Annotated in this window: 49 protein-coding genes and 2 tRNA genes (2 of these 51 running past the window's edge); 19 read left to right on the top strand and 32 right to left on the bottom strand. The window is 70.7% G+C overall.

The annotated features are described in order from the left end of the window. Positions 1 to 449, bottom strand: partial view of an alpha/beta family hydrolase gene (locus ACIQCZ_RS05275; RefSeq protein WP_402279850.1) — the 5' portion only. 265 nt of this gene lie to the left of the window's left edge; the window shows 449 of its 714 coding nt (coding positions 1-449); its start codon is at positions 447 to 449; its stop codon lies off the left edge, out of view. A gap of 20 nt (positions 450 to 469) precedes the next feature. Continuing rightward, the gene (locus ACIQCZ_RS05270; RefSeq protein WP_402279849.1) at positions 470 to 1285 is read right to left on the bottom strand and encodes an SOS response-associated peptidase; all 816 of its coding nucleotides are present in this window, start codon (positions 1283 to 1285) and stop codon (positions 470 to 472) included. A 65-nt stretch (positions 1286 to 1350) separates the two neighbouring features. Between ACIQCZ_RS05270 and ACIQCZ_RS05265 the strand changes: the two genes are divergently transcribed. The 4 genes from ACIQCZ_RS05265 (at position 1351) to ACIQCZ_RS05250 (ending at position 4942) form a co-directional block, all read left to right on the top strand. Then, entirely contained in the window at positions 1351 to 2064 is a 714-nt protein-coding gene (locus ACIQCZ_RS05265) for a M50 family metallopeptidase (RefSeq protein WP_376220539.1), read from the top strand. 103 nt (positions 2065 to 2167) lie between these two features. Continuing rightward, positions 2168 to 3508, top strand: a complete 1341-nt coding sequence (gene aroA, locus ACIQCZ_RS05260; protein ID WP_402279848.1) for a 3-phosphoshikimate 1-carboxyvinyltransferase — start codon at positions 2168 to 2170, stop codon at positions 3506 to 3508. Between the two features lie 3 nt (positions 3509 to 3511). Continuing rightward, the gene (gene rsgA / locus ACIQCZ_RS05255) at positions 3512 to 4528 is read left to right on the top strand and encodes a ribosome small subunit-dependent GTPase A (RefSeq protein ID WP_376220542.1); all 1017 of its coding nucleotides are present in this window, start codon (positions 3512 to 3514) and stop codon (positions 4526 to 4528) included. A gap of 90 nt (positions 4529 to 4618) precedes the next feature. Next, positions 4619 to 4942, top strand: coding sequence for a DMT family transporter (locus ACIQCZ_RS05250; RefSeq protein WP_402280231.1), 324 nt, complete (start codon positions 4619 to 4621; stop codon positions 4940 to 4942). Positions 4943 to 4990: 48 nt separating this feature from the next. Here the strand turns inward: ACIQCZ_RS05250 and ACIQCZ_RS05245 are convergent, their stop codons facing one another. Then, positions 4991 to 5596: a TetR/AcrR family transcriptional regulator gene (locus ACIQCZ_RS05245; protein WP_402279847.1), complete on the bottom strand. Its 606-nt coding sequence runs from the start codon at positions 5594 to 5596 to the stop codon at positions 4991 to 4993. A gap of 121 nt (positions 5597 to 5717) precedes the next feature. Between ACIQCZ_RS05245 and hisN the strand changes: the two genes are divergently transcribed. Both hisN and ACIQCZ_RS05235 read left to right on the top strand, forming a co-directional pair. Further along, positions 5718 to 6518 (top strand): histidinol-phosphatase, encoded by an 801-nt coding sequence (hisN, locus tag ACIQCZ_RS05240; protein ID WP_402279846.1) that lies wholly within the window; start codon positions 5718 to 5720, stop codon positions 6516 to 6518. Positions 6519 to 6682: 164 nt separating this feature from the next. Continuing rightward, positions 6683 to 7087 carry a CBS domain-containing protein gene (locus tag ACIQCZ_RS05235; RefSeq protein WP_351075417.1) on the top strand — a complete coding sequence of 135 codons (405 nt, stop codon included), beginning with the start codon at positions 6683 to 6685 and terminating at the stop codon, positions 7085 to 7087. 272 nt (positions 7088 to 7359) lie between these two features. On the opposite strand, the gene ACIQCZ_RS05230 is transcribed toward ACIQCZ_RS05235, so the two are convergent. Continuing rightward, the gene (locus ACIQCZ_RS05230; RefSeq protein ID WP_351075418.1) at positions 7360 to 8811 is read right to left on the bottom strand and encodes a catalase; all 1452 of its coding nucleotides are present in this window, start codon (positions 8809 to 8811) and stop codon (positions 7360 to 7362) included. 161 nt (positions 8812 to 8972) lie between these two features. On the opposite strand from ACIQCZ_RS05230, the gene ACIQCZ_RS05225 reads away from it, so the two are divergent. From ACIQCZ_RS05225 to ACIQCZ_RS05210, 4 genes are all read left to right on the top strand, one after another. Further along, entirely contained in the window at positions 8973 to 9392 is a 420-nt protein-coding gene (locus ACIQCZ_RS05225; protein ID WP_402279844.1) for a Fur family transcriptional regulator, read from the top strand. Between the two features lie 327 nt (positions 9393 to 9719). Beyond that, positions 9720 to 10538 carry an ABC transporter ATP-binding protein gene (locus tag ACIQCZ_RS05220; RefSeq protein WP_402279843.1) on the top strand — a complete coding sequence of 273 codons (819 nt, stop codon included), beginning with the start codon at positions 9720 to 9722 and terminating at the stop codon, positions 10536 to 10538. Continuing rightward, positions 10535 to 11404, top strand: coding sequence for an ABC transporter permease (locus ACIQCZ_RS05215; protein ID WP_402279842.1), 870 nt, complete (start codon positions 10535 to 10537; stop codon positions 11402 to 11404). Before ACIQCZ_RS05220 ends, ACIQCZ_RS05215 begins: the two co-directional genes overlap by 4 nt. Before the next feature lie 32 nt (positions 11405 to 11436). Next, on the top strand, positions 11437 to 12582 hold the full coding sequence (locus ACIQCZ_RS05210) for an ABC transporter substrate-binding protein (RefSeq protein WP_402279840.1): 1146 nt from the start codon (positions 11437 to 11439) through the stop codon (positions 12580 to 12582). A 68-nt stretch (positions 12583 to 12650) separates the two neighbouring features. On the opposite strand, the gene ACIQCZ_RS05205 is transcribed toward ACIQCZ_RS05210, so the two are convergent. The 4 genes from ACIQCZ_RS05205 to ACIQCZ_RS05190 all read right to left on the bottom strand — a co-directional run bounded on the left by ACIQCZ_RS05205 (position 12651) and on the right by ACIQCZ_RS05190 (position 18226). After that, positions 12651 to 12724 (bottom strand) — tRNA-Met (locus ACIQCZ_RS05205). 106 nt (positions 12725 to 12830) lie between these two features. Beyond that, positions 12831 to 14879 carry a tetratricopeptide repeat protein gene (locus tag ACIQCZ_RS05200; protein WP_402279839.1) on the bottom strand — a complete coding sequence of 683 codons (2049 nt, stop codon included), beginning with the start codon at positions 14877 to 14879 and terminating at the stop codon, positions 12831 to 12833. A 293-nt stretch (positions 14880 to 15172) separates the two neighbouring features. Beyond that, a tRNA-Met gene (locus ACIQCZ_RS05195) sits at positions 15173 to 15246 on the bottom strand. A gap of 52 nt (positions 15247 to 15298) precedes the next feature. Further along, the gene (locus tag ACIQCZ_RS05190; RefSeq protein WP_402280229.1) at positions 15299 to 18226 is read right to left on the bottom strand and encodes a UPF0182 family protein; all 2928 of its coding nucleotides are present in this window, start codon (positions 18224 to 18226) and stop codon (positions 15299 to 15301) included. 137 nt (positions 18227 to 18363) lie between these two features. On the opposite strand from ACIQCZ_RS05190, the gene ACIQCZ_RS05185 reads away from it, so the two are divergent. After that, complete coding sequence (locus tag ACIQCZ_RS05185; protein ID WP_402279837.1) at positions 18364 to 18924, top strand: PPA1309 family protein; 561 nt, start codon at positions 18364 to 18366, stop codon at positions 18922 to 18924. Positions 18925 to 18952: 28 nt separating this feature from the next. Here ACIQCZ_RS05185 and ACIQCZ_RS05180 read toward each other — a convergent pair whose 3' ends face one another. The 4 genes from ACIQCZ_RS05180 to ACIQCZ_RS05165 all read right to left on the bottom strand — a co-directional run bounded on the left by ACIQCZ_RS05180 (position 18953) and on the right by ACIQCZ_RS05165 (position 22344). Continuing rightward, the gene (locus ACIQCZ_RS05180; RefSeq protein ID WP_402279835.1) at positions 18953 to 20041 is read right to left on the bottom strand and encodes a PDZ domain-containing protein; all 1089 of its coding nucleotides are present in this window, start codon (positions 20039 to 20041) and stop codon (positions 18953 to 18955) included. Between the two features lie 144 nt (positions 20042 to 20185). Continuing rightward, complete coding sequence (locus tag ACIQCZ_RS05175; protein WP_351075429.1) at positions 20186 to 20356, bottom strand: hypothetical protein; 171 nt, start codon at positions 20354 to 20356, stop codon at positions 20186 to 20188. A 128-nt stretch (positions 20357 to 20484) separates the two neighbouring features. Further along, complete coding sequence (locus ACIQCZ_RS05170) at positions 20485 to 20946, bottom strand: molybdenum cofactor biosynthesis protein MoaE (protein WP_402279833.1); 462 nt, start codon at positions 20944 to 20946, stop codon at positions 20485 to 20487. Positions 20947 to 21201: 255 nt separating this feature from the next. Further along, positions 21202 to 22344 carry an SDR family oxidoreductase gene (locus ACIQCZ_RS05165; RefSeq protein WP_402279832.1) on the bottom strand — a complete coding sequence of 381 codons (1143 nt, stop codon included), beginning with the start codon at positions 22342 to 22344 and terminating at the stop codon, positions 21202 to 21204. Positions 22345 to 22536: 192 nt separating this feature from the next. On the opposite strand from ACIQCZ_RS05165, the gene ACIQCZ_RS05160 reads away from it, so the two are divergent. Next, positions 22537 to 23988 carry a zinc-dependent metalloprotease gene (locus ACIQCZ_RS05160; RefSeq protein ID WP_402279831.1) on the top strand — a complete coding sequence of 484 codons (1452 nt, stop codon included), beginning with the start codon at positions 22537 to 22539 and terminating at the stop codon, positions 23986 to 23988. After that, positions 23985 to 24533: an NUDIX hydrolase gene (locus ACIQCZ_RS05155; RefSeq protein ID WP_402279830.1), complete on the top strand. Its 549-nt coding sequence runs from the start codon at positions 23985 to 23987 to the stop codon at positions 24531 to 24533. Before ACIQCZ_RS05160 ends, ACIQCZ_RS05155 begins: the two co-directional genes overlap by 4 nt. Positions 24534 to 24604: 71 nt before the next feature. Here the strand turns inward: ACIQCZ_RS05155 and ACIQCZ_RS05150 are convergent, their stop codons facing one another. From ACIQCZ_RS05150 to ACIQCZ_RS05135, 4 genes are all read right to left on the bottom strand, one after another. Next, positions 24605 to 25360, bottom strand: coding sequence for an AIM24 family protein (locus ACIQCZ_RS05150; RefSeq protein WP_402279829.1), 756 nt, complete (start codon positions 25358 to 25360; stop codon positions 24605 to 24607). 18 nt (positions 25361 to 25378) lie between these two features. Continuing rightward, positions 25379 to 26059 (bottom strand): AIM24 family protein, encoded by a 681-nt coding sequence (locus tag ACIQCZ_RS05145; RefSeq protein WP_402279828.1) that lies wholly within the window; start codon positions 26057 to 26059, stop codon positions 25379 to 25381. A 12-nt stretch (positions 26060 to 26071) separates the two neighbouring features. Continuing rightward, positions 26072 to 27730, bottom strand: coding sequence for a TerD family protein (locus ACIQCZ_RS05140; RefSeq protein WP_402279827.1), 1659 nt, complete (start codon positions 27728 to 27730; stop codon positions 26072 to 26074). Positions 27731 to 27837: 107 nt separating this feature from the next. Further along, the gene (locus tag ACIQCZ_RS05135; protein ID WP_402279825.1) at positions 27838 to 28461 is read right to left on the bottom strand and encodes a M48 family metallopeptidase; all 624 of its coding nucleotides are present in this window, start codon (positions 28459 to 28461) and stop codon (positions 27838 to 27840) included. A gap of 218 nt (positions 28462 to 28679) precedes the next feature. Here ACIQCZ_RS05135 and ACIQCZ_RS05130 point away from each other — a divergent pair, with 218 nt between their 5' ends. Then, a complete protein-coding gene (locus ACIQCZ_RS05130) occupies positions 28680 to 29825 on the top strand; it encodes a ThiF family adenylyltransferase (protein WP_402279824.1) in 1146 nt (381 codons plus the stop codon). A gap of 41 nt (positions 29826 to 29866) precedes the next feature. Further along, complete coding sequence (locus tag ACIQCZ_RS05125) at positions 29867 to 31261, top strand: ABC1 kinase family protein (RefSeq protein WP_402279823.1); 1395 nt, start codon at positions 29867 to 29869, stop codon at positions 31259 to 31261. On the opposite strand, the gene ACIQCZ_RS05120 is transcribed toward ACIQCZ_RS05125, so the two are convergent. The 6 genes from ACIQCZ_RS05120 to ACIQCZ_RS05095 form a co-directional block, all read right to left on the bottom strand. After that, positions 31207 to 31380: a hypothetical protein gene (locus ACIQCZ_RS05120; RefSeq protein ID WP_402279822.1), complete on the bottom strand. Its 174-nt coding sequence runs from the start codon at positions 31378 to 31380 to the stop codon at positions 31207 to 31209. The two genes, ACIQCZ_RS05125 and ACIQCZ_RS05120, sit on opposite strands and share 55 nt — an antisense overlap. Positions 31381 to 31464: 84 nt before the next feature. Continuing rightward, on the bottom strand, positions 31465 to 31680 hold the full coding sequence (locus ACIQCZ_RS05115; protein WP_402279820.1) for a hypothetical protein: 216 nt from the start codon (positions 31678 to 31680) through the stop codon (positions 31465 to 31467). 330 nt (positions 31681 to 32010) lie between these two features. Then, positions 32011 to 32334: a hypothetical protein gene (locus ACIQCZ_RS05110; protein ID WP_351075610.1), complete on the bottom strand. Its 324-nt coding sequence runs from the start codon at positions 32332 to 32334 to the stop codon at positions 32011 to 32013. 32 nt (positions 32335 to 32366) lie between these two features. After that, complete coding sequence (locus ACIQCZ_RS05105; protein WP_362200603.1) at positions 32367 to 32735, bottom strand: WhiB family transcriptional regulator; 369 nt, start codon at positions 32733 to 32735, stop codon at positions 32367 to 32369. A gap of 173 nt (positions 32736 to 32908) precedes the next feature. Next, complete coding sequence (locus ACIQCZ_RS05100; RefSeq protein WP_376217802.1) at positions 32909 to 33241, bottom strand: hypothetical protein; 333 nt, start codon at positions 33239 to 33241, stop codon at positions 32909 to 32911. Between the two features lie 165 nt (positions 33242 to 33406). Next, positions 33407 to 35599: an ATP-dependent DNA helicase UvrD2 gene (locus ACIQCZ_RS05095; protein WP_402279819.1), complete on the bottom strand. Its 2193-nt coding sequence runs from the start codon at positions 35597 to 35599 to the stop codon at positions 33407 to 33409. A gap of 458 nt (positions 35600 to 36057) precedes the next feature. Between ACIQCZ_RS05095 and ACIQCZ_RS05090 the strand changes: the two genes are divergently transcribed. Beyond that, positions 36058 to 36312, top strand: coding sequence for a mycoredoxin (locus ACIQCZ_RS05090; protein WP_351075460.1), 255 nt, complete (start codon positions 36058 to 36060; stop codon positions 36310 to 36312). Positions 36313 to 36412: 100 nt separating this feature from the next. Here ACIQCZ_RS05090 and nudC read toward each other — a convergent pair whose 3' ends face one another. The 6 genes from nudC to ACIQCZ_RS05060 all read right to left on the bottom strand — a co-directional run bounded on the left by nudC (position 36413) and on the right by ACIQCZ_RS05060 (position 47392). After that, on the bottom strand, positions 36413 to 37360 hold the full coding sequence (nudC, locus tag ACIQCZ_RS05085) for an NAD(+) diphosphatase (protein WP_376217805.1): 948 nt from the start codon (positions 37358 to 37360) through the stop codon (positions 36413 to 36415). 44 nt (positions 37361 to 37404) lie between these two features. Beyond that, positions 37405 to 38799, bottom strand: a complete 1395-nt coding sequence (locus tag ACIQCZ_RS05080; RefSeq protein ID WP_402279818.1) for a dipeptidase — start codon at positions 38797 to 38799, stop codon at positions 37405 to 37407. A gap of 55 nt (positions 38800 to 38854) precedes the next feature. Further along, a complete protein-coding gene (locus ACIQCZ_RS05075) occupies positions 38855 to 42520 on the bottom strand; it encodes a UvrD-helicase domain-containing protein (protein WP_402279817.1) in 3666 nt (1221 codons plus the stop codon). A 77-nt stretch (positions 42521 to 42597) separates the two neighbouring features. Further along, a complete protein-coding gene (locus ACIQCZ_RS05070; RefSeq protein WP_402279815.1) occupies positions 42598 to 42972 on the bottom strand; it encodes a hypothetical protein in 375 nt (124 codons plus the stop codon). Between the two features lie 113 nt (positions 42973 to 43085). Further along, on the bottom strand, positions 43086 to 46628 hold the full coding sequence (locus ACIQCZ_RS05065) for a UvrD-helicase domain-containing protein (protein WP_402279814.1): 3543 nt from the start codon (positions 46626 to 46628) through the stop codon (positions 43086 to 43088). A 347-nt stretch (positions 46629 to 46975) separates the two neighbouring features. Then, positions 46976 to 47392 carry an MGMT family protein gene (locus tag ACIQCZ_RS05060; protein ID WP_402280227.1) on the bottom strand — a complete coding sequence of 139 codons (417 nt, stop codon included), beginning with the start codon at positions 47390 to 47392 and terminating at the stop codon, positions 46976 to 46978. 299 nt (positions 47393 to 47691) lie between these two features. Between ACIQCZ_RS05060 and ACIQCZ_RS05055 the strand changes: the two genes are divergently transcribed. From ACIQCZ_RS05055 to ACIQCZ_RS05045, 3 genes are all read left to right on the top strand, one after another. Further along, the gene (locus tag ACIQCZ_RS05055; protein ID WP_402279812.1) at positions 47692 to 50508 is read left to right on the top strand and encodes a lysylphosphatidylglycerol synthase domain-containing protein; all 2817 of its coding nucleotides are present in this window, start codon (positions 47692 to 47694) and stop codon (positions 50506 to 50508) included. Positions 50509 to 50750: 242 nt separating this feature from the next. Beyond that, entirely contained in the window at positions 50751 to 52355 is a 1605-nt protein-coding gene (locus ACIQCZ_RS05050) for an alpha/beta hydrolase (protein ID WP_402279811.1), read from the top strand. Positions 52356 to 52694: 339 nt separating this feature from the next. Next, positions 52695 to 54275 (top strand): alpha/beta hydrolase, encoded by a 1581-nt coding sequence (locus ACIQCZ_RS05045; RefSeq protein ID WP_402279809.1) that lies wholly within the window; start codon positions 52695 to 52697, stop codon positions 54273 to 54275. A 142-nt stretch (positions 54276 to 54417) separates the two neighbouring features. On the opposite strand, the gene moeZ is transcribed toward ACIQCZ_RS05045, so the two are convergent. The 4 genes from moeZ to ACIQCZ_RS05025 all read right to left on the bottom strand — a co-directional run. Beyond that, entirely contained in the window at positions 54418 to 55596 is a 1179-nt protein-coding gene (gene moeZ / locus ACIQCZ_RS05040; protein WP_114246509.1) for an adenylyltransferase/sulfurtransferase MoeZ, read from the bottom strand. An 85-nt stretch (positions 55597 to 55681) separates the two neighbouring features. Then, positions 55682 to 56506, bottom strand: coding sequence for a spherulation-specific family 4 protein (locus ACIQCZ_RS05035; RefSeq protein WP_402279808.1), 825 nt, complete (start codon positions 56504 to 56506; stop codon positions 55682 to 55684). After that, the gene (locus ACIQCZ_RS05030) at positions 56494 to 57459 is read right to left on the bottom strand and encodes an NAD-dependent epimerase/dehydratase family protein (RefSeq protein WP_376217821.1); all 966 of its coding nucleotides are present in this window, start codon (positions 57457 to 57459) and stop codon (positions 56494 to 56496) included. Before ACIQCZ_RS05030 ends, ACIQCZ_RS05035 begins: the two co-directional genes overlap by 13 nt. Positions 57460 to 57614: 155 nt before the next feature. Next, positions 57615 to 57671 carry the 3' end of a hypothetical protein gene (locus tag ACIQCZ_RS05025; protein ID WP_402279806.1) on the bottom strand. The gene runs 1365 nt beyond the window's last position, so the window shows 57 of its 1422 coding nt (coding positions 1366-1422); its start codon lies beyond the right edge, outside the window; the stop codon is at positions 57615 to 57617.

Below are 57671 nucleotides of genomic sequence, written 5' to 3'. Positions count from 1 at the left end.
AGCGCGAGGACGGCGTGGGCGCCGAGTTCCGTCGCCGTCCGGCACGCCACCCGGGCCCCGGCGCTGCGCCCGCCGGCGACGACGGGCAGCCCCGGGGCGGCGAGCGCGGGCCACAGGCCCCGCCATCCGGTGTCCAGGGTCTTCGGGGCGGGCGCGATCCTCTTGCCGGCGACCCGCCACGGCTGCTCCACCAGGGCGACGGCCACCCCGTGGGCGGGCAGCACGGCGGCCAGGGCCCGCAGGTCACGGGTGTCGATGCCACCGCCCGCGCCATGGCCGACGGCGAGCACCAGGCGGGCGTTCCCCAGGCCCTCAGGGCCTTTCGGGCCTTTCGGGTCCTTCAGCTCCTGGGGGCTCTTCGCGGGCAGCCAGGTGATCCTGGCAGGCCCGGCGTCCGTGTCGACCGTCTCGGTCCTGCGGCCTGTCTCAGCGGTACTCACATGCCCCATCCTGCCTGCTCGGAACGGGGTCAGAACAGCGTGCTCACCTCCGGCGCGGCCAGCTCCTCCAGCAGCTCGGGGCCGTTGTTGCGCACATTGCTGACGGCCGTGGACACCGGATAGGCGCGCATCAGCCCGCCCGGCGGCGGTGCGAGCAGCGCCCGCAACTCCTCGGCGTCGGCGTGTGACGGATCGAGCCAGGCGTCCCACCGGTCCGGGGTCAGCATGAGCGGCATCCTGGGGTGGATGTCGGCGAGCGTGGCCGGTCCCTCGGCGGGGGCGACGGCGAGCGGAGTGGTCTCCGCCTCGGTCGTGATCACCGAGCAGGTCACCCACCAGGCCATCGGGTGGTCGTCCGGCAGCGTCCGGTCGCGCCAGAACTCGTACAGTCCGGCCATCGCGAAGACCGATCCGTCGGCGGGTGTCACGAAGTAGGGCTGCTTGCGCGGCCGCTTCTTCTTCCCCTTCTCCTCCAGCTGCCGCTCATCGGCGCCGGTGACCCACTCGTAGTAGCCGTCGGCGGGCAGGATGCAGCGCCGGGAGACGAAGGGGCGGCGGAAGGACGGCTTCTCGTGGACGGTCTCCGCGCGGGCGTTGATCATGCGTGCCGCCCCCTCGGGGGACTTCGCCCAGGACGGCACGAGTCCCCATTTCAGAGCACGCAACTGGCGAACCGGACGCTGATCGTCTGCGTCTTTCAATGGACGTTCCAGTACGGCGTAGACCTCCTTGGTCGGCGCCACGTTCCAATCGGGCGCCAGGGTCTCCTCCGGTTCCCACTTCTCGACCCGGAAGAGTCCGGTCAGGTCCTCGGGCCGCCGACTCGCTGCATACCGTCCGCACATAAGTGCCAGACTGCCACGACCGCCGCGCCGACAGGACGCCGATACCGCAAGGAGCCGCCCGCACCATGGACAGCACCGACCTGGGCAATCTGTGGGACCGCGTGTTCGGCACCCAGCCCGCACCCGAGCAGTGGCTGGTGGTGGTGACCGGCACGCTCGCGCTGATCGCCGTCGTGCCGAACCTGATATGGCGGCTGACCCGCAACGCGATCACCATCGCGCACGAGGGCGGGCACGGGCTGATCGCGCTGTGCACCGGGCGGCAGCTGTCCGGCATCCGGCTGCACTCGGACACCAGCGGGCTGACCGTCAGCCGCGGCAGGCCGACCGGCATCGGCATGATCCTGACGGCGGCGGCCGGCTACACCGCCCCGCCGTTGCTGGGCCTGGGCGGGGCGTGGCTGCTGGTCAGCGGCAGGATCACGTTGCTGCTGTGGCTGGCCACCGCGCTGCTCGCGGTGATGCTGGTGATGATCCGCAACGTGTACGGGGCACTGGCGGTGATCTTCACGGGGTCGGCGTTCCTGCTGGTGTCCTGGCTGGCCTCGCCCGCCGTGCAGTCGCTGTTCGCGTACACCGTGGTCTGGTTCCTGCTGCTCGGCGGCGTACGCCCGGCCTTCGAGCTCCAGTCGAAGCGGCGGCACGGCGGTGCGCCGGACTCGGACGCGGACCAGTTGTCGCGGCTGACCGATGTGCCGGCCGCGCTGTGGCTGTTCCTCTTCCACGCGGTGTCGCTCTGCTCGCTGATCGGCGGCGGGCGCTGGCTGCTCGGCATCTGAGGGCCGGTCCCGCACGGCGCCGCCCACCACAGATGCGTTACACACCCGTTTCGACTCATTTGATCGAGATTCGGGTTTGCGGTGAGCCACTAAAGTGAGGTCCATGACCGAACGTTCCGTGCACCCCGCCCTCTGGCCCGCCCCGCATGCGACCGGAGCCGTCGATGCGACCGTCACCGTGCCCGGATCGAAATCGGTCACCAATCGCGCGCTGGTCCTCGCCTCTCTCGCCGCCGAGCCCGGCTGGCTGCGTCGCCCGCTGCGCTCCCGCGACACCCTGCTGATGGCCGAGGCGCTGCGTGCGATGGGCGTCGGCATCGAGGAGACGGTGTCGTCCAGCTCCTCCGTCGCGGACGGCCCGGACGCCGCCGGTGAGGCCTGGCGGGTCATCCCGGCCGGGCTGCACGGCCCCACCACGATCGACGTCGGCAACGCCGGTACGGTCATGCGCTTCCTGCCGCCGGTCGCGGCGCTGGCCGACGGCCCGATCCACTTCGACGGCGACCGGCGTTCGTACGAACGCCCGCTGAACGGCGTGATCGACGCGCTGCGGGTGCTGGGCGCCCGGATCGACGACGACGGGCGCGGTGCGCTGCCCCTGACGGTGCACGGCAGCGGCGCCCTGGACGGCGGCGCGGTGGAGATCGACGCCTCCTCGTCCTCGCAGTTCGTCTCGGCGCTGCTGCTGTCGGCGCCGCGCTACAACCAAGGGGTGGAGGTCCGTCACACCGGCGCCCGGCTCCCCTCCATGCCGCACATCCGGATGACCGTCGACATGCTCCGGGCCGTCGGCGCCCAGGTCGACGAGCCGGAGACGGGCGGCGAGCCGAACGTCTGGCGGGTCTCGCCCTCCGCCCTGCTCGGCCGTGATCTCACCATCGAGCCCGATCTCTCGAACGCCCAGCCGTTCCTCGCCGCCGCACTGGTCACCGGCGGCCGGGTCACCATCCCCGACTGGCCCGAGCACACCACCCAGCCGGGCGACGCGCTGCGGGAGATCTTCACCGCGATGGGCGGCAGTTGCGAGCTGACCGAGCACGGGCTCACCTTCACCGGTTCGGGCCGTATCCACGGCATCGACGTCGACCTCGGCGAGGTCGGCGAGCTCACCCCGGGCATCGCGGCCGTGGCGGCCCTCGCGGACGGCCCGTCCACCCTGAGCGGCGTCGCCCATCTGCGGCTGCACGAGACGGACCGGCTCGCCGCGCTCACCAAGGAGATCAACGAACTCGGCGGCGACGTCACCGAGACCGCCGACGGGCTGCACATCCGGCCCAGGCCGCTGCACGGCGGTACCTTCCATACGTATGACGACCACCGGATGGCCACCGCGGGGTCGATCATCGGCCTCGCCGTCCCCGGAGTGGAGATCGAGAACGTGGCGACCACCGCCAAGACCCTGCCGGACTTCCCGCAGATGTGGACCGGAATGCTCGGGGCCTGAGACATGCGCCGCTACGGCAAGAACCCCGACGAGGACGACATCCGGTTCCGCCCCAACCCGAAGGGCAACCGGCCCCGTACCCATACCCGCCCGAAGCACGAGGACGCCGAGGACGGCATGGTCCTCACCGTCGACCGGGGCCGCCTCACCTGTCTCGTGGACGGCCGTACGGTCATGGCGATGAAGGCCCGTGAGCTGGGCCGGAAGGCCGCCGTGGTGGGTGACACCGTCTCCATCGTCGGCGATCTGTCCGGCGACAAGGACACCCTCGCCCGCATCGTCCGCATCGGTGAGCGCCGCTCGGTGCTCCGCCGTACCGCGGACGACGACGATCCGTACGAGCGGGTCGTCGTCGCCAACGCCGATCAGCTGGCGATCGTCACCGCGCTGGCCGATCCGGAACCCCGGCCGCGGATGATCGACCGCTGTCTGGTCGCCGCGTACGACGGTGGGCTCTCCCCGCTCCTCGTGCTGACCAAGTCGGACCTCGCCTCCCCGGACAAACTGCTGGAGGCGTACACCCCGCTGGGCGTCCCCTTCATCGTCACCAGCCGCGAGGAACTGGAGAACGGCGACGCGGCCGAGCGGGTCCGCGAGCAGCTGAACGACCGGGTCACCGCCTTCGTCGGCCACTCCGGTGTCGGGAAGACGACCCTGGTCAACGCGCTCGTGCCGAAGGACCGGCGGCGCACCACCGGCGTCGTCAACGCGGTCACCGGCCGGGGCAGGCACACCACCACATCGGCGCTGGCGCTCCCCCTGCCCGACTACCGCGGCTGGGTGATCGACACCCCCGGCGTGCGCTCCTTCGGGCTCAACCACATCGATCCGTCCCGGGTGATCCACGCGTTCCCGGACCTGGAGCCCGGCACCGAGGACTGCCCGCGCGGCTGCACCCATGACGGCAACCAGCCGGAGTGCGCCCTGGACGCCTGGGTGGCGGACGGCCACGCCGATCCGGCGCGACTGGATTCGCTGCGGCGGCTGCTGTCCACGCGGGAGCGGCGCGAGGGCGACTGACCCGGGCAACGTTTGCGATCCGCCGTCGTCGGTAAGTGCATAATCACACCCAGCGAGGCAAGGCGGTCACCGAAGCGGGAGGGCATGACGATGGCGTGGCTGCTGGTCGTGGTCGCGGGGCTGCTGGAGACCGGCTTCGCCGTCTGTCTGAAGCTCTCGCACGGATTCACCCGGCTCTGGCCGACCGTCGCGTTCTGCATCTTCGCCCTCGGCAGCTTCGGTCTGCTGACGCTGTCGCTGAAGAAGCTCGACGTCGGCCCCGCCTACGCCGTGTGGACCGGCATCGGCGCGGCGGGCACCGCGATCTACGGCATGGTCTTCCTCGACGACCTGGTCTCCACCCTCAAGCTGATCTCGATCTCCCTGGTGATCCTCGGCGTGATCGGTCTGCAGCTCTCGGGCTCGTCGCACTGACCGCCCGGCGCGGGCTCACGCCGTGACAAGCGGCGGCGGGCCCGGTCCTCATCCGGCCGACCGCCCCTCCACCACCGTGCACACCAGCGGCGCCGTCTCGCCCGGGGAAGCCGGCACCAGCGCGTAGCTCAGCGCGAGCCGCAGCACGATCTCGCAGGTCGCGGCGAGTTGCTCCGGGTCGTGCGACGGCCGGTCCCCGGCGAGGGCGGCCACCATACGATCCCTGACCTGGCCGAGCAGTTCGGCGGGCGTCGGCGTTCCGGCATCGGCCCACCGCTGGGCGGGGACCGGCGACGAGGTCGGCGCCGCCGGGCGTGCGGGACGGGGTAATCGCTCACCCCAGCAGCCCGTGAGCAACCCTCGGACGAGGGCGTTCGTCCGTACGGCACGGACGGTCCAGGCGGCGGTGGCGGCCGGCCCGTCCCTCGGGTCGGCGACCGATCGCAGCGCCCGGTCGACGCCTGCCAGGTAGCCGTCCGCGGCACCTCGGACCAGGGCGCGGGCCAGGCCGTCCTTGCCGCCGAACTCGTTGTAGAGGGTCTGCCGGGAGACCCCGGCGGCGGACGCGACATCGACCATGCGCACCGCCGACCAGGGCAGCGTGGCCAGCGCCGAGAGTGCGGCGTCCAGCAATGCGTCTCGCGCCGTGGGCATCGTCGCCTCCCGCGCCATGGGGCCTGCGTTCCAGAGTTGACGTGCCGCCGGGGACTGTCAATGGTCCGGACCGCCGCGGACCCCTGTGGCTCCGTTCACCTGCGGTCGATACTGTGACGGCATGCCCGATTACCACGATGATCTGCGCCTCGCCCATGTGCTGGCGGATGCCGCCGACGCGGCGACGATGGACCGGTTCAAGGCTCTGGACCTCAAGGTCGAGACCAAGCCGGACATGACGCCGGTGAGCGAGGCCGACAAGGCCGCCGAGGAGCTGATCCGCGGCCACCTCCATCGGGCACGCCCGCGCGACGCGATTCTGGGCGAGGAGTTCGGGATCGAGGGCACCGGCCCGCGGCGCTGGGTCGTCGACCCGATCGACGGCACCAAGAACTACGTCCGGGGCGTGCCGGTCTGGGCGACGCTGATCTCCCTGATGGAGGCCGGTGAGGAGGGGTTCCAGCCGGTGGTCGGCGTGGTCTCGGCCCCCGCCCTGAACCGGCGCTGGTGGGCGGCGAAGGGCGCGGGCGCGTTCTCCGGCCGCAGTCTGACCTCGGCGACCCGGCTGCAGGTGTCGAAGGTGGGGCGGATCGCGGACGCCTCGTTCGCGTACGCGTCGCTGAGCGGGTGGGAGGAGCAGGGCCGGCTCGACGGGTTCCTGGATCTGACCAGGGCCTGCTGGCGCACTCGTGGCTACGGGGACTTCTGGCCGTACATGATGGTCGCCGAGGGGTCGGTCGACATCTGCGCGGAGCCCGAGCTCTCGCTCTGGGACATGGCCGCGAACGCGATCATCGTCCAGGAGGCCGGCGGGAGGTTCACCGGCCTGGACGGGGTCTCCGGCCCCGGCGGCGGCAACGCGGCGGCCTCGAACGGACTGCTCCACCACGAACTGCTGGGCTATCTGAATCAACGCTACTGACCCGGATCGCGCCCCCGAGGGGCGTCGCGCACCACCGCACGCCCCTCGGACGCTCCCGGCGCCCCTTGTTCCGGTTCCGCATCGGTGCAACTCTGAGAGTCTCCCCGCTTGTGAACTTGTGAACCGACTCACATGGTCGCTTCACGAAGGAGGTGGCTCCCTTCATGCTCGTCCGTGACGCCATGAGCACGCTGGTCCTCACCATCGGACCGACCCACACGCTCCGCCAGGCCGCCCGGCTGATGTCGGTCCGCCGCGTCGGGGCCGCGGTCGTCCTCGACCAGGACACCAGCGGACTCGGCATTCTCACCGAGCGCGACATCCTCGACGCGGTCGGCTCCGGCAAGAACCCCGATGTCGAGACGGCCTCCACCCACACCACCACCGATGTGGTCTTCGCCGCGCCCACCTGGACCCTGGAAGAGGCCGCGGAGGCCATGACGCACGGCGGATTCCGTCATCTGATCGTGCTGGACGACCACGGACCCGTCGGCATCGTCTCGGTCCGCGACATCCTGCGCTGCTGGGCGCCCATCAGGCGCCGCCACCACGCGGAACTCGTCGGCTGAGAGCCTGTCGGGTGGCCTCGGACCGGACGGCGGACGCGGTCCGGTGCGTGCGGTTCCGGGGCGGAGGAGGGAGTCGGACGGGGTCTCCCCCGCTCGAACGTGGCTGAGAGCTCGGGGAAGGAGCGTCGGCGACCGACGACGCGGGAAGCGTGCGCGCCAGGGCGCGTCCGCCCGGCCGGAGGCCACCCGACAGGCTCTGAGCCCCGGGAACGACCGGTGGGCCGGTCCCCTCCGAAGAGGGAACCGGCCCACCGTCGACGACAGGCGCCGGTTCAGCCGCGCAGGGCCTGGACCGCGGCCTCCAGACGCTTGCCGAAGTCGCCGTCCGCCTGGCGGAAGTTGTTGATCGCTCGCTCGGCGATGTCGTCGCGCGACACCTTGGCGATGAACCCGGCGAGGTTGTCGATCAGCCGGACCTTCTCGTCCTCGGAGAAGAGCCGGTAGAGGTTTCCGGCCTGCACGAAGTCGTTGTCCTCGGCGTGGCTCGGGGCCTCGTGCGTACCGATCTCGCCCGCGACCGGGGTGGCCTCCCACAGCGGCCGGTCCGTCTGGGCCGGGCCGCCGAAGCTGTTCGGCTCGTAGTTCTTCGCGCCCTTGTGACGGCCGTCGTACAGGTAGCCGTCACGGCTGTTGGTGCGCGCCTCGGTGGCGTGCGGGCGGTTGACCGGCAGGTGGTCGGCGTTGATGCCGACGCGGTAGCGGTGGGCGTCGCCGTACGCGAAGAGACGGCCCTGGAGCATCTTGTCGGGGGACGGGCCGATGCCCGGCACGAAGTGCGCGGGGCTGAAGATCGACTGCTCGACCTCGGCGAAGATGTTCTCCGGGTTGCGGTTGAGCTCCAGCTTCCCGATCTCGATCGGCGGGTAGTCCTCGTGCGGCCACACCTTGGTGAGGTCGAACGGGTTGAAGCGGTACGTGGCCGCCTCGGCCGCCGGCATGATCTGGACCTGCACCGTCCAGGACGGGAAGTCACCGCGCTCGATCGCCTCGCGCAGATCACGCTGGTGGCTGTCGGGGTCCTCACCGGCGAGCTTGTTGGCCTCGTCCTGGGTGAGGTTCTTGATGCCCTGGTCGGTCTTGAAGTGGTACTTGACCCAGAAGACCTCGCCGGCCTCGTTGCTCCACTGGTACGTGTGCGAGCCGTACCCGTTCATGTGACGCAGTGTGGCCGGGATGCCGCGGTCACCGAAGAGCCAGGTCACCTGGTGGGTGGACTCGGGCGACAGCCCCCAGAAGTCCCAGACGTTGTCCGCCTCCTGGGAGCCGGTGTACGGGTCGCGCTTCTGGGTGTGGATGAAGTCCGGGAACTTGATGGCGTCCTTGATGAAGAACACCGGGGTGTTGTTGCCGACGAGGTCGTAGTTGCCCTCTTCGGTGTAGAACTTCAGCGCGAAGCCGCGGGGGTCGCGCACCGCGTCGGCCGAACCGAGGTTGCCCGCGACGGTCGAGAAGCGGAGGAACGTCTCGGTCTGCTTGCCGACCTCGGAGAGGAACTTCGCCCGCGTCCACCGGGAGACGTCACGGGTGAGCGTGAACGTGCCGTACGCACCGGCACCGCGGGCGTGCACGATCCGCTCCGGGATGCGCTCACGGTTGAAGTGCGCGAGCTTCTCCAGCAGCGACTGGTCCTGCACCAGCACAGGTCCGCCGACGCCCGCGGTCTGGCTGTTCTGGTTGTCGGCGACCGGCGCGCCGGCCTCCGTGGTGAGCGGTCCCTGCGTCACGTGCGCCTCCTGCGTCGTTCCTGCACATTCGTCATGTCCTGCACAGCCTGTCCCTTGGCTTATGCCGGTCTCGATCCTACAATGGACATTGTCCAAGTCAAGTGAACATCCAAAGTCACACCTGTTCGGGACCTGGTCCCCTCACTGTTAGGCTTGTTCTTATGAGTGACCTGTTGGAACGACTTCGCGGACGCGGCTGGCGCATGACTGCGCAGCGGCGCGTCGTGGCCGAGGTCCTCGACGGGGACCATGTGCACCTGACGGCCGACGAGGTCCACGCCCGCGCCGTCACCAAGCTGCCCGAGATCTCCCGCGCCACCGTCTACAACACCTTGGGCGAGATGGTGACGCTCGGCGAGGTCATCGAGGTCTCCACGGACCGCCGGGCCAAGCGTTACGACCCGAACGCACACCGTCCCCATCACCACCTCGTCTGCGCGAACTGCGGCATCATCCGCGACGTGCACCCGGCGGGCGACCCGCTGGCGGACCTGCCGAGCGACGAGCGGTTCGGATTCACGGTCTCCGGTGTCGAGGTCACCTACCGCGGCATCTGCCCGAACTGCGCCGCGACGAGCTGAGTCCCACCACGAAGGGCCCCGGTGCGAGCATCCTGCCCACCGGGGCCCTTCGCATGCCTGCCGGACGCGCGGACCACACGACCGTGAGCCGACCGACAGAACGCGCGGACCGGTCGCCGCCGAGGCGCCGAGCCACTCGGACCATCCCGGCCGCCCCGCCCGCGGTCGAGGACGGAACGGACACCGGGCGGACCCGTCACACCCCCGCACCCTCGATCCGACCACGCGCGCACCCCCTTCCCTGATCTGACGGACCGTCATATCGTCGGCGGCGATCACGTCCGCCCCGCGGCGGATCCGCACCTCGATACGCGCGAGGAGAGACCCGTGGGAGTTCCGCACCCGACCACACCCACACCCACTGCCCCAGCCACCCGTCCCAAACTCCGCGCCGACGCGCTCACCCGTTCGTTCGGACGCGGCGCCAAGGCCCTTCCCGCCCTCGGTCCGGTCGATCTCTCCGTCGCACCGGGTGAGTTCACCTGCATCGTCGGCCCGTCCGGCTGCGGCAAGTCCACGCTGTTACGGATCGCCGCCGGGCTGCTCCGCCCCAGCTCGGGCGAGCTCTCCATCCGTACGGCCTCGTCCCGCCCGGCGGCGATGATCTTCCAGGACTACGGGATCCACGACTGGAAGACCGTACTCGCCAATGTCCGCTTCGGCCTCGACATCCAGCGCGTACCGCGCAAGGAGGCCGACGCCAGGGCTCGCGACTGGCTGGCCCGGATGGGACTCTCGGACTTCGCGGGGGCGTATCCGGCCGCTCTCTCCGGCGGGATGCGGCAACGGGTCGCCATCGCCCGCGCCCTCGCCGTCGAACCCGAGATGCTGCTGATGGACGAGCCGTTCGCGGCATTGGACGCCCAACTGCGCACGATCCTCCAGGACGAGCTGCTCGATCTCACCCAGACCACCCGTACCACCACCCTCTTCATCACCCACAGCCTCGAAGAGGCGATCGTGCTCGGGGACAGGGTGCTGGTGATGTCCGCCGGGCCGGGCCGGTTCATCGCCGAGCGCCGTCCGCCGTTCGCCCGGCCTCGCACCGGCGACGAGATCCGGTCGGCACCCGAGTTCACCGCGTTGAAGAGCGAGTTGTGGGAGCTGCTGCGCGGCGAGGTGCGCAGGGAGGCGGTCCCGGCATGAGCCCCACCGTGAATGCCACGAAACCCGACGAGGGTGTGCTGGTCCGCAGGCCCGGTCCGCAGGAACTGCGTCCGGTGCGCACCCACCGCAGGCGGCGCGCCCTGGAACTCTCGCTCGCCGTCGCCGTACCGCTGGTACTCGTGCTGCTCTGGCAACTGGCCGCCGAGCGGTCCTGGATCGACGACCGGGTCTACCCCGCCCCCTCCACCATCCTGGCGGACGGCTGGGACCGGGCGGGCGCCGGTGAGCTCTGGCCGGATGTATGGGCCACGCTCAAGCGGGTCCTCGGCGGCTATGCGATCGGCACCGTCGCGGGATACGCGCTCGGGCTGCTGATGGGCTCGCTCCCCCTCGTACGGGCCGCGCTGGAGCCATTGCTCGACGCCCTGTACGTCGTACCGAAGCTGGCCCTGCTGCCGGTCTTCCTCAATATGTTCGGTCTCGGTGAGGGGCCGCAGATCGCCCTGGTCGCGGCGACCGTCTTCTTCTTCGTCTGGATCTCCACCATGGCGGCCGTGCTCGCCGTCCCGGCCGGCCACCGGGACGCCGGTGAGGTCTTCGGCGCCTCTCCCTGGCAGATGTTCCGGCATGTGCTGCTGCCGGCGTCGCTGCCCGCCGTCCTGGTCGGGGCGCGGATCGCGGCGGGAGTGGCCGTGCTGGTCATCGTCGCCTCGGAACAGATCGCGGCGGCCGACGGGCTCGGGCATCTGATCTTCGACTCCCGGGCGCTGTTCCAGAACGACGTGATGTTCGTCGGCATCGTGTGTGTCGCGGTCCTGGGCGTCGTCTTCTCCGAAGCGGTGCGCGTCGCCGGGCGGTTGCTCACACCGTGGGCCCCGCGCGATCGCGGCCGAGGCCGGTCCTGAACGGCTCCCCTCGTTCCTCGTACGGAGGCACTGTGCGTACACGTACCCCTTTCACCTGCACCGTCGTACTCGTCACCGCATGCCTGTTCGGCGCGGCGGGCTGTGCCGGGAAGGACTCCGCCGGCGACCGCGACGCCCCTGCCGCTGCGCGGACCGTCAAGCCCGTCGCGGGCTGCGGCTCCGCCGGCTGGACCGACCCGGCCGACCTCGCCCCCGACCGGAAACCGGCCCGCTGCGACAAGGACGCGCCGGGCCCCCGCCCCCTGGCGAAGAAACGGAAGCTCACCGTCGCCACCGGCACCCTGAGCGCGGAGTATGTCGCTCCGCTCCAGGTCGCGGTGGCGAAGGGCGAGTTCGCGAAGGAGGGGCTGGAGGTCGAACTGAAGGTGCTGCCCACCCCGGACGCCCTGCCACTGCTCGCCAGGGGCGATGTGGACGCCCAGTGGGCGGCACCCGAGGCGGCCGTGATGAACGGCATCAACGGCGGCTTCGACATCAAGTGGGTGGCGGGGAACTTCTCCCCCGACCCCACCTCCAAGAGCGGCCTGTGGGTGCGCCTCAAGAACGGCGAGAGCGCCGATCACGTCGAGATGGCGGGCCGGAGGATGGGCACGATGATCGGCAAGGGCTCGGTCATCGCGTACCCGATGGACACCTCCCTGAAGAAGCACGGCGGCGGCCTCGACAGGATCAGCTTCCAGCAGCTCGGTTCCGCGGACGTACTGACCGCGCTGCGGAACGGCGGTGTGGACTCGGCCTGGCTGCTCGACCCGGTCTGGCGCAAGGTGGACGGCGACCGGAAGTACGCGTTCCTCGGCGGCCAGCCGCTCGGTGAACCGCTCGGCGGTCTGCTCTTCGGCCCGACGCTGCTGAACAAGGACCCGGACGCGGGCGTCGCCTTCCTCCGGGCCTACATCCGGACGGTGAACACCTACTTCGCCGGCGACTACAAGGCGGACCCCGCGTTCGTCGCCGAGCTGGCGAGGCTGATGAAGACCGACGAGGCCACACTGCGGGCGACGCCGTCGATGCGGATGGACTGGGAGATACGCAGCGGCACGACGGACCGGTTGCAGAAGGCGTACGCGGACGCGGGGGTCTTCAAGGGTGCCGCGGTGCCGGAGGCGAAGGCCGTCGACCGGGCGATGTACTCGGAGGCGGTGGGGCACAGGCTCTGAGCACGGGGCCGGGTCGGATGATGCACGGAAGGCCGGATCCCTTGAGGGATCCGGCCTTCCGTCTTCAGTAGCGGGGACAGGATTTGAACCTGCGACCTCTGGGTTATGAGCCCAGCGAGCTACCGAGCTGCTCCACCCCGCGTCGTTGTGGTCCCCACGGTACGTCACCGCTCCGGACCAGTGCAAATCGGTTCCGGAGCCCCGCGCGCGCGGGCGCCGGGATCCACTGCCACGACGCCCCGCCCCGCCTACGCGGTGAGCTCCTGGTGCAGCGCCTCCCGCAGCCGGGCGGCCCGCTCGGCGACCTCCGCCGGACCCAGCTCGACCGCCCGCGCGCACCAGCGCTGCCCCTCGGTGAGCTCGCCGCGGCGGGCGGCCAGCAGAGCGAGGCGCAGGGCGGCCCGCCCGTGCCCGTCGTTCGCGGCGCGGCTCCACCACAACGCGGCCTCCCGCTCGCTGCCCTCACGGGCGAGCAGCAGCCCGAGGTTGAAGGCACCGTTGCGGCTGCCCGCCTCGGCGGCCTCGCGGTACCAGCGGGCCGCGCTGTCCACGTCGCCGCGGGCCGCCGCGAGCATCCCGACACGCACCTGGGCACGGCGGTGCCCCTGCTCGGCGGCCCGCTCGTACCACTCCTCGCACTCGGTCTTCTCCGGCATCGGCTCGCCGAGCGCCGGAGGGCCGGGCGGCGGCTGCCGCGAGTCCAGCACCCCGGCCAGCCGGAAGGCGGCCTCGGCGCTGCCGCCGCCCGCCGCGCAGCGCAGATGGCGCTCGGCCTCCTGCTCCTCGCCGTGGTGCAGCAGGGCCATGCCGACCTGGAGCGCGGCCTCGGTGTGACCCGCAGCCGCGGCGCGCTCGTACCAGACCAGTGCCGTACGGTCCTCGTCCCGCCCGGCGTACAGGATGCCGAGGTTGAAGGCCGCGTCGACGCTGCCCGCCTCGGCGGCCTTGGAGAACCAGGGCTCGGCGCCGCTCGCGTCGCCCGCCTGGAGCAGCAGCACGGCGAGCGCGTTGGCGGCCTCGCGGTGACCCGCGTATGCGGCACGGCGGTACCACTGCTCGGCCTGCGGCGTACGGTCCTGCGCCGCGCAGAGCAGTCCCAGGTTGTAGGCGCCGTTGACGTCGCCCGCGTCCATGGCGGCGCGGTACCAGCGCTCGGCGGTCTGCTGCTCACCGCGGGCGGCGTGCAGGGCACCCAGGGCGTTGGCCGCGTTCCCGTCGCCGTCCTGGGCGGCACGCAGCCACCACACGGCGGCGCTCTCCTCGTCACCGGCGTCGCGCAGCAGGAATCCGAGCGCGCAGGCGGCCCGCGCCTCCCCGGCCTTCGCGGAGATCAGGTACCAGCGGCCGGCCTCCTTGGGCTCGCCGCGCTGTTCGAGGATGGCGCCGAGGTGCAGGGCGGCCCGCCGGTGGCCGCGCGCGGCGGCCTGCCGGTACCACTGCTCGGCCTCGCCCACGCGCCCGGCCGCCGGACCCGCCACGGGGCCGTCGTCCTTGCGCGCCCCGGACCGGCCGACCGCACCCGGGCGCTCGGTGCCCGCGCCGGGGCCGGGGCTGAGCCCCGGGCGGCCGAAGGCGTCGTGCGGGTCGTCGGCCGCGTTGCGGTCCAGCATGCGTGCGAGGCGGTAGGCGGCCTCGCGGTGTCCCTGTTCGGCTGCGGCACGCAGCCACCGCTCGGCGCCGACGTCGCTGCGGTGTTCCAGCAGATCGGCGAGGGCGTAGGCGCCCAGCGCGTGGCCCTGTTCGGCGGACTGCCGCAGCCAGTACTCGGCACCGGGCTCGTCACCGCGCTCCCGGTAGTGGCGGCCGAGGGCGTGCGCGGCGGCGGCGGAACCCGCGACGGCCGCGATACGCCACCACCCGGCCGCATCGTCGGTGTATCCGCGCTGATGGAGAAGGACGCCCAGGTTGTTGGCCGCGGCCCGGTCGCCGTCGGCGGTGGCCCCGCGCAGATACGGCTCGGCCCCGTCCAGATCGCCGCGGCGCAGCAGCAGGGCACCGAGGACGCTCATCGACGTGGTGTCCCCCGCGTCGGCTGCGCGACGGTGGCGCTCCTCGCTCTCGGCGCTCTCCGGGCTCTCGGAAGTCTCCTGGACCCCGGGGCCCTCCCCGGCCCCGATGGACCCGGCGCTCCCGGTGGTCACGGCGTTCCCCGTGCCCTCCGTGCTTTCCGTGCTTTCCGTGCTCTCGACGGTCGCGTCACACCCCGCAGTCTCGGCGGTCTCGGTCGTCCCGATGATCCCAGTGTTCTCGGCGGTCTCGCTGTTCTCCCCGGCGGCAATACCAAAAGCCTCATTCATCACGCTATCCGGCCGATGAACGCGACGCTGCACAAACCGCCCTGTCTCCAACAGAGTTGCCCTGCCCCCCATAAATACCATCGTCGCACCACCTGCAACCCGCGTACAGCTCGTATACCGCGGCCAGTGAGGTCACTTCAGCGTTTTGTCGACATGCCCACAGAGAGATAAGTCAAACACGCCCGGACCCAACTCGTGCCCCGCGAACCGCCCTTCACGCACTTCGCACAAGAAAGTCGCAAGACATGACGAAGGCCCGGATCCTTGAAAGGATCCGGGCCTTCGTCTTTCAGTAGCGGGGACAGGATTTGAACCTGCGACCTCTGGGTTATGAGCCCAGCGAGCTACCGAGCTGCTCCACCCCGCGTCGTTGTGGTGAAACCGTACCACGACACGGAGGTGGGCCATTACCGAGTTACTCAGCCATCACCGGCCCCGGATGACTTATCCGTTTTGCCGGAATTTCCCGTATCGCTCGTGGAGCCCGGCTTGGGCTGGGCGGCCGCCGCACGCTGCAGCGCGTCCTGCAGATCCGTCTGGGCCTTGCCGTAGGCGGCCCAGTCCTGCTTCTTCAGGGCTGCCTCGCCTTCCGCGTAGGCCTTCTGCGCGTCCGCGATCGCCTTCTTCAGCGCCGCGTCACCGGTGGCCGGTGGCTGCGTGGTGCCCGGTGGCCGGGTGGTCTCCGCGGGTGGCTGGGTGGTGCCCGAGCCCGTCACGCCGAAGACCGAGTTGAGCGCCTCCCCGAGACTGTTCTCGAAGACGGTCTTCGACCCGTACGAGGCGGCGACCTTGCGCAGCAGCGGATAGTTCTGCGTGCCACCGCGCGTGTACACCGGCTCGATGTAGAGGAAGCCCCCTTCGAGCGGCACGGTGAGCAGGTTGCCGTACTCGATGTCGGAGTCGGTCCCCTTGAGGTTCCTCACGAACTCGGCCACGTCGTCGTTGCCGTTGAGCTCACTCTGTACCTGGCCGGGACCCTTCACCGTGGTGGTGACTCTCAACAGTCTTATCGTGCCGTAGTCCTTGCTCGCCGCGTCCGCGTCCACCGCCATGAACGCGCCGAGGTCGGGCCGTCCCTTCGGGGTGAACGTCGTGGTCAGCGAGAACTTCTGGGCCGGCTGGTCCGGCATCTTTATGCTCAGGTAGTACGGCGGGACGGCGCCGGACTCCTTGTTGGTCGGGTCGTCCGGGACCTGCCACGCGTCACTGCCGCTGTAGAACTGGGCGGGGTTCGTGACGTGGTAACGGGTGAGCAGCTCGCGCTGCACCTTGAACAGGTCCTGCGGGTACCGCAGGTGGTCCATGAGCTGCTGCGGAATGTCCGCCCTGGGCTGCACGGTCCCCGGGAACGCCTTGCGCCAGGTCTTGAGGACCGGGTCCTTGGTGTCCCACTCGTAGAGCTTGACCGTGCCGTCGTACGCGTCGACGGTGGCCTTCACCGAGTTGCGGATGTAGTTGACCTGGTTCTGCTGGGCGACGACCGCACGCTGGTTGGTGGTCAGCGAGTCGGCCGTGGTGTCGCCGAGCGTCGTACGCGAGGCGTACGGGTAGCCGTTGGTGGTGGTGTACGCGTCGACGACCCACTGGATACGGCCGTTCACCACGGCCGGGTAGGCATCGCCGTCGATGGTCAGCCACGGGGCGACCGCCTCGACGCGCTCCTTGGGCGTGCGGTTGTAGAGGATCCGGGAGCCGTCGCCGATGGCGCCCGAGTAGAGGATCTGCGGCTCACTGAACGCGACCGCGTAGGCGGCGCGGTTGAAGGCGTTGGAGAGACTGACCCCGCTGTTGCCCTGATAGCTGGTGGTCTTCTCGCCGTCCTCCTCGTAGTCGAGCTCCTTCTGGGGCCCACCGACGATGGAGTACTGCTCGGTCTTCTCGCCGTAGTAGATCTGCTGCTCGTACTTGCCCAGATCGCCCGTGGTGGGCAGACCGGACTCGGTGAAGTCCGGGGAACCCTTCGGGTTCTTGCCGGTCGTCGTGCCCCGGGCCGCGATGGCCCCGTAGCCGTGGGTGTAAGTGAAGTGGTCGTTGATCCAGTTGCGCTTGGGGATGCCGTCGAGGTTGAGCTCACGCAGACCGATGACCGTGTCCTGGTCCTTGCCGTCGGCGTCCTTGTAGCGGTCCACGTCCAGCGTCTTGGGGAACTGGTAGTAGTTCCTCTTCTGCTGGAGCTGCTGGAAGGCCGGGGAGACGACGTTGGGGTCCATCACCCGGTAACTGGCGGCGTCGTCCGCGCTCGCGCGCAGCTTGGCGTCGTCGTCCGTCGTGCTCTTGCCCGAGTAGTCGTGCACCTGCGCGTTGTCGATGTCGTACGCGTCACGCGTCGCTTCGATGTTCTTCCGGATGAACGGGGCTTCCTTGGCCTGCTCGTTCGGCTGGACCTGGAACTTCTGCACGATCGCCGGGTACAGCCCACCGATCAGGATCGCCGAGAGCACCATCAGGCCGAAGCCGATCACCGGGAGCTGCCAGGTGCGGCGCCAGAGCGTCGCGAAGAAGAGCACGGCACAGATCGCGGCGATGCAGAACAGAATGGTCTTCGCCGGAAGGTAGGCGTTGGCGTCGACGTACCGCAGACCCGTCCAGTTGTCCGTGGCCTTGAAGTCGCTGGACTTCACGGCCAGACCGTAGCGGTCCAGCCAGTACGCCACGGCCTTCAGCGAGACGAAGACACCGAGCAGCACCGACAGATGGCCGGTGGCCGCGCCGGTCGCCCGCGCGCCGGGGCTGGTGATGCGGAGTCCGCCGTACAGGTAGTGGGTCAGCGCGGCGGCGATCAGCGAGAGCACCGTCGCCGCGAAGCCGAAGCCCAGCAGGAAGCGGTACCAGGGCAGGTCGAACGCGTAGAAGGATACGTCCAGATGGAACTGGGGGTCCTTCTGGTGGAACGCCACGCCGTTCACATACATCAGCCAGGTACGCCACTGGCCGGAGGCGGATGCTCCGGCGATCAGTCCGACGAGCGCGGTGATCGCGAGCAGCACCCACTTCTTGTACGGGGCGAGACTCATCCGGTAGCGGTCCAGGCTCTGCTGTTCCAGCGACATCGCGCTCAGCGGCGGCCGGAGCCGGTACGCGAGCCAGATGTTCAGACCGACGGCGATCGCCATCAGCAGTCCGAAGACGAGAAACAGCCCGATCTTGGTCCACAGAGTGGTGGTGAAGACGGACGAATACGCGACCGACCGGTACCAGAGCCAGTCCGTCCAGAACCCGGCGAACATGACGAACGCCATGGCGAGGACCGCCAGGACGCCCAGTGTCATGAGCAGGGTACGGGCGCGCCGGGACGGGCGGCCGACTCTGATCCGTGGCCCGGTCGGGCCTCCGCCGCGGTCCGGCATCTGGAAAGCCAACGTGCGCACCTCGAAGTTCGCGGGTCGTGTGGAGCGGGCCCAGCGATCGTAGGGCCCATCTATGCAACTTACTGAGGCTTTACCTAGTTCCCGTTCCCGGGGCGGAAGGAGGCAGGATATTGGCCATGCCCAACGTTTCCCCCTCAGGCCCCCCGATGGCCGCGAGCCCTCTCACCGTCGCCGTCCTCGAAATCGACGAATACATCTCCGGCCTCGGCTGGGACCAGCCGGCCCGGCTCTTCGCTCTCGTCGACACCGCCAAGCTGCGCGCCCAGGAACCCGGCCTCGCCGCCCAGCTCGGTCTCGACAGCGCAGACGCCCCGACCGCCTCACTCACCCCCATCGAGCAGGAGGAGCTGCCGCCGGGCACCGCCCTGGACGAGTTCCTCGCCACGATCGCCTGGCCCGACGCGGTGATCGGTTGTGCGATGACGGTGGAGCGGCTGATGCTGCCGCCGTCCGCCGAGGCCTCCGTGCCGGAGGGGCTCAGCGACGCCCAGCTGACGAAGTGGGTCGCCAAGCACCCGGAGCGCCAGGAGGTACGGATGACCGTGGCCGTCCTCCGGGACGGTACGCGCGAGGCGGCCGTACGGCTCCGCGCGAAGGACTCCCCGAGCGAGGTGCGGACGGGCGCCGGCCTGGTACCCGGCCTGGCCGACGCACTGGCCGCGACCTTCGATGCCTGACTCCCGCCACACCCCACGGGGGACGCGGTCAGCCTGCCGAACAGCTCGGCAGGCCGGCCGTGTCCCCCGCCCGGATCTTCTCCAGCGACTTCTTCGCGTCGTCGATCGTCCTGACCTTCACCAGCTCCAGTCCGCTCGGGGTGTCGGAGGCGGCGGCCTTGCAGTTCTCGGCCGGCGTCAGGAAGTAGCGGGCGCCCGCGTCGCGCGCGCCGACCAGCTTCATGTTGATGCCGCCGATCGGGCCGACCTTGCCCTTGTCGTCGATCGTGCCGGTGCCCGCGATGAACTTGCCGCCCGTGAGATCGGTGGGCGACAGCTTGTCGATGATGCCCAGGGAGAACATCAGTCCGGCGCTCGGACCGCCGACGTCGGCGAGCTTGATGTCGATCCGGAACGGGAACGTGTGGTCCGTCCCGGCCTGGATGCCGACGATCGCCCGGTTCTCCTTGGGCGCCTTCGCGGTGGTGATGGCGATCTTCCGGGTGCCCTCCGGCTCCTTGCCGGCCTTCTCCGCCGCCTGCGCCGTCTTCGCCGGGATGATCGTGAACGTGACCTCCTCGCCGGGCTTGTGGCGGGTGACGAGCTTCGCGACGTCCTCGGGCTGCTTGACCGCCGTACCGTCGACCTGCTTGATCACATCGCCTGCGTGCAGCTTGCCCTGGGCGGGACTGCCCTTGATGACCGTGGAGACCACGACGCGCGACGGCACCGTGATCCCCATCTCGTTCAGAGCGGCGACCTTGGCGCTCTCCTGGGACTGGCTGAACTCCTCGGCGTTCTCCTGCGTCGACTGCTGCTCGGTCTTGCCGTCGGGGTAAAGGGTGTCGTGCGGTACGACGACACTGTCGTGGGCCAGCCAGCCGTAGACGGCCTCGACGAGATTCATCCGGTAGTCGGCCCCGGTGACTCTGACCGTCGTCATATTGAGATTGCCGGACGTCGGATACGTCTTGTGTCCGGAAATCTGCAGGACGGGTTCACCGTCGACCTTGCCGAGGGTGTTCACGGTCGGCCCGGGAGACATCTCCGAATACGGCACTTTGATCAGCACGCCTGCGCAGAGCAGCGCGATGAGGATCAGGGTGGAGGCGAGCATCGTCGCGGTGCGGCGTGGCATGGAACGACAGTACGGGAAGGGTACGTAAGTGCACCGTCGGGGCCCGTCCACGCGAGGCGGGAAGGAGGATCCGGAGCCGCGCCGGGGAGCGTCGGCGATCAGCGGCGCGTTGCGGATTGGCGACTGCGTACGTTCGAAGGAAGGTCAGACAACATCGGAACCGGAGCGCGACTTCTCCATCGCCTCACGGAACCGGGCATACCCGGCGAGTTCCGAACCATCACCGGCCGTGCGATTACGAGCGGCCCAGCTTCCCCATATCGCGGCACCGAGCGCAGCGAAAAGCGGAATCAGCAACCAGGCGAGTGCCGCCATGACGACCTCCCTACCCCATGAGCGACCGCAACTGACCGATCAGCAGATTAACCATCTGCAGGATCAACGCTCACGGCAGGGGGCCGGTTACGCAAATCGGGGCGGATGACCACCCGATCGGCTTGCATTCAGCAGGCTCCGACCCACTCCTCGGTGCCGTCCGAAAAACGCTGATGCTTCCAGATCGGCACCTCGCGCTTGAGGTCGTCGATGAGCTTGCGGCACGCCTCGAACGCCTCCGCGCGATGCGGGCAGGAGACGGCGACGACCACGGCGAGATCGCCCACTCGGAGGTCACCCACTCGGTGGACGGCGGCCAGCGCCCGGACCGGGAATTCCGCTACCACCTTCTCGGCCACCCGGCGCATCTCGTCCTGCGCCGAGGGATGGCAGGAGTAGCCGAGCGCACCGACGTCCTGACCACCGTCGTGGTTGCGCACCGTGCCGACGAAGAGCACGGTGCCGCCCGCGGCGTCGTCCCCGACGGCCCGGAAGATCTCGTCGACCGACAACGGCGTGTCGCGGATCGCCAGCAGCCGTACGGGGTCGATCGCCGCCTGCTCGCCGGGGTGGTCGTGGGTGGGAGCCATGGGGCCCATGGTGCCGTACCGCACCGACATCCCGGAATAGCGTTTTCCACCGGCGGACCGCCCCTGACCTTGGAGCCTTCTACAGACGTCCCGAACTTCCGCCGGGGCCGTCCCCGGTCTCCGGCGGGCGCACGACGAGGGCCGCGGCAGCCCGTCGGGCCGTCCGGCCACCGCCCGGCAGGGGGCGCTCCTGCGCATCGCGCCGCACGGCATTCCGACTCCGCGGGCCGATCCCTCAGGGATCGTGGGACGGCTTCAGAGGCGGCGGCGGGCCTTGCGGGCGCGGCGGACCAGGGCGGCGGTGCCGAGCAGCGCCACGGTCGCCCCGGCGGCACCCGCCGCCGTGGCGTCCTTGCGGCCGAGACGACGCCCAGCGACGGTGTGCCGGCCCTCGACCTCCTCGAGGAGCGCGGCGAGCACCTCCTCATTGGTCCAGCTCGGGCGCCAGCCCACGTCGTGCAGCCGGCTCACGCTCACCACCCAGGGGTGCATGGTGTAAGCCAGATCACCCGCCGGGGACGGGGTGAGGCCGATCCTGTGCAGCCGGGCCGCGGCGCCGAGGGCCACGGCGGAGGGGAGCTCCATCCGGCGGACGCCGCTGAGCTCCTCGACCTCCTCCTGTTCCAGCCAGCCGTCGCAGCCGACCGCGAACTCGCCGTCGATCTTCTCCAGCGCCGCGTACTCCAGCGCCGTGACCAGGTCGTCGACATGGCAGAACTGCCAGGTGGGCCGGGATCCGGCGACGACCAGGAGGCGTGGCGACTCGAAGTAGCGGGTCAGCGCGGTGTCCGTGCCGCCGACCAGGACGGTCGGCCGGACCACGGTCACGTTGAGCCCCGGGTGGGCACGGGGCGCGCGGCGGCCCAGCCGTTCGATCTCCAGGAGGTCGCCCACGCCCGTGGCCTCGGCCGTGGCGCGCAGCTCGGCGTCCTCGGCGAGCGGGATGTCGTTGTCGGGCAGCGCCCCGTAGACCATCGCCGACGTGCACAGCACGACCCGGTGGACGCCCACGGCCGCGGCGGCCGTCAGCACGGTCTGGGTGCCGCGGACGTTGTAGGCGGTACGGGCCGCAGGGTCGGTCTCCAGGTCGAGATCGAGTGCCAGATGCACCACGACATCTGCGCCACGCAGCTTCTCCGCGATCGCGGGGTCCCGGACGTCGAGGATGTGCCAGGTCGCCTCGGAGACGTCTCCGCGGCGTTCATCGATGGCGATGACCTGCTTGATCTCCTCGGATGCCGCGAGGCGGGCGGTGAGCAGTTCACCGACGCCGCCCGCGGCACCGGTGACCGCGACGACGGGGCCACGGTTCCTGGAGCGGCTTTTTGCGGGCTTGTCCGCGGTCGAGGGGTCGGACAGGTTTCGCGCTGCGCGAACCTGAGGATCTGGGGAACTCACCGGGCGTCTCCAGCGGTTGTCTTCAGTACGTACCCGAATGACGCGTACGTACCAGGTGGCGTCCATCCTGCCGCAGGCCGGGAGCCGGCGGAGCACTGAGGCCCCGAGCGGACTTTTGGTGTCTACGCTGGATGGTGATGTCGGGCAGTCGCCGTCGGTTCGAGCCGGCGGCCCTACGAGCCGAGGAAACCCGTGAGTGACACCCCATTCGGATTCGGCCTTCCGCCGGAGGAGCCGGAGCACGGCGACGAGGGCAAGAAGAAGGACCCCACCGGAGGTGGGCAGGGTTCGGGCGGGCCTGCGAACCCGTTCGGCTTCGGTCCGGGCGCGGGCGCGGACAACCCGTTCGCGGCGATGTTCGGCACGATGAACCCCAACGACCTGGGAGCGGCCTTCCAGCAGCTCGGCCAGATGCTGAGCTACGAGGGCGGTCCCGTGAACTGGGACATGGCCAAGCAGATCGCCCGCCAGACGGTCTCGCAGGGCACGCCGGACGGCACCAAGGACGCGAGCGTGGGCCCGTCGGAGCGGTCCGCGGTCGACGAGGCGCTGCGGCTGGCCGACCTCTGGCTGGACGGTGTGACGTCGCTGCCCTCCGGTTCGGTCTCCACCGTGGCGTGGAGCCGCGCGGAGTGGGTCGAGGCGTCGCTCCCCGCCTGGCAGAAGCTGGTCGATCCGGTGGCCGAGCGCGTGGGTCTGGCCATGGGCGATGTGCTGCCCGAGGAGATGCAGGCGATGGCGGGCCCGCTGATCGGCATGATGCGGTCGATGGGCGGCGCGATGTTCGGCCAGCAGATCGGGCAGGCCGTCGGTGTGCTCGCGGGCGAGGTGGTCGGTTCGACCGACATCGGGCTGCCGCTGGGCCCGGCCGGCAAGGCCGCGCTCCTTCCGTTGAACGTCGAGAGGTTCGGCAAGGACCTCAGCGTGCCGCAGGACGAGGTGCGGCTGTATCTCGCCCTGCGCGAGGCCGCCCACCAGCGGCTCTTCGCTCATGTTCCGTGGCTGCGCTCCCATCTGTTCGGCGCCGTCGAGGGGTACGCCCGCGGTATCAAGGTCGACACGAGCAAGCTGGAGGACGTGGTCGGCCAGTTCGACCCGTCGCAGCCCGAGCAGCTGCAGGACGCCCTCCAGCAGGGCATGTTCCAGCCGGAGGACACTCCGGAGCAGAAGGCCGCCCTGGCCAGGCTGGAAACGGCGCTCGCACTGGTCGAGGGCTGGGTGGACGCTGTGGTGCACGAGGCCGCGAAGTCCCGTCTGACCTCGGCGGACGCGCTGCGCGAGACCATGCGCAGGCGCCGCGCCTCCGGCGGGCCGGCCGAGCAGACGTTCGCCACGCTCATCGGCCTTCAGCTGCGTCCGCGGCGACTGCGCGACGCCTCGCGCCTGTGGGCGTCGCTCACGGACGCCCGCGGTCTCGACGGGCGTGACGCCTTGTGGGAGCACCCCGACATGCTGCCGACCGCCCAGGACCTGGACGATCCGGACGGGTTTGTGCACCACGAGCAGCTGGACTTCTCCGAGCTGGACAAGATGCTCGGCGAGGCCGCGAAGGGCCCGCAGAAGCCCGGGGCGGACACGGACGGGCCCGGCTCCGGGGGAACCGGCGACCACGGGAGCGAAGGCAAGGGCGACAGCGACCGGTGAGCCTGTACGACGACGCCGTTCTCGTACTGAAGGGGTACGAGAAGCCGCTGGATCCGGCCCAGGAGGCACTGCGCCAGGTCTATCTGGACCATCTGGCAGAGCATCCCGACGGCATGTGGAAGGCCTGCGGAGCCGGACATCTGACGGCCAGCGCACTGGTCGTCGACCCGGAGCGCGGGCGTGTGCTGCTCACCCTGCACCGCAAGCTGCGGATGTGGCTGCAGATGGGCGGCCACTGCGAACGACAGGACACCACGTTGGCCGCCGCAGCGCTGCGCGAGGCCACCGAGGAGTCCGGTATCAGCGGCCTGACCCTGCTGGCGGACGGCCCGGTGACGCTGGACCGCCATCGGATCCCCGCGCCCTGTCACTGGCATCTGGACGTGCAGTACGCGGCGCTGGCACCGGCGGGTGCGACGGAGCAGATCAGCGACGAGTCGCTGGACCTGCGCTGGTTCGCGTACGACGAGGTCGCGTCGGTGGCCGACACCTCGGTCGTGCAGCTGATGACGCGGGCCCGCGCCGCGCTGGAGCAGCACCGGTAGCCGCGGCATGCGGTACGGGCGAGGGGCGGTCTCCGCGGAGACCGCCCCTCGCCCGTACCGGTGCGTCGTGGTCAGTTCCAGGCGTTGTTCTGGTTCTGGCCGTGGGCGCCCTGCTGGCCCATCCCGTACTGCGCGCGGATTCCCTGGCCGATCTGGGCGTTCTGCGGGGGCAGCACCTCGCTCGGCTGGACCAGGGCGAAGCCCTGGCCGAGGAAGCTGAGCTCCCAGCCCTCGCCGGTGTTTCCCCGCCGCCGCCAGACGCCCGAGGAATGCGTCTGGGCCTGCATCTGCACCCGCAGAGAGCTGGACCAGGCGACGATCGCGTCGGCGTCGGCGTTGACGTACTTGTCCGGCGTGACCTGCATCATCAGCGGCTGACCGGAGGTCATCAGGGCGACCTTGCCGGTCCCGGAGATGTTGAGCTGGTACTTGCCGGTGCCGGCGACGCCGTACTGGCTGTCCACCGCGATGACCTCGTGATGCAGCCCCGAGTCCAGTGCGAGCACATAGGCGCTGTCGACGGTCAGCCCGTCGTGGTCGACGTCCACCACGTGCACGTACTGCGCGAGGTTGGCGAGGAAGACGGTGCCCTGGCCGGAGCACCGCATGAGATCGAGGCCTTCACCGGTGTGGGCGCGTGAGTGGCTCTGGCCCCGCGACTGGTACTCCCCGTCGAACTCGACCAGTCCCTGGTACGCGACCATGCTGCCCTTGCGGGCCAGGATGTCGTCGTGACCGCCCAGCGTCACGCGGAGCATCTGCTCGTTCTGCAGGACGTAGCGGTCCGCGGACTGCTGTTCGGTGTGGTGGAAAAGCGGACTCTGCATGGTCTCTTCTCGCTCCCCTCAGCCCCGGGCCCGCAGGCGGTCGGTGCTGTCCTCGCTCGGCTGTACGACGACGATGCCCTGACCGGAGAAGGCCATCTGAAATGCCTCGCCGCTGCCGCGGCCGATCAAGGAGGCCGCCTTGAAGCTGCGCTTGCCCTTCACCTTGAGGTTCGGGGACCAGGCCACCAGCGCGTCGGGGTCGACGTACGTCTCGTCCTCGCCGCTGCCGCAGTTGACGACGACAGGGATTCCGCGCGAGGTCAGGGCGACCCAGCCGGTGCCCGAGACGGACACATTCCACAGGCCCTGGCCGGCGAACTTGGCCATCCCCTTGACCCGCTCGACGCCCCACTGGAGCTGGGCGTCGAAGGCGAGGACGTTCGTGCCGTTGACCGACAGCGCCTCATTGTTGAGGTGAACCACGACGACATGGGCACCGTAGTCGGCCAGGTACAGCAGTCCGTCCCCGCTGCACTTCATGAGCGGGGCACCCTCACCGGTGATCCAGTCACGGGCGATCTGACGTACGGCGGGCGGATTCGGTTCGTACTGGATGAATCCCTCGTACGCGACCATCGAGCCCACCCGGGCGAGGAGGTCCTGCCCCGTGGCCATGGCCACCTTCAGCATGGTGCTGCCGTGGTTCTCCATACGGGCTGTGACAGGTGCGGGGGCGTACCCCGCGAGCTGCTGGTTCATTCCTCGGCTTCCTCAGACCTCGTACGGCTGGACGACGATGAAGTTGCCCGGGGCGCCCCGGAACTGAAGGTTCACCGACTCCCCGCTGTGTCCCGGGTAGGCGTTGTAGCGCAGCCGCACCTGGCTGGAGACGATGACCTGGGATGCGGCGGACCAGGCCACGATCGCGTCGCTGTCGGCGAAGGTCGTGGGCGTCACGGGCAGGACGACCGGAGTGCCGTGCGTCATCACCACGACCGTGCCGGTTCCCTGGAAGAGCATCGTGAACAGCGCGCCGCCCGGGATGCCGTGCCCTTCGATCCTCCGCACCTCGTACTGGAGGGACTCGTCGAAGGCGAGGACACGCTCGGCGGAGACGCAGATACTGTCGCCCTGCAGCTCGATGGGGTGCAGATGGGCGCTGTCCTCGGCGAGGAAGATCTGGCCGCGGCCGGTGCAGCGCATGAGCTGCATCTCCTGGCCCGTGGCGTTCCCGACGATCCGGCCGGCGAAGCCCGCTCCCTTGTAGCCGAAGTCGACCTTGCCCTGGTACATGACCATGCTGCCCTGTCGGGCCAGGACGGGGGCGCCGTCCTCCCCGAGGTCGACACGCACCAGTTGCTTGTTCTGCGCCGTCCAGCGTCGGCCCGTCGGCACCTCCTTGTAGAGGTTGACGACCGCTTGAAGTCCGCCGCCGGACTGCGGCACACCTTGCAAAACCCCCGGAGCCATGCCGGGAGGCTGCTGCCCGTACGAAGCCGGAGCCGGCTGGCCGTAGGGCGCGGGAGCCGGCTGGCCGTACGGGGCGGGCGCGGGCTGGCCATAGGGTGGTGCCGCGGGCGCGGGCTGACCGGGAACCTGACCGAACTGCGGCTGCCCGCCCGGTTGTCCGTACGGCGCGGGTGCGGGTGCGGGCGGCGGAACGGTGCCGCCCTGCGGTGCCATGGGGGCCATCGGCGCCGCCATCGTCGGCGCGTTGTGGATCTGTTGCTGCGGGGCGGGCGCGGGTGCGGGGGCTCCGAAGGACGGGGCCGGCTGCGGGGCTTGGGGCGCCTGCGGTGCCGCGGGCGCGCCGAAGGACGGGGCGGGCGCCGGTGCGGCGGCCTGGGTGGGCGGCGCGAACGACGGGACGGCGGCCTGCGGCTGAGGTGCGGCCGGCTCCTCCTCGGCGACCTCGCCACCGAAGTTCTTCAGCAGCGCTTCCAGACCACCGTCGAAACCCTGCCCGACGGCGGCGAACCGCCAGACGTCCTTCAGATAGAAGTCGCCCAGCATCACCGCGCGCTCGGTGGTGAACTCCGAACCGGTGAAGGCGTACCTGACGACTTCTTCGCCGCCCGCGACGATTCGGATGTATCCGGGACCGACCTGGGACATCTGGCCGGCGCCGTCGACCGTGGCGGTGAACGACAGCTTGTGGATGTTCGCCGGAATGCGGTCCAGGGTGACGCGGAACGACTCGGTGTCACCCGCCTGGGCACCGAGGAGCTGAATGGACTCCTCGGGCGATTTAGGCTGATTGAAGAAGATGAAATACCGGTCGTCGGAGAGCTGCTCATTGGCATCGAGCCCGAAGCAGCTGATGTCAAAGGTCAGTCCCGGGCCGGCGATCTGCACACCTACGTACAGGTCCGTCCCCGGCGTGAGATCGCTGATCTTGGCCTTGTGGCCGCGTTGGAATTCCCTGGCCATGCGTAACGACCGTCCCCCATCCCGGATGTGAATGCGTCGCGCCAGGCTAACCGCAATCTCCGACATTGGGCCAAGCCGGTACACACCCGGTACAGAATCGCCGAACGTCACTCACCGCGTGCGGCGGGCAGATGCGGCAGCCGGTCGGCCGCCACCACGCCCTCCAGGTAGCCCCGGGCGCGTTCGGTGCGCGGATACGCCTCCAGCAGCCGCCAGAAGCGTGGACCGTGGCCGGGGACGAGCAGATGGGCCAGTTCGTGGACCAGTACGTAGTCGACGACGTACTCCGGCATGCCCTGCAGCCGGTGCGACAGCCGGATGCTGCCCTCCGCCGGGGTGCAGGACCCCCACCGGGTGTTCTGATTGGTCACCCAGCGCACCGACACGGGTCTGGCCCGGCCCTCGAAATACTGGGTGGACAACCGCTCGGCCCGCTCGGCGAGTTCGCTGTCGCCGAGGACGCGTTTGCTCTCCTGGGCCGCGAGTTTGTCGAGCATCACGTTCACCCACCGCTGCTCCTCGGCCGCCGACATCCGGGCGGGAATGAGCACGATGGTGCGGTTCCCCTCCCGGTACGCGGAGACCGTTCTGCTGCGGCGGTCGCTCCTGCGGACCTCGACCGCGCTCGTTGCCGAGGCGCGGGGCGGACGGTCTGCCGCGCTGCGCTGATGGGTTCCGGCGCTGCGCGCGTGGGACTCCCCGGCGATTCCGGGTGACGGGTCGGCGGGCACGCCACGACGTTACCCGCTGTCAGTGGGGGAAGTCCCGCCTCCGGGACGGTTCGCGCGTGATCCGTTCCGCGGCATGCACCATTTGAACGACTAATACCCCACACCTGTGGATAACTTTCTGCACGTTTAGACGGCTGCCTGCATTCTGACAACGGATCTCGCGGAGATCCGGACACAGCCCACGCACAGAGATCAAGGAACACAGACCGGGGGAAGCCGTGTATCCGATGTTGAAGCCCGCACTGCGCCGTGCCTGGCGCGGCCGAGGCACCGTGCAATTCGGGGTGACACCCGCTCATGCGGTCAAGCTCGGTCCGATGGATATTGCCACGGGCTGTTTTCTGGAACTGCTCGATGGTACGCGCGGTCTTCCGCTGCTGCGCGAAGAAGCGCGGGCACTGAACCTGTCCGACCATCAAATGGAAGCGTTGGTAGAGCGCTTGACGGCCGCCGGACTGATCGACGACGTGCGGTGCGCCGGCCCCGAGATCGATGCGCTACGGAAGCGACCCGGTGTCCTGGAGCGGCACCGCCCCGATCTGGCGTCGCTCTCCGTCGTCCATCCTGAGCCGGGCGGCGGGATGCGGCGGCTGGCCGCCCGCCGGGCGATGCGGGTCCAGGTGCGGGGCGCCGGGCGGGTCGGTGCCACGATCGCGGCGGTACTGTCCGGTTCCGGAGTGGGCCGGGTGGAGGTGCTGGACGGCGGGCACACGGAGCCGTGGGACGTCTCGCCCGGCGGGCTGCCATCGGCAGCGGTCGGGGAACGCAGGGACACCGCCGCCCGGCAACTGGTGCGCAGGGCCGCCGCCGGTTCGGCTCCCCGGGAAGCGGAAGCGGCGGCTTCCTCCGCGGGTGGCGAGCCGGGACTCTCACTGATCGTGGTCGCCCCACGCGACGGGCTCGGGGTGTACGTCCCCGACCCGCGCACGGCCGAACCCTGGATCACTTCGGGAACACCTCATCTCTATGCCGGAGTGATGGAGGCGACGGGAGTGGTCGGGCCCCTGGTCCTGCCCGGGGGTACGGCATGCGCGGGCTGTCTGGCGCTGGATCGTGCGGATGGGGACGAGCAGTGGACCAGGATGCTGTCCCAGTGGCAGTCCGGGCGGCGCACCGCCGCGCAGGCCTGTGATCTGTCGCTGGCGACGGCGGTGGCGGGCCTCGCGGCCGCGCATGCGCTGTCCTTTCTGGACGGGGAGCTGCCTGCCAGTACGGGCACCCGGTGGGAAGCGGCGCTGCCTCTGTTGGACTGGCGGTCCGAGCGGATCCCGGCGCACCTCGACTGCTCCTGCGGTGCGGCTGGGCACACTGAGAGGGAGCGCGCCTCCGCGGTCGACGCGGTGCACGACACAATGGCCGGGTAACCGCCGCACGCGGTACGGCAGTCTGGGATTTGGAGGGGCTCATGTCTGATCTTCCTCGGAAAGCGGTCACCCGTACCGCCAAATTGGCCGCCCTGCCATTGGGCTTCGCCGGGCGCGCCACGTGGGGTCTGGGCAAGCGGATCGGTGGGAAGTCGGCGGAGCTGGTCGCCCGGGAGGTGCAGCAGCGCACGGCGGATCAGCTCTTCAAGGTCCTGGGCGAGTTGAAGGGCGGGGCGATGAAACTGGGTCAGGCCCTGTCCGTCTTCGAGTCGGCACTGCCGGAGGAGGTCGCCGGACCGTACCGGGCGGCGCTCACGAAACTGCAGGAAGCCGCACCTCCGCTGCCCAGCGCCACGGTGCGCGCGGTACTGGAGGAACGGCTCGGCGCGGACTGGCAGGAACTGTTCCTCGCATTCGAGGACAAGCCGTCGGCCGCCGCCTCGATCGGCCAGGTGCACCGGGCGGTGTGGCACGACGGTCGGGAAGTGGCGGTGAAGGTGCAGTATCCGGGCGCCGGGGAAGCGCTGCTCTCGGATCTGACTCAACTCAGCAGGTTCGCACGGCTGCTCGGCCCGTTGGTTCCCGGTATGGACATCAAGCCGCTCATCACGGAGCTGCGCGACCGGGTCGCGGAGGAACTGGACTACGAACAGGAGGCACGGTCGCAGCGTCACCATGCCGAGGAGTTCGCCGCCGACCCGGATGTCGTGATCCCCGGTGTGGTGCACCAGTCCGATCAGGTGCTGGTGACGGAGTGGATGGACGGTGTTCCGCTCGCCGACGTGATCGCGGACGGCACGCCCGAGCAGCGGGACCGGGCCGGTCAGTTGCTGGCGCGCTTTCTCTTCTCGGGGCCCGCGCGCACCGGTCTGCTCCACGCGGACCCTCATCCGGGCAACTTCCGACTGCTGCCTCCGGACGAGGAGGCCGGCGAGGACGGGCAGTGGCGGCTCGGAGTGATGGATTTCGGCACGGTGGACCGGCTGCCGGGCGGCCTGCCGCAGACCATCGGGAACTCTCTGCGGCTGACGCTGGCGGGTGAGGCGGTGACGGTGTACGAGCTCCTGCGTGGGGAGGGATTCGTCAAGGACTCGATCGACCTCGACCCGGATGCGGTGCTCGACTATCTCCTCCCGATCATCGAGCCCGCCCAGGTGGAGGAGTTCACCTTCACCCGGAGCTGGATGCGTAATCAGGCGGCGCGGATCGCCGACCCCCGCTCCCCCGCCCATCAGCTGGGCAAGCAGCTGAATCTGCCGCCCGCCTATCTGCTGATACATCGGGTGACGCTGAGCACGATCGGGGTGCTGTGCCAGCTGGGTGCGACGGTACGGCTGCGCGACGAACTCGAATCCTGGCTCCCGGGGTTCCTGATCAACGATCAGGAAGATTCTGTGATGGAGGAGTTGGCGGGCGACGGGGCCGTCGGCGCATAAGCGATCAGCGCGTAGGCGGTCGGCGCGTAGGCGATCAGCGCGTAGGCGGTCGGCGCGTAGGCGATCAGCGCGTAGGCGGTCGGCACCTGGCGCGGAGCCTGAACGTCACGCCGTCGCATGACTGATTCGGGGGCCTTGCCCCGGCTGTGCCGCCCCGGCGGTCCCGTCCCTGAGCGACATCCCTTCGGCTGTCGCCACCGGCGTCACCACCAGGCGGAGTCGAGCCGGCTCTCGATGGCTCTGATGTGGGTGCGGGCGCACGTCTCGCAGAAGTACTGGCGCCTGCCGTTCTCCACGGAGCAGATCCAGGTCGGCGGTGCGGTCTCGCTGTCGGCGGAGGTGTCGCACAGAGCACACGTGATCTCTGCTGCGTCCCTGCGCGCGACTCGCTGAATCCGGTGATGAGTCTCCTCGTCCACCTCGTGACGATAACTCCGTCTCCGCTGTGCCGCGCGGCACCACACAGCACGACCGCGGGGCCGGTCCGTCCGGACCGGCCCCGCGGAAGGGGTACTGACTGTGGGTACTGTCTGCTGCCGGGCAGAGCGGCTGCCCGGCAGCGGGCGCTGCTGGAGTTCGGCCTGACTAGTGCCGTGACCGGCAATGTTTGCCCCGTGAGGAGTGTCGTCCAGTGCGTGCGATCGCAAGGCGGCCGGAAGTCCTTGTAGCGGAGCTGCCAGGATTTTTGGCCAACGCCGCGAGCGTGCGTGCTGGACGGCACGACGGGGCAAAGCTTGCCGGTCACGGCACTAGTGCATGACCGCCATGGCCAGCGCTCGGCGGGCACGCATCGAGGCGCGCTCCGCCCGGCGCTGCATCCGGCGCGCGGCGACCAGGCGTACGGCCTGGCGTTGCGTGTCGGCTTCCCTCAGGCGGTCGTGCATATGCGCACGCGCCAGGGCTTCTGGGATGAGTTGCATCTCGCGGGTCCTGTTCTGACGCGAGTCGTTCGCGCCGATGATGGTGGCGTTCGGTGTTGCGGAGCCGACGGGCTCATTCGTGGGGACGGACATCGGGGCCTGGTTTCGGGGATCGTGGGTGTGGGGACGGTCGATGGTTCCGACGCGCTTCATGGGTTTGGGGGCCGTGACCCCCAGTCCGGCGATCACGCCGCGACCGGGTTCTTGCGCGGACGACCACGCGGCCGCTTGCGAGCGACGACGACGCCCTGGATGAAGAGCTCACCGCCCCAGACGCCCCAAGGCTCCCGGCGCTCCTTGGCGCCGGCGAGGCACGCCTCGACGAGCGGGCAGGTGCGGCAGAGGGACTTGGCGTACTCGACGTCGGCCGGCGACTCGGCGAAGAAGACCTCCGGGTCGTAGGAGCGGCAGGGCACGGGCACGCCGAGGTTCTCGATGGCGTCGTCGAGCGCGGTGAGCGCGGTGAGGGGGGTCAAGGTGGAGTCCTCCGTGAGGCCGGGCGGCGGGATCGTGTCGGAAGGCGGTACGGACGGGGCGTGCGCTTCGAGTTGCACGGTGGGTGGTGTCCTCGTCTGGTCGTTCCGGCCTGTTGGCCGGGGGGCGGCTGGTACCGGGTGTTGCTTGTCCCGAGGCTCCTTCTCGCCGTCTCGTCCGTTTGGACAAAACAAAAGGGCCGCGGATCCCGAGTGGGGTTCCGCGGCCCTGAAGGCGCCGGCCTGATGATAAATCAGGCTGGATCACTCCAGGGTTCAGGCCCACGGAAGGCCCACATCGTGTGGTGCGTCATCTGCTTCTTGGCGCCGGATTCCGCTCCTGCACCGACGGCCGCAAAGGCATAGGCCTGGGCCTGTCCCTTCGCTACTGCTGCTGCCGGTGCCTGGGTCGGTCGCTCATTGCGCTCCTGCACGGGGAGGCTCGACAGGGACAGCGGGCTGACGGCGGAAATGCCGGACATACCGGTGCCACGCAGCGAGGACTTCGAAGAGCAGGCGAGGCCGAGCGAGCAGGCGGAGACGACCGAGAGATCGGTCATTTTGTTGGTCTCGATGATGCTGATCACTTCAATCGCCTCCTCTCGGCGTCTCGGGGGGACCGGCTGGCCGGTCCTACGTATTCGGATAAGTACAGCACAGGGCCAGGGCTTCAGAGAAGTCGCTGTTCCCGTGGTTAAGAACCTATGGTGATGACTGGGGCGGGCGCAAACTATTTTTTCGACGAGTTTTTCTCACACCTCGTCAACGTCGTCCGCAAGCTCATCCTCCACCGTCTCACCTGCGCAAATGGCGAGTACCGCGGTTCCGAAGCGGTCCAGCTTCCGCGCGCCGACGCCGGGGATACCGGCCAGCTCACCCGCGCTGCCCGGCACCGCCTCGGCGATCGCCATCAGTGTCTTGTCCGTGAACACGCAGTACGCGGGCTGACCGATCTCCTTCGCCCGGACCGCCCGCCAGTCGCGCAGTCGCTCGTACAGCGCCTCGTCCATGTCGGAGGGACAGTCGTCGCAGCGCATCAGCTTCATCTCGCCCGCGTCGGTCAGGGTCTTGCCGCAGACCCGGCACCGGGCAGGACCACGCCGACCGCGCTTGGCGACCGGGCCGGGGCCCCGTTCGATTCCGCCGCCACCAGCCGTGCCGCGCGTACCGAGCGGCACGGAGCCGGGGCGCAGTCCGCTGAGGAACCGGCTCGGGCGCCTTCCGGCGCGGCCGCCGGGCGAGCGGGACAGCGACCACGACAGCGAGAGATGGAAGCGGGCTCGTGTGACGCCGACGTACAGCAGTCGGCGCTCCTCCTCGATCTGCTCGTCGGTCTTGGCGTAGGTGATCGGCATCATGCCCTCGGTCAGCCCGACCAGAAAGACCGCGTCCCATTCCAGACCCTTCGCCGAGTGCAGCGAGGCGAGAGTGACCCCCTGGACCGTGGGGGCGTGCTGGGCGGCGGCACGCTCGTCCAGCTCCGCCACCAGATCGGAGAGCGTCGCGCCCGGCTTGGCCCGTTCGAAGTCCTCGGCGAGCCGGACCAGCGCGGCCAGGGACTCCCAGCGGTCCCGCACCGCCCCGGATCCCGCGGGCGGCTCCGTGGTCCACCCCTTGGTGGAGAGCACCGCGCGGACCTCCGCCGGCAGCCCCTCCGCGTCGTCGAGCAGGGAGTCGTTGCCCCCTGCGCGGGCCGCGCCGCGCAGGGCGACGCCCGCTTCGCGCACCTCCGCCCGTTCGAAGAAGCGCTCCGCTCCGCGCAGCTGGTACGGCACGCCCGCGTCGGCCAGAGCCTGTTCGTAGACCTCGGACTGGGAGTTGACCCGGTAGAGCACGGCGATCTCGCCGGCCGGGACTCCCGCGGCGATCAGATCGCGGATGCGGCGCGCGGTGCCCTCCGCCTCCGCGGGCTCGTCCGCGTACTCCGTGTAGACGGGTTCGGGGCCGGGTTCGCGCTGCGAGACCAGCTCCAGCCGGTGGTCGGCGGCCCGGCCGCGGGCCTGGCCGAGGAGTCCGTTGGCCAGATGGACGACCTGCGGGGTGGAGCGGTAGTCCCGGACCAGCTTGACCACCGTCGCGTTGGGGTGGCGGGTGCGGAAGTTCAGCAGGTGGTCGGGGGTTGCTCCGGTGAAGGAGTAGATCGTCTGGCCGGCGTCACCCACGACGCACAGGGTGTCCCGGTCGCCGAGCCAGAGGTCGAGCAGCCGCTGCTGGAGAGGGCTGACGTCCTGGTACTCGTCGACGACGAAGTGCTGGTACTGACGGCGGACGTGATCGGCGATGTCGTGGCGGTCCTGAAGGATGGCGACGGTCAGCAGCAGCACGTCCTCGAAGTCGATCACCGAGCGGTCGCGCTTCAGCTGCTCGTACATCGCGTAGATCTGGGAGATCTCGGCCGGATCGCGTGGGGCGTCCCGCTGGATCTTGGCGACCACGGCCGGATAGTCCGCGGGCACGGTCTGCGTGACCTTGGACCACTCGATCTCGCTGGTGACATCGCGCAGCTCGTTGCGGTCGAGCCGGATGCGGCAGCGGGCCGCGGCCTCGGCGACCAGCTGGACCTTGCGCTCCAGCAGCCGGGGCAGGTCGCCACCGACCGCCTTCGGCCAGAAGTACTGGAGCTGGCGCAGGGCGGCGGAGTGGAACGTCCGCGCCTGCACCCCGCCCGCGCCGAGCTGGCGCAGTCGTCCCCGCATCTCGCCCGCGGCCCGGTTGGTGAACGTGACGGCGAGCACGCTCGTCGGCTGAAGTATTCCGGCGCGCACTCCGTAGGCGATGCGATGCGTGATCGCACGCGTCTTGCCCGTACCGGCTCCGGCCAGCACACACACCGGGCCGTGCAGGGCCATGGCGACCTCGCGCTGCTCGGGGTCCAGGCCGTCGAGCACGGCGTCGGCCGACTCGGGGACCTGCGGGAAGAGGGAGGAATGCGTTGCTGCTGTCACCCCGCCATGCTGCCAGGTCGCAAGAGGCCGGTGCGAAGGTTGTCCACAGGGGGGCGGCGTCTGTCGTACTAACGGCCTGGCGCACGGCAGGGAGTGGATCGGCGAGCGGTGTCATGCGGCTCCGCCTCCGGCGTTGTCGTCGGTCGACGACGTTCCGCGTCGCCTCCCTCCTCCGCCTCGGCAAGGATCGCGGCGCGGGACACGAAGGCTGCGGCCCCGGACACGAGGGGTGTGGTCCTCGACACGAAGGTGACGGTTCGATGCCGGGGGCCGGCCGGTCCACCGTGCGACAGCCGGTCCGCCGTGCGACAGAGGGGCGGCAGCGGGAATGGTGGCCGGCTCGCGTACGTTCCCTTTCCGTGCGGCAACGCACTTTCCAGCTTCTCCGCGTGACGGATGAGATGGATGAGTCAGACGACAGGTCTGAGAAGACTGATGAGACAAAGGGAGCGCGAAGCATGCCGGGCACTGTGACGATGTACAGCACCACGTGGTGCGGCTACTGCCGTCGGCTCAAGGGCCAGATGGACCGCGAGGGCATCGCCTACAACGAGATCAACATCGAGCAGGACCCGGAGTCCGCCGCTTTCGTCGAGAAGGCCAACGGGGGCAACCAGACGGTTCCCACCGTCCTGGTGGTCGGCTCCACGGGCGTCGAGGCCGTCATGACGAACCCGTCCCTGGCCCAGGTCAAGCAGGCGCTGGCCGCCTGACCCGCTCCGCGGTACGGGAACGCCCTCTCCGGTCGAGCAGCGCCGGAGGGGGCGTTCCCGTATCTCGTGAGCCGTCCGTCGGCCGATGCCGACCGGCGCGTCAGCCGACGGCGCCCGGCTTCGGGAGCGGCTTGCCGTACCAGAGTTCGATCAGGCGGGCCGCGATCGAGATGCCGTACGGGGGCATGATCTCGCCCGACTCGAAGGCCGCCGTCAGGTCCTCGCGGGAGAACCAGCGGGCCTCCTCGATCTCCTCGCCGTCCACATCGATCTCGGAGGAGGTCGCCCGCGCCATGAAGCCCAGCATCAGGCTGGACGGGAACGGCCAGGGCTGGCTGGCGATGTATTCGACCTCGCCGACCGTGACGCCCGCTTCCTCGAAGACCTCGCGGGCCACGGACTGCTCGATCGACTCCCCCGGCTCGACGAAGCCCGCGAGCGTCGAGAAGCGGCCCTCGGGCCAGTGCACCTGGCGGCCCAGCAGGGCGCGGTCCTGCTCGTCCGTCACCAGCATGATGACCGCGGGGTCCGTCCGCGGGTAGTGCTCGGCGCCGCAGGCCGGACAGCGCCGGATGTGGCCGGCCGCCGCGATGACCGTGCGCTCGCCGCAGCGGGAGCAGAAGCGGTGCAGGCGCTGCCAGTTCTCCAGGGCCACCGCGTGCACCATCAGGCCCGCGTCACGGGGGCCGAGGAGCAGTCCGGCCTCGCGCAGACCCGCCGGGCGGGCCGGCTGGTCCATGCGGCCGGGCAGGGAGTCCTTCTGGAGCGCGAAGTAGCTGACGCCGTCCTCGTCGGTGCCGAGGAAGTAGCGGTGGGTCTCGGTGACCGGGGCCTCGAAGGCCGGGGTCATGACGATCTCCGTACCGCCGTCGGCCGTGTCGTCGATCAGCACCTGCCCACCGGAGACGACGAACACACGGGTGGTCGGGTGGCTCCAGGCGGCGGACAGCCACGCCTCGTCGAGGCGGTGGTGCGCCGCGCGGTCGATGCCGCTGGGCGCGGTGAGACCGATGGGCCGGTCTGCGGTGGCGTTGTCGAAGGTGCTCACAGGTGCTTCCTACTCCCCCGGGACGGATCGGGTGTTCAGAGGATTCAGCGGAGTGCGACGGCCAGCTCGCCCCAGAGGTGGGCGGTTGTCTGCACGCCCTTGAGCAGAAGGTCGAGCTCGACCTTCTCGTTGGGAGCGTGCCAGCCGTCGGACGGTACGGAGATGCCCAGGAAGAGGACGGGAGCGCCGAGCACGTCCTGCAGGTCGGCGGCGGGCCCGGAGCCTCCTTCGCGGGTGAAGAGGATCTTCTGGCCGAAGGCCCGTCCCATGGCGCGGGCCACGGCCTGCAGGGCCGGGTGGTCCAGCGGTGTCAGACAGGGGCGGGTGGCGGGCGTGAAGGTGATCCGGTGGCGGACACCGGCCGGGATCTGCGCCTCGGCCCAGGCTCGTACGACCTGCTGGACGTGATCGGGGTCCTGGCCGGCGACCAGCCGGAAGCTGATCTTCACGAGGGCGGAGGAGGGGATGATCGTCTTGCTGCCGGCGCCCTGGTAGCCGCCGCCGATGCCGTTGACCTCGGCGGTGGGGCGGGCCCAGACGCGTTCCAGCGTGGAGTAGCCGGCCTCGCCCGACGCCGCCCGGGACCTGGCGGTACGCAGCCAGGTGGCCTCGTCGAAGGGAAGTTCGGCGAAGAGCGCGCGCTCGGTGTCGGTGAGTTCCGTCACGCCGTCGTAGAAGCCGGGGATCGCGACCCGGCCGTCCGCGTCGTGCAGGGCGGCGACGAGCCGGGCCACGGCGGTCGCCGGGTTGGGGACGGCGCCGCCGAACGAACCGGAGTGGATGTCCTGCTCGGGGCCGTGCAGCTCGATCTCGCACTCGGCGAGGCCGCGCATGCCCGTGCAGACCGTGGGGGTCTTCTCGTCCCACATGCCGGTGTCGGAGACGATCACCGCGTCGGCGGTGAGCCGGGCGGCCCGTTCTTCGACCAGCGCGCGGAAGTTCGGGGAGCCGGACTCCTCCTCGCCCTCGATCAGCAGCTTGAGATTGACGGCGGGGGTGGTGCGGCCGGTGATGGCGAGGTGGGCCCGCACGCCGAGGGTGTGGAAGAACACCTGCCCCTTGTCGTCGGCGGCGCCCCGCCCGTACATGCGGCCGTCGCGGACCACCGGCTCGAACGGGTCGGTGTCCCAGCCGTCCTCGCGTGCGGCGGGCTGCACGTCGTGGTGCCCGTAGACGAGAACGGTCGGGGCGTCCGGGTCGTCGGACGGCCACTCGGCGAAGACCGCGGGTGCGCCGGGCGTCTCCCAGATCTCGCTGACCGGGAAGCCGGTCTCCTTGAGCTTGGCGGACAGCCACTCGGCGCTGCGTCGCACGTCCCCGTCGTGGACCGGCTGGGCGGATACGGACGGGATGCGCAGCCAGTCGGCGAGGTCGTCGAGGAAGGCTGCGCGGTGCTGCTCGGTGTACGTACGGACGGCGCTGTCCGGGGTGTCGCTCATGGCCTTGAGCCTAGTGCCTCGCCCAGCGGGGTCCGCCCGCCCGCGATGACGCGGCCTACCCCGTGGGAGGCGGTTCGTCCAGCAGGATCCGCTCCAGCTCCGCCCGGCCCGGGAGGCGGACGGGGCGGACGGTCTCCCCGCTGCGTACGTACAGGAACGTGGCGGTGACATCGGTGAGCGGGAGGCCGTGCAGTTCCGCCCAGGCCAGGCGGTAGACCGCGAGCTGGAGGGGGTCGGCGGTATGGGCGCGGGCGGTCTTCCAGTCGACGATCTCGTAGGTGTCCCCGGAGCGGTACACCGCGTCGATACGGCCCCGGATCACCCGGCCGGCCAGGGTGATCTGGAACGGCGTCTCCACGCGGTAGGGGGTGCGGCGGGCGTAGGGGGTGCGCTCGAAGGCCTCCTTGAGTGCGGCGAGGTCGCGCTCGTCGGCGATCTCGGCATCGCTCTCGTCTCCGCCCGGAAGTTCGTCCGGCCCGAGCATGGGCAGCGGCAGCTCCTCGAAACGGGACTCCACCCAGGCATGGAAGCGGGTACCGCGGCGGGCCGCGGGCTGCGGGGGCCGGGGCATGGGCCGGGCCAGTTCCTGGGCGAAGCCGTCGGGGTCGTCGGCCAGGCGCAGCAGCTGGGTGGCGGAGAGGGACGCGGGTACGAGGACGTCGCGCACGGTGGCGCGGGCGCGGCGCAGTTCGCCGGTGAGGGCGTCGAGATCGCGGTCCCAGGAGGCGAGCGTGCGGGATTCCTCGGGGGTGAGGCGGCCGTCCTCGGCGGGCTCGGGGGCGCGGGCGGCCGGCACGTGTGTTGTGGGGGCGGGGGGCTGGGCGGGGGTGGGAATGGGGAGACGAACGGGGGCGGGGAACGGCGGGGCAGGGGTCCGTGGGGGCTCCGTCGACAGTGCGTCCCAGTCGTCGGCGTCGTCGGGGAACGTCTCGCTGTCGGGGAGCGGGGTCTCGTCGAAGAACGCCTCGCTGTCGGGAAACGGGGCGTCGTCGGGGAACGCCTCGTCGTCGTAAGGGCCGTCGTACGGACCCGGGACGTCGGGCGACGCCTCGTACGCGTCCGGCACGCCCTCCGACGCGGCCAGTGCCTCCAGATGTGTCATCACCGTCTGCGCGGCGGCCCGGCGGCGGGTCAGCGCGATGCCGTCCAGCGGAAGCGGCCACGCCCGGTCGGCCTCCTTCTCGGCGAGCGCCGGGTTCTCCTCGTCCTCGGCCGGTTCGTCCGCCCATGCCTCGATCTCGCCGTGTCCGGCCGCGCAGTGCTCGTACAGCGCGTGCAGGAAGTCGGACGGGCCGCGCGGCTTCTTCTGGGTCGGGCCCCACCAGTGGCCGGAGCCGAGCAGCAGGCCGCGGGGCCTGGTGAAGGTGACGTATCCCAGGCGGAGCTCCTCGGTGTGCTGGTGCTCCTTCATCTCCTCCTTGAACCCCTTGAGTCCCTTGGCGTCCCAGGAGTGGATGACGGGAAGGGTGGCCCTGTCCCCGCGCAGCGCGTGCGGAAGGACCTTGGACTGGGACGTCCAGGCGTCACGGGACTGGCTGCTGGGGAACTGGCCGGTGACCAGTCCCGGCACCGCGACGACATCCCACTCCAGGCCCTTGGACTTGTGGGCGGTGAGGACCTTGACGGTGTTCTCCCCGCCGGGCAGGGCGTTGTCCAGGCCCTTCTCGTACTGGACGGCGGTCCGCAGGAAGCCCAGGAACGCCAGGAGGGTGGCCTCCCCGTCGACGGCGGCGAAGCGGGCCGCGACGTCCAGGAAGTTGGCGAGGGTCTCTCGGCGGCGGGCGGCCAGGGCGTGCGGCGACGCGGAGAGCTCGACCTCGAGGCCGGTGGTGGCGAGGACGCGGTGCAGCACGTCCATGAGGGGGTCGGCCAGCGAGCGGCGCAGGTCGCGCAGTTCGGCGGCCAGGCGGGCGAAGCGGATGCGGGCCTCGGTGGAGAACGGAAGGCCGTCGTCCTCTCCTCCGCCCGATTCGAGAAAGGTGTCCAGTGCGTCGGCGAGCGAGATCACTTCGGCGGGATCGATGCCTTCGACGGCCTCGGCGAGGCGGCGGTCGGGGTCGAAGCCGTCCTCGTCGCCGTGGGCCGCATGGTGGACGAGGAGGCGGGCGCGACGGCCGAGGAGTGCCAGGTCGCGCGGGCCGATCCGCCAGCGGGGGCCGGTGAGCAGCCGGACCAGGGAGGCATTGGCGCCGGGGTCCTGGAGCACCTCGCAGACCGCGACGAGGTCGGCGACCTCGGGCAGGTGCAGCAGCCCGGACAGGCCGACGACCTCGACCGGGATGTCACGGGCCACCAGCGCGGCCTGGATCTCCGGGAAGTCGCCCGCGGTGCGGCACAGGACGGCGATCTCACCGGGCGCCTTTCCGGTCCTGACGAGGTGGGCGATCGAGTCGGCGAGCCAGTCGAGCTCCTCGGTGTGGGTACACAGGAGGGCGCAGCGGACGGTGCCGTCCCGTTCGGCGCCGGGGGCGGGGCGCAGCGCCTCGACGCCCTCGTGCATGGCACGCAGGGGTGTGGCCAGGCCGTTGGCGAGGTGGAGGAGCCGGCCGCCGCTGCGACGGTTCTCGCTGAGGGAGTAGCGGGTGGCGGGGGTTCCGTCGGCGTGCGGGAAGTGGAGCGGGAAGTCGTCCAGGTTGGCCACGGAGGCACCGCGCCAGCCGTAGATCGCCTGACAGGGGTCACCGACGGCGGTGACGGCGTGGCCGGCCCCCGCTGCTTCGGCGGCCCGCGCCCCGGCCGCGGTCTCCGCCGTCCGCACGCCCGCCCTTCCGGCCGGCGTCCCGGTGGCCTCCGTCCCGGAACCGGAATCGGAACCGGAGCCGAAACCGGAGCCGGAATCGGAGCCGGGGCGTCGGCCGAAGAGTGCGGAGAGCAGCAGGCGCTGGGCGACCGAGGTGTCCTGGTACTCGTCGAGCAGGACGACCCTGAATTCTTCGCGCAGGATCGCGCCGACCTCCGGGCGGGTGAGGGCCAGCTCGGCCGAGAGCGCGATCTGGTCACCGAAGTCGAGGAGGTCACGGCTCTTCTTGGCCTCGCGGTAGCGCCGGGTCAGCTGCAGCAGCTCACGACGGGCCTGCGCGGTCTCGGGGATCCTGCGCAGTTCGGCGTTGGTGAGCCGGGCCGATTCGAGCGTGCGGAGCAGGTCGGTGTCGTACTCCGCGAGCTGTTCGGGCTGCACGAGATGCTCGGCCAGCTCGGCGTCGAGGGCCAGCAGATCGCTGACCAGGGTGGGGAACGACCTGGTCAGGGCCGGGTACGGGCCGGGGGCCTCGCGCAGCACGCGGGCGGCGAGCTGGTAGCGGGTGGCATCGGCCAGGAGGCGGGTGGTGGGTTCGAGCCCGATGCGGAGCCCGTGCTCGGTGAGGAGCCGGCCGGCGAACGCGTGGTAGGTGGAGATGCTGGGCTCGCCCGGGGGGTTGTCCGGGTCGATGGCGTCCGGATCGGTGACCCCGGCCGCGATCAGGGCCTTGCGGACGCGCTCGGCGAGCTCCCCCGCCGCCTTGTTGGTGAAGGTGAGTCCGAGGACCTGCTCGGGGGCGACCTGTCCCGTCCCGACCAGCCACACCACACGGGCCGCCATCACCGTGGTCTTCCCCGACCCGGCTCCGGCCACGATCACCTGCGGGGCGGGCGGCGCCGTGATGCAGGCCGTCTGCTCCGGGGTGAACGGGATCCCGAGGAGTTCCTTGAGCTGCTCGGGATCGGTGATATGTGAGGACACCCGACCGAGGCTAACCGGACGCACCGACAATGTGCCGGGCCGGCCCGAGGCCTTGCCGCGATCGGTCCGGTCAGCGGTCAGCGGTCGACGGTCCAGGCCGCGTCGGCCGGCGGGGTGCCCGCCGAGAGGAGGTGGCGGATGATCCGGAGCGCCTCGGCCAGCGGCACGGTGTCCGCGTCGGGGTACTCGTCGTCCTGGCCGTTCGACAGCCCGAAACCGTCGCTCCAGCCTTCGGCCCCGGGGTCCACCGCATGCTCGCCCGGGTCACCCTCGCCGTCGAGGAGCATCACCATGGCGCGTTCGGCATTGCTGACGACGGCGAGCCGGCGTCCGGACGAACCGGTCAGCCATGTCTCGAGCTTCCCCTCGGCGATCCTGAGTCCGAGCACGTCGAGCGCCTCGTCCGGAGCCACCGGCACGGTGTCACCGTCGAACGTCCATGATTCGGCCACGCGCACAACTGTCTCGCACGTCACGGCTCGGCTCGGACACCGGCCCGGTCCGGTCCGCCCGCATCGACATCCCCGTCGTGGTCGCCGCAGCCGTCCGGGGAGCGCCGAAGGACTCACTCCAGGATGTGGCGGCCCTCCGGCTGTGCGCTGCACGAGGCCCGGAAGGCGCAGTGCGTGCAGTGCTGGCCGGTCGTGGGGGTGAAGCGTTCGTCCAGGACCCGGCCGGCGGCCGTGGCCAGGAGATCGGAGACCCACTCCCCGGAGAGCGGTTCCTGGGCCTGCACCTTGGGAAGGGTGTCACCACCCTCCTTCTTCGGGGCGGGCTGGCGCAGCTGTACGAGTTCGGCGCCGCCGGGCACGGGGCGCCGGCCGTCGAAGACCTCGTCGACCGCCCCTTCCCGCACGGCCAGCTGGTACACGGCGAGCTGGGGATGCCGGGTGACCTCGTCCTTGGTCGGGGACTGCTTGCCGGTCTTGAAGTCCACGACGTACGCCCGGCCCTCGGCGTCCTCCTCCACCCGGTCCATGGAGCCGCGGATGCGCACCTCGTACTCCCCCGCCGCCAGCGTCACGTCGAAGTCGTGCTCGCTCGCGGCGGGGGTGCGGCCGGCCCGGTCCATGACATGCCAGCGCAGGAAGCGTTCCAGGGCGGCCCTGGCCTGTTCCTTCTCCTGCCGGGACTTCCAGGGGGCGTCGAAGGCGAGCCCGTCCCAGACCGAGTCCAGCCGCTCCATCAGGACGGCGAGATCCGCGGGGGTGCGCCCGGACGCCACCTCGTCAGCGAGTACGTGGACGACGTTGCCGAAACCCTGCGCGGCCGTCGCGGGGGCGTCCGCCTTCACCTCGCGACCGAGGAACCACTGGAGCGCGCAGGTGTTGGCGAGCTGGTCGAGCGCGCTGCCGGAGAGGGCCACGGGCTGGTCCCGGTCGCGGAGCGGAACGGTGGAGCGGGTCGGCTCGTACAGGCCCCACCAGCGATACGGATGGGCCGCGGGTACGAGCGGCTGGCCCTCGTCGTCGGTGAGCGCGGCGAGCCGGGCGAGGCGGCGGGCGGCTGCCTCGCGCAGGGTGTCGGAGGCTTCGGGGTCGACGGTGGTGGCACGGAGTTCGGCCACGAGCGCGGCGACGGCGAGAGGGCGGCGCGGCCGGCCGGTGACGTCGCGCGGTTCGACGCCGAGCTCGGCGAGGAAGCGGGACGGCTGGTCGCCGTCGTCGGCGGGCGCCTTGACCGCGGTGACGACAAGACGTTCCCGGGCACGGGTCGCCGCGACATAGAAGAGACGGCGTTCCTCTGCGAGAAGGGCGCCGGGGGTGAGCGGTTCGGCCAGGCCGTCACGGCCGATCCGGTCCGCTTCGAGCAACGAACCGCGGCGGCGCAGGTCCGGCCAAAGCCCCTCCTGCACTCCCGCGACGACGACCAGGCGCCACTCCAGGCCCTTGGACCGGTGTGCGGTCATCAGCCGAACGGCGTCGGGACGCACGGCGCGCCTGGAGAGGGTGTCGGCCGCGATGTCCTGGGCGTCGACCTCCTCCAGGAAGTTGAGCGCGCCGCGCCCGCCGGTGCGTTCCTCGGCGCGGGCGGCGGTGTCGAAGAGGGCGCAGACGGCGTCGAGGTCGCGGTCGGCGTTGCGGCCGCCCGCCCCGCCGCGCAGCGCGGCACGTTCCAGCCGCGACGGCCATGGGGTCCCGGACCACAGCTCCCACAGGGCCTCTTCCGCGGTACCGCCGCCTTCGAGGAGCTCACGCGCCTTGCGCAGAAGTGCGCCGAGGCGCTGGGCGCCGCGGGCGTACGCCGGATCGTGCGCGACCAGCCGTTCGGGCTCGGCGAGCGCGCGGGCCAGCAGGTCGCCGGAGGGCGCCGGTACGCGGTTCCCGGCGGCCCTCTCCTCGTCGCGCAGGGCCCGGCCGAGCCGGCGCAGATCGGCCGCGTCCATGGAGCCGAGGGGAGAGGTGAGGAGGATCAGGGCGGTCTCGGTGTCCAGCCAGGAGATCGCTTCGGGGGCGGGGGCCCGGCCAAGAGCCGGATCGGGTTCCCGCCCGAGGTCCTGCTCGGCGACCCCTGTCTCCGCCTCCGCCGGCACCTCCGCCGGCACCGCAGGACGGACCTCCTCGCTTTCCGGGGCAGAGGCCTCCGTCAGAGAGGCCTCCGTCACTGGGGCCTCCGTCACAGGGGCGTCCGCCACAGAGGTCTCTGTCGCGGAGGCCTCCGTCGCGGAGGTCTCCGCGCCTCGGTGCAGCGCCGCCGTCGCGACGGCGCGGAGGGCCGTCAGGAGCGGCGCCACAGCCGGTTCATGGCGCAGGGGGAGATCGTCGCCGTCGATCTCCAGGGGAACGCCCGCCGATGCCAGGGCCCGGCGCACCGAGGGGATCGTGCGGCCTCCGGCCCGTACGAGCACCGCCATCTCGTTCCACGGGACGCCGTCCTCCAGATGTGCCCGGCGCAACAGGTCGGCGATGTTGTCGAGCTCGGCGGAGGCGGTCGGGTAGGTGTACGCCTCCACGTTGCCGCCCTCGCGGGCCGCGACGAGCTCCCGGTGGGCGCGGACCTTCGCCGAGGGCAGCCGGGTCAGCGGCATCCGGCGGGTGAGCAGCCGGGTGGCGGCCAGCAACTGTCCGCCGGAACGTCGCGAGGTGGTCAGGACGCCGACCGGGGCCGGGGTGCCGTCTGCCCGCCGGAACGTCTCCGGGAAGTCGAGGATGCCGTTCACGTCGGCGCCCCGGAACGCGTAGATCGACTGGTCCGGGTCGCCGAAGGCCACCAGGTCCCGGCCGCCCCCGGCGCCCGGCCCGCTCCCCCGGTTGCCGGCCAGCGCGTGCAGCAGCCGTACCTGCGCCGGGTCCGTGTCCTGGTACTCGTCCACGAACACCACGTCGTACCGCCCGGCCAGCGACGCCGAGACCTCTGGGCGCTCCGCGAGCAGCACGGCCCGGTGCACCAGCTCCGCGTAGTCCAGCACCCCCTGCGCGTCCAGCACGTCCAGGTACTCGGCGAGGAACTCGGCTGCGGCGCCCCAGTCCGGTCGGCCGGTGCGGCGGGCGAAGTCGGCCAGCGCGTCCGGGCCCAGGCCCAGCTCGCGGCTGCGGGCGAGCACCGCCCGTACCTCGTCGGCGAAACCGCGCGTGGTCAGACAGGCCCGCAGCTCGTCGGGCCAGCGGATGTGTGCGAAGCCGTCCTGCTCCAGTTCGAGCTGACCTGCGAGCAGCTCGCGGACGGTGACGTCCTGCTCCGGTCCGGAGAGCAGCCGCGTCGGTTCGGCGAAGAGGTCGGCGTCCTGATGGGCGCGCACCAGTGCGTAACAGAAGGAGTGGAACGTGGTGGCCTGCGGACCGCGGGCGGCGCCGAGCCTGGCGGCCATCCGGTCGCGCAGTTCCACGGCGGCCTTGCGGCTGAAGGTGAGGACCAGCAGGCGGGCCGGGTCGCCGCCCCGTGCCACACGTGCGGCGACCGCCTCGACGAGCGTGGTCGTCTTGCCGGTGCCGGGTCCGGCCAGCACCAGGAGCGGGCCGCCGGGGTGTTCAACCACCGCACGTTGCGCCGCGTCCAGAAGAGGGGGAGCCACGGAGCCCGGCGGGGTGCGCACCAGTCGGTACGCGCCCGCGGTCCTCTGCCGTGCCTGACGGTGCGGACTGTGCCGGGTGAAGGAGGAGGAGCTCACGTGGTTCGCCGGTCCTGGTGGGTGTGCTGGTGATGACGATGCGGCGCGTGCCGCGAACTGACGACGCTACGCCAGCGGGGGCGCGCCGCGGGGCGAGTCCGCTGCGTGCCTCGTCACGTTCCGCGTCACCGACGCCCTCGGTGCGTACCATGCCGCGGGAGCGGTTTCCACGCGCCGTGTCGCGTGCGCCGTCGGCACGCCGCACGCCGCGGAAACCCCCGCTCCGCGCCGTGCCGCAGGCGCCCGCGGCACGCTTCGCCTCACGGGTGCTGCCGCGTATCGCGCCGTGTTCCCCATCACGTGTCGGGCCCGCCGCCGCCCGTTGCGCCCCCGAATGGCCGAAGCTGTCAGGTGTGAGCACCTCCGCCCTCGTCCCAGCCCGCGTCCGCGCCGCCGGTGACGCCGTCCCACCGTGCCCGCTTCATGTCGAGCCGCGGCAGATGGCCCTCCGCGCTGCGCGACGCCTCGCGCAGCGGGGTGCTCTCCTCCCGGTAGTGGCCCAGCGCACGCAGTTCGTGGCCGGGGAGCAGTGCCCCGTCGGCACGCACCACGCGCCACCACGGCACTGCGGCCCCGTACAGCGCCATGACCCGGCCGACCTGGCGCGGGCCCCCGTCGCCCAGCCATTCGGCGACATCTCCATACGTCATGACACGGCCCGGTGGGATCAGCTCGGTGACATCGAGCACCCGCTCCGCGTACTCGGGCAGCTCGTCGACCGCCCGGCCGTCGATCGCACCGTCGTCGATCGCATCTTCGTCGATCGCCCGGTCGTAGATCGTCCGGTCGCCGCTCGTCCGGTCGCCGCTCGTCCCGTCGCCGCTCGTCCGGTGTTGACTCATCCGGCCCATCCTGCCGTACTCCACCGACAGTCCGGCGCGATCCCAGAGCGTCATTTCACGGGGCGTGCGCGCGGGGACAAAGGAGCGTATGTTGCGCTTCGCGTGTCCGCGCAGTGCACCCTGATGCCCTCCTGTGTCGCCGGGCCGTGCCACCATCGTGCGGGCGGTGACCGGTGATACGAGAACACGAAGACCAATCAGAGGCGACGAAGGAGCAGGGCGTGCAGCCACCGAAGGCGGCGGACGCCCCTGATGCCGAACCGCACCCTGACGCGCCCGCCGAAGAGCCCGGCACGGAGCGGGAGACTTCCCGTGCGGGGCAGGGAAAACCCGGTGCGGGGCAGCAAGCGCTCCCCGGGCATCTGGCCGGCTCGACGCTCTCGGCCACCGCGGCGGAACAGGCCGAGCGCGTCTCGGGGGACGAGCCGCTGCTCCCCGCCCGGGTGCACCGGCCCTCCGATCTCATGCGGCTCCTCATCGGTGTCCTGGCGATCGTCGTCCTGTTCTCGATCGCCGCGTTCGCCCACGGCACGACCACCGGCCTCGAACAGGACATCAACAAGGGCACCGGCCAGGCACCCGACATCCTGATCAAGATGGCCGGTCTGGTCTCCAGCATCGCCGTGCTCCTCGTTCCCGTCGCCTTCGCCATCGAGCGGCTGATCAAACGCGACGGGCTACGGATCGCCGACGGCGTGCTCGCCGCCGTGCTCGCGCACGGCGTCACGCTCGCCGCCGACCTGTGGGTGGCCAAGTCCGCACCCGGCACCATCCAGGACGCCCTGACCCAGCCGCAGCCCGGTGACGCGCTCACCGATCCCGTCCACGGCTATCTCGCTCCCGTGATCGCCTATATGACGGCGGTCGGGATGGCGAGACGGCCGCGCTGGCGGGTCGTGTTGTGGGTGGTGCTGCTGCTCGACGCGTTCGCCATGCTGGTCGGCGGCTACACGACCCCGTTCTCGATCGTCCTCACCGTGCTGATCGGCTGGACCGTGGCGTACGGCACGCTGTACGCGGTCGGCTCCCCGAACGTACGGCCGACCGGCCAGCACCTGATGGCCGGACTGCGCCATGTCGGCTTCCACCCGGTCACCGCGATGCGCGCCGAGGACACGCCCGACTCCGGCGACCAGAACGACCGGGGGCGCCGCTATCTGGTCACCCTGGAGGACGGGCCGCCCCTGGACGTGACGGTCGTCGACCGTGAGCAACAGGCCCAGGGCTTCTTCTACCGGGTCTGGCGCAGGCTCACCCTGCGCGGCATCACCCAGCGCCGCTCCATCCAGTCGCTGCGTCAGGCGCTGGAACAGGAGGCGCTGCTCGCGTACGCGGCGATCGCCGCCGGGGCCAACGCGCCCAAGCTGATCGCCACCTCCGAGCTCGGGCCCGACGCCGTGATGCTGGTGTACGAGCACATCGGCGGCCGTTCGCTCGACGCGCTGGAGGACTCCGAGATCACCGACGAGCTGGTGCGCGGGGCCTGGCGCCAGGTCAAGGCGCTCCAGTCGCGGCGGATCGCGCACCGCAGGCTCACCGGGGACGCCATCCTGGTCGACCGTTCCGGCAAGGTGTTCGTCACCGATCTGCGCGGCGGCGAGATCGCGGCCGGTGATCTGGTCCTGCGGATGGACGTCGCCCAGCTGCTCACCACCACCGGCCTGCGGGTGGGTGCCGAGCGGGCGGTCGCCGGCGCGCTGGAGGTGCTCGGCCCCGATGCCGTCGCGGACTGTCTGCCGCTGCTCCAGCCGATCGCGCTGAGCCGCTCCACCCGGGCGACTCTGCGCAGGCTCGCCCGGGAACGCGCGCAGCGCGAGCGCGAGGCGGTGCTCGAAGCGTCGGACGCGGCCAAGCGCGCCAGGGCGCTCGAACACGGGACGGCCCAGGACACGGCCGCCGCCGGTACGGGGCCCGACCGTGCGGCCGACCACAAGGCCGCGCGCAAGGCCGCCCGGAAGTCGCTGCGCAACCAGAAGCAGGCCGAGAAGCGGGCCATGGACGACGCCCTGGAAGAGGCGCGCGAAGAGGATCTGCTCTCCCAGATGCGACAGCAGGTGCTGCTGATACGGCCGCAGGCACCGGTCGAACCGGTCCGGCTGGAGCGCATCAAGGCACGCACCCTGTTCAGCTGCATCGCCGGCGCGATCGCCGCGTACTTCCTCATCTCGCAGGTCACCCAGGCCGACTTCGGCGCGGTCGTCGAGCAGGCGGAGTGGGGCTGGGTGGCGGCCGCGGTCGGCTTCTCGGCCCTCAGCTACGTCGCGGCGGCGATGAGCCTGCTGGGCTTCGTCCCGGAACGGGTGCCGTTCGGCAAGACCGTGCTGGCACAGGTCGCCGGCTCCTTCGTGAAGCTCGTCGCCCCGGCCGCGGTCGGCGGCGTGGCACTGAACACACGCTTCCTGCAGCGTGCGGGAGTGCGTCCGGGGCTCGCCGTGGCGAGTGTCGGCGCCTCGCAGCTGTTCGGTCTCGGCTGCCACATTCTGCTGCTGGCCGCGTTCGGCTATCTGACCGGTACGGAGAAGACCCCGTCCTCGCTCACCCCGTCCAGGACGGTGATCGCCGGGCTGCTGACGGTCGCGGTGCTGGTGCTGGTGGTGACGGCGGTTCCGTTCCTGCGGAAGTTCGTGGTGACACGGGTGCGGTCGCTGTTCGCCGGTGTCGTGCCGCGCATGCTCGACGTGGTGCAGCGCCCGCAGAAGCTGCTGACGGGCATCGGCGGGATGCTGCTGCTGACCGGCGTGTTCGTGATGTGTCTGGACGCCTCGGTCCGGGCGTTCAGCGGTCCGGATGTGCCGCGGCTCAGTTACGCGAGCATCGCGGTGGTCTTCCTGGCCGGCAACGCGCTGGGGTCGGCGGCGCCCACACCGGGCGGAATGGGCGCGGTCGAGGGCGCGCTGACGCTGGGGCTGATCGCGGTCGGCCTGCCGAAGGAGGTCGCGGCACCGGCCGTTCTGCTCTACCGGCTGCTGACGCTGTGGCTGCCGGTGCTGCCCGGCTGGCTCTGCTTCAACCATCTGACCCGCAAGGGCGAGCTCTGACGGCCCCCCGGCGGCCGGACGGCTCGTCCGGGGCACCGGCCCGCCGGACGCGAGCCCGGCCGGACATCCGTGAGCCCTGCCCCGCCGTACACCAGCCCGGCCCGCCTCCCCGACCCCGGCCGGACGTTCGCAGGGCCGGTCTCTGACATCCGCAAGACCGGTCGGCCGATCGGGCGAGAGACCCGCCACCCGCTTGGACCGTGCCCCGTGCACCGGTCCGGTTCCCGCCGCACGATGGGGCCATGAGGACCTCTCCCGCCCTGCGTGCCGCCGCTCTCGCCGCCGCCGTCACCGTGCTCCTTCCCCTCACCGCCTGCTCGGAGAGCGGCAACAAGGACGGCCCGGACGGGCCCCGGAGCTCTCCCCTCGCGGAGAACGCCGCCGACGCGAGCACCTCCGGCGACCTCGCCTCCCAGAAGCTCACCTGGAAGCCGTGCCCTGCCCCGTCCCCAGCACAGGGCAGTGGGAACGTGCCGACGCCGCTGCCTGGCGGACCCCCCTGGGAGTGCTCCTTCATGAGGGTGCCGCGCGACTACGCGAAGCCGCACGGCGAGACCATCGAGCTGGCACTCATCCGGGCCAGGGCCAGGAACCCGGCCAAGCGGATCGGCTCCCTCATCTTCAACTTCGGCGGCCCCGGCGCCTCCGGTGTGGCCACCCTGCCCGCCTTCGGCACCGACTACGAGAAGCTTCGCTCCCGCTACGACCTGGTCAGCTTCGACCCGCGCGGGGTCGGCCGCAGCGCGGGCGTGGAGTGCGAGACCGACCAGCAACTCGATGTCCGCTACGAGAGCGACGGCACTCCGGACACCGTCGCCGAGGTGAATTCCTTCGTCAAGGACACCAAGATGTACGCGTTGGCCTGCAAGAAGAACTCCGGCAAGGAACTCCCCTACGTCGGCACCACCAACGCCGCCCGCGACATGGACCTGATGCGTCAGGTGCTCGGCGACAAGAAGCTGTACTACTTCGGCATCTCCTACGGCACCGAACTGGGCGGCGTGTACGCCAACTTGTTCCCGAAGAACGTCGGCAGGTCGGTGCTGGACGGGGTGGTGAACCCGACCCAGAACTACGAGCAGGCCTCACTCGGCCAGGCCAGGGGGTTCCAGCTCGCGCTGGACAACTTCACCAAGGACTGCGCGGCCCGCGGCGACGCCTGCAAGCTCCCCGGAGCCACCGGGAAGGAGGTCGAGCAGGGGATCTCCGAGCTTCTCGCCAGGCTGGAGAAGAAGTCGATCCCGGGGCTCGGGTCCCGGCAGCTGACGCAGACCCTGGCCACCACCGGCATCGCGGCCGCCCTCTACTCCAAGGAGACCTGGCCGCTGCTGGAACAGGGCGTCGACGAGGCCGACGGCGGGAACGGCGCGCTGCTCCTCGCCCTCGCCGACTCGCTGAACGGCCGTTCCGAGAACGGTCGCTACGACAACTCGATGGCTGCCAACACCGCCATCAGCTGCGCCGACTCCAAACAACGCTTCACCGCGGATCAGACCAAGACGAGACTTCCGAAGTTCCGGGCCGCCTCGTCGCTCTTCGGCGACTATCTGGGCTGGGGCCTGATGACCTGCACCGGCTGGCCGGTGGCGGGCGCCTGGGACACCCCGGACGTCGGCGCCCCCGGCGCACCCCCCATCGTCGTCATCGGCAACACCGGTGACCCGGCGACCCCGTACGAGGGAGCGAAGGCGATGGCCGACGCGCTGGGCAAGGGTGTGGGGGTGGAGCTGACGTACGAGGGCCAGGGGCACGGCGCGTACAACAGCGGCAACGCGTGTGTGCAGAGAACCGTGGGCGCCTATCTGCTCGACGGTACGGTTCCGGCGGCCGGCACCGTCTGCAGATGAGCAACCGGCCCGAGACGCCCTGGATGCATCGGTCACGAGCGTCGTCGACGCGGAGGGCTTGATCGAAGGCGAAGTCCTCCGGCGCGGTGGCGGTGTCCCGGCTCCACACCGCACACGGCCCAAGGGCGTCCCGTAGTCCCTGGTGGATCGGCGCGCGGCGTCGGATGCGGTGCACCGCAGGACGGGGGGCGTCCGCAGATCGGACGCATGCGGACGTTCCGACACGCGGCGAGGTGCCGTACCTGTCGTCGTGCGGCCACGAGGGGTGACGGGAGAGCCTTAGCATGGACGCACTTTCTGTACGTCGTTGTGAACCCGCACATCGGGGAGGACGCACACGTGGTCGGACACGCACGCGCCGGGGCTCTGGCCGGCGCCGCACTTCTGCTGACAGGCCTGCTCGCGGGCTGTGACAGCAGCACGGACGACAAACCGGCCGACCGGACGGACACCGGCGCGGCGTCCGTGTCCGGCGGTTCGTCCGCCACGCCGGACGGGCGGCCGGGCTCACCCCGGCTGCCGACGGCCCTCACCTCCCAGCAGGTGGACTGGAACAGCTGCAAGGCCCCTGCGGGCGGCAGCGAACCCGGTGACGACTGGCAGTGCGCCACGGTCGAGGTACCGCTGGACTACACGAAGCCGGACGGCGACACCATCGGGATCGCGGTGATCCGCAAGAACGCCCGGGGCGAGGCCCGGCGCCTCGGCGCGATGCTGTTCAACTTCGGCGGCCCCGGCGGTTCGGGAGTCTCGATACTGCCGCGGCTCGCCGACTCGTACAGCAAGCTCAACACCCGCTACGACCTGGTGAGTTTCGACCCGCGCGGGGTCGCGGCCAGCGCGGGGGTCAACTGCCGTACCGACAAGGAGACGGAGGACGCCAACCGGAAGGTCGACATGACCCCGGACACGCCGGCGGAGGAGGCGGCGTTCATGAAGGACGGCGCGGACTTCGGCGCCGGCTGCGAACGCCGCTCCGGCAAGGTACTGCCGTACGTCGGTACGGCCAACGCGGCCCGGGACATGGATCTGATCCGTCAGGTGCTGGACGAGAAGAAGCTCAACTACTTCGGCATCTCCTACGGAACGGAACTCGGCGGCACCTACGCCCATCTCTTCCCCGAACACGTCGGCCGGACCGTCCTGGACGCCGTCGTCGACCCGACCGCGGACGCGGTCGGGCACGCGCGCAACCAGGCGACCGGATTCCAGCGGGCACTGGAGAACTACCTCAAGGACCGCGGCCAGGACCCGAAGAGCGGAACGCAGCGCATCGCCCGGCTGCTGGAACGGATCGACAAGAAGCCGCTGCCGACCGGCTCGGGCCGTGAGCTCAACGAGTCGCTGGCCCTCACCGGCATCGTCATGCCGCTCTACTCCAAGAGCAGCTGGCCGTATCTGACCCGGGCACTGGACGAGGCCGAGAAGAGCGGCACCGGCACCATGCTGCTGCAACTGGCCGACGGGTACAACGGCCGCGACGAGAAGGGGCACTACGACACCCAGAACCACTCGCAGCGCGCCATCTCCTGCGCGGACAGCAGGCTCCGGCCGACGGCGGCCGAAGCACGGGCCCTGCTGCCCGAGTTCCGGAAACTGTCCCCGGTGTTCGGCCCCTTTCTGGCATGGGACACGGCCGGCTGGTGCGCACAGTGGCCGGTGAAGGGCGAGCACGACCATCCGGAGGCGAGCGCCCCCGGCGCCGGTCCGATCCTGGTCGTCGGTACGACCGGCGACCCGGCGACGCCCTACGAAGGCGCCCGGAGGATGGCGGACGAGCTGGGCAGGGGCGTCGGCATCATGCTCACCAACAAGGGCGAGGGGCACGGCTCGTACGGCGAGAGCGCGTGCGTGACGGCGACCGTGGACGCGTACTTCCTGGACGGGAAGGTTCCGGCGGACGGCAAGACCTGCTCGTGACGCACGATGTGTACAAGACCTGCTCGTGACGCACGGTGTGTACAAGACCTGCTCGTGACGCACGATGTGCACACGTCCAAGGGGCCGGTCCGCAGCGCGCGGGCCGGCCCCTTCGGCAGGTGTGTGCCGGTACGGCAGTCGTTCAGTACACCGGCTTCTCGGGCTCGATCTGGTTGACCCAGCCGATCACGCCGCCGCCCACGTGCACCGCGTCGGCGAAACCCGCCGACTTGAGGACCGCGAGGACCTCGGCGCTGCGGACACCGGTCTTGCAGTGCAGGACGATGCGCTTGTCCTGCGGGAGGTCCTGGAGGGCGTTGCCCATCAGGAACTCGTTCTTCGGGATCAGCCTGGCGCCGGGGATCGAGACGATCTCGAACTCGTTCGGCTCACGGACGTCGATGATCTCGATCTTCTCGTCCGCGTCGATCCACTCCTTGAGCTGCTTGGGAGTGATCGTGGAGCCGAGCGCCGCCTCCTGGGCCTCCTCGGACACGACGCCGCAGAAGGCCTCGTAGTCGATGAGCTCGGTGACGGTCGGGTTCTCGCCGCAGACCGCGCAGTCGGGGTCCTTGCGAACCTTGACCTGGCGGTACTGCATTTCCAGGGCGTCGTAGATCATCAGCCGGCCGACCAGCGGGTCACCGATGCCGGCGAGCAGCTTGATGGCCTCGGTGACCTGGATGGAGCCGACCGAGGCGCAGAGCACCCCGAGCACGCCGCCCTCGGCGCAGGAGGGGACCATGCCCGGCGGGGGCGGCTCCGGGTAGAGGCAGCGGTAGCAGGGGCCGTGCTCGGACCAGAAGACGGACGCCTGGCCGTCGAACCGGTAGATCGAGCCCCAGATGTACGGCTTGTTCAGCAGTACCGCCGCGTCGTTGACCAGATAGCGGGTGGCGAAGTTGTCCGTGCCGTCCACGATCAGGTCGTACTGCGCGAAGATGTCCATCACGTTGTCGGCTTCGAGCCGCTCCTCGTGCAGGACCACGTTCACGTACGGGTTGATGCCCAGCACCGAGTCCTTGGCGGATTCGGCCTTGGAGCGGCCGATGTCCGCCTGGCTGTGGATGATCTGGCGCTGCAGGTTCGACTCGTCGACCTCGTCGAACTCCACGATGCCGAGCGTTCCGACACCGGCGGCGGCCAGGTACATCAGGGCCGGCGAACCGAGACCGCCCGCGCCGACACAGAGCACCTTCGCGTTCTTCAGCCGCTTCTGCCCGTCCATCCCGACATCCGGGATGATCAGGTGGCGGGAGTACCTGCGGACCTCGTCGACGGTGAGCTCAGCAGCTGGCTCGACCAGGGGTGGCAGCGACACAGGAACCTCAACAATGCAGGTGGTCGGTTTCTACGTACTTCATCTACGTACGGTTGTTCTTCCGGTAACACTGCCACGCCCCTTCTCATTCCGAGATACCAGGTCCGATCCGCGAGACGATTTCGTCCCAGTAGCTGGGCAGCGCCGCGAATGGGTCCGTTTGTCCGTGTCGATCGTCCCGGTCCGTGAAGAAGATGGTGCCCGCGCCCTGCCAGCGGGCGATACGCATGGCCTCTTCGAGGTGGGTGCGCGGAACCCCGTGAACGAAGTGCGCGAACCGCTCCGGCGGATAGGCGGCGGTCCACTCCGCCACCTGCGACCAGCGGTAGTCGGTCCAGCGGCCGGAGAAGGTGACCAGTTGATCGGCGGCCTCGGCATAGCCCGGGTGGGGGTGGGTGCCCAGCCCCAGCACCAGCGGACCGATCCCCTCGCCGCGGTCGCCGTGTTCGAGGAGCGTGGCGAGTGTGCTGGTGAGACGGCGGACCGCCGGGAGTCCGGCCCGCTCGGCCGGGCACCGGCCGAGATAGAAGCCGTCGACGCGGTACCAGTCGAGGAAGGACTGCGCGTCGGCGATCAGCTCCCCGAACGGGCGGCTGCCGAAGGCCAGATCGAGATGGCCGAGCAGCCGCCCGCCCGCCGCACGCACGGAGTCCTGCGGGACATCGCCGTGCACCGCCCGCTCCCGTGCGTTGCGGAGCCGGCCCGCGGCCTCCAGACAGTGCGGGTCGGGGCGGGCTCCGGGGCCGGAGTCGATGTCGAGGACCGCCCAGTGCAGCGGGGTGCCGGGGCGGACCAGCTCGGCCCACTCGGTCGGGGCGAGCAGCGGATGCGCGTATCCGGGGACGCCGAAGCCGAGCTGTTCGGCGCCACTGGTCCGGCGGACGGTGCCGGTGGGGGTCAGATACGGCACGCCGCCTCCATCCAGATGTCGGCGAGGGACTCCTCCAGATTGATCCGGGGGCGCCAGCCGAGCCGGTCCCTGGCGGTGCGCACGTCGGCCTGCTGCCAGGCGCCGCAGCCGTCGGGGTAGGGGGACGGGGTCGCCGAGAGGTGCTCGATGACCGACTCGGTCGAGGTGCGCGGGGCTCCGATGGGCAGCCGGGGCGGGGGCGAGTCGAGCTCGTGGAGCGCGCCCGCGTATCCGGCGACCCTGGCGAGGACGGCGGCCGCGTCCCTCAGCCGCACGGCACGGCCGGTGCCGATGTTGACGACGCCCTGCGCGGCGGAGAGCGAGGCGGCGTGCACGGCGCGCGCGACGTCGCGTACGTCGACGAAGTCGCGCTGCACGCCGAGGCCACTGAGCTTCAGCTCGCCGTCGCCGGACTGCATGGCCCGGCGCATCGCCTCGGCGAGCCTGCCGAGTGGGGAGCCGGCCGGGGTGCCGGGGCCGACCGGGGAGAAGACCCGCAGCACCACCGCGTCGAGGCCGGAACCGAGGACGAGCTCGGTGGCGGCGAGCTTGCTGACGCCGTACGGGCCGCCGGGGCGCGGAATCGCGTCCTCCGCGGTCGACGAGCCGGGCTGCGAGGGCCCGTACTCCGAGGAACAGCCGACCTGGACGAGCCGGGCCGTACAGCCGCTGCGCCGCATCGCCTCGCAGACGGTGGCGACGGCGACGGTGTTGTGGCGGGTCAGATCGCGGGCCCCGCCCCGGGTGGCACCGGCGCAGTTGACGACGACTCCGGGGTGGACGGCGTCCAGGAAGCGGGTCAGCGCGCCGGGGCTGCCGCCGGCGAGGTCGAACCGTACGTCGGCGTCGTCGCCGCGGCCGAGCGCCGTGAGGTGCACGGCGGGGTCGGCGAGCAGGCGGTCGGCCACGAAACGGCCGAGGAATCCGTTGGCTCCGAGCAGCAGCACCCTCATCGTGCGCCCCCTTGGTGCCGACGGCCGGCTGCCGGTGCGGGGGATTGGGGGGTCATGTCCGGTGTCTCCTTGAGGAAGTGAGGTGCGGTACGGGGAAAAGGACCCGCGGCGTCGGCTCCGCGGGGTGTTCGGGTGGTGCGGCTCCGGTCGCGTGGTTACGCGGTGGTGCGGGTTTCGTCGCCGGAGTGGGCCGGGGTGTGGACGGACGCCCG

Source organism: Streptomyces sp. NPDC093149 (assembly GCF_044754145.1).
Lineage (GTDB): Bacteria > Actinomycetota > Actinomycetes > Streptomycetales > Streptomycetaceae > Streptomyces.
The sequence above is the reverse complement of the archived record's forward strand: the minus strand, read 5'-3'. Positions and strand labels throughout refer to the sequence as shown.

Coding starts and splice junctions, on each gene's coding strand:
- ACIQCZ_RS05080 (WP_402279818.1), bottom strand. CDS start 38,799: ATGAGCGACACCCCGGACAGCGCCGTCCGTACGTACACCGAGCAGCAC.
- ACIQCZ_RS05265 (WP_376220539.1), top strand. CDS start 1,351: ATGGACAGCACCGACCTGGGCAATCTGTGGGACCGCGTGTTCGGCACC.
- rsgA (WP_376220542.1), top strand. CDS start 3,512: ATGCGCCGCTACGGCAAGAACCCCGACGAGGACGACATCCGGTTCCGC.
- ACIQCZ_RS05225 (WP_402279844.1), top strand. CDS start 8,973: ATGAGTGACCTGTTGGAACGACTTCGCGGACGCGGCTGGCGCATGACT.
- ACIQCZ_RS05090 (WP_351075460.1), top strand. CDS start 36,058: ATGCCGGGCACTGTGACGATGTACAGCACCACGTGGTGCGGCTACTGC.
- ACIQCZ_RS05050 (WP_402279811.1), top strand. CDS start 50,751: ATGAGGACCTCTCCCGCCCTGCGTGCCGCCGCTCTCGCCGCCGCCGTC.
- ACIQCZ_RS05215 (WP_402279842.1), top strand. CDS start 10,535: ATGAGCCCCACCGTGAATGCCACGAAACCCGACGAGGGTGTGCTGGTC.
- ACIQCZ_RS05145 (WP_402279828.1), bottom strand. CDS start 26,059: ATGAACCAGCAGCTCGCGGGGTACGCCCCCGCACCTGTCACAGCCCGT.
- ACIQCZ_RS05200 (WP_402279839.1), bottom strand. CDS start 14,879: ATGAATGAGGCTTTTGGTATTGCCGCCGGGGAGAACAGCGAGACCGCC.
- ACIQCZ_RS05170 (WP_402279833.1), bottom strand. CDS start 20,946: ATGGCTCCCACCCACGACCACCCCGGCGAGCAGGCGGCGATCGACCCC.
- aroA (WP_402279848.1), top strand. CDS start 2,168: ATGACCGAACGTTCCGTGCACCCCGCCCTCTGGCCCGCCCCGCATGCG.
- ACIQCZ_RS05190 (WP_402280229.1), bottom strand. CDS start 18,226: ATGCCGGACCGCGGCGGAGGCCCGACCGGGCCACGGATCAGAGTCGGC.
- ACIQCZ_RS05235 (WP_351075417.1), top strand. CDS start 6,683: ATGCTCGTCCGTGACGCCATGAGCACGCTGGTCCTCACCATCGGACCG.
- ACIQCZ_RS05245 (WP_402279847.1), bottom strand. CDS start 5,596: ATGCCCACGGCGCGAGACGCATTGCTGGACGCCGCACTCTCGGCGCTG.
- ACIQCZ_RS05030 (WP_376217821.1), bottom strand. CDS start 57,459: ATGAGGGTGCTGCTGCTCGGAGCCAACGGATTCCTCGGCCGTTTCGTG.
- ACIQCZ_RS05140 (WP_402279827.1), bottom strand. CDS start 27,730: ATGGCCAGGGAATTCCAACGCGGCCACAAGGCCAAGATCAGCGATCTC.
- hisN (WP_402279846.1), top strand. CDS start 5,718: ATGCCCGATTACCACGATGATCTGCGCCTCGCCCATGTGCTGGCGGAT.
- ACIQCZ_RS05120 (WP_402279822.1), bottom strand. CDS start 31,380: ATGCGACGGCGTGACGTTCAGGCTCCGCGCCAGGTGCCGACCGCCTAC.
- ACIQCZ_RS05110 (WP_351075610.1), bottom strand. CDS start 32,334: ATGAAGCGCGTCGGAACCATCGACCGTCCCCACACCCACGATCCCCGA.
- ACIQCZ_RS05175 (WP_351075429.1), bottom strand. CDS start 20,356: ATGGCGGCACTCGCCTGGTTGCTGATTCCGCTTTTCGCTGCGCTCGGT.
- ACIQCZ_RS05150 (WP_402279829.1), bottom strand. CDS start 25,360: ATGCAGAGTCCGCTTTTCCACCACACCGAACAGCAGTCCGCGGACCGC.
- ACIQCZ_RS05250 (WP_402280231.1), top strand. CDS start 4,619: ATGGCGTGGCTGCTGGTCGTGGTCGCGGGGCTGCTGGAGACCGGCTTC.
- ACIQCZ_RS05185 (WP_402279837.1), top strand. CDS start 18,364: ATGCCCAACGTTTCCCCCTCAGGCCCCCCGATGGCCGCGAGCCCTCTC.
- ACIQCZ_RS05270 (WP_402279849.1), bottom strand. CDS start 1,285: ATGTGCGGACGGTATGCAGCGAGTCGGCGGCCCGAGGACCTGACCGGA.
- ACIQCZ_RS05125 (WP_402279823.1), top strand. CDS start 29,867: ATGTCTGATCTTCCTCGGAAAGCGGTCACCCGTACCGCCAAATTGGCC.
- ACIQCZ_RS05180 (WP_402279835.1), bottom strand. CDS start 20,041: ATGCCACGCCGCACCGCGACGATGCTCGCCTCCACCCTGATCCTCATC.